At 71.0% G+C, this 55,901-nt stretch carries 55 protein-coding genes and 1 pseudogene (1 of these 56 cut by a window edge); 25 read left to right on the forward strand and 31 right to left on the reverse strand.

Annotated features, from left to right (window positions below; translation table 11 throughout):
- Window positions 1-906 precede the first annotated feature (906 nt).
- Window positions 907-1,818, forward strand: a complete 912-nt coding sequence (locus ACPXBU_RS13100; RefSeq protein ID WP_425758370.1) for a cyclase family protein — start codon at window positions 907-909, stop codon at window positions 1,816-1,818.
- A 179-nt stretch (window positions 1,819-1,997) separates the two neighbouring features.
- Here ACPXBU_RS13100 and ACPXBU_RS13105 read toward each other — a convergent pair whose 3' ends face one another.
- Together ACPXBU_RS13105 and ACPXBU_RS13110 are read right to left on the reverse strand one after the other, a co-directional pair.
- Window positions 1,998-2,648 (reverse strand): response regulator transcription factor, encoded by a 651-nt coding sequence (locus ACPXBU_RS13105; RefSeq protein WP_393367088.1) that lies wholly within the window; start codon window positions 2,646-2,648, stop codon window positions 1,998-2,000.
- Between the two features lie 5 nt (window positions 2,649-2,653).
- Window positions 2,654-3,928 carry a sensor histidine kinase gene (locus ACPXBU_RS13110; protein ID WP_425758224.1) on the reverse strand — a complete coding sequence of 425 codons (1,275 nt, stop codon included), beginning with the start codon at window positions 3,926-3,928 and terminating at the stop codon, window positions 2,654-2,656.
- A 270-nt stretch (window positions 3,929-4,198) separates the two neighbouring features.
- Between ACPXBU_RS13110 and ACPXBU_RS13115 the strand changes: the two genes are divergently transcribed.
- On the forward strand, window positions 4,199-5,359 hold the full coding sequence (locus ACPXBU_RS13115; protein ID WP_425758225.1) for a serine hydrolase domain-containing protein: 1,161 nt from the start codon (window positions 4,199-4,201) through the stop codon (window positions 5,357-5,359).
- 68 nt (window positions 5,360-5,427) lie between these two features.
- On the opposite strand, the gene ACPXBU_RS13120 is transcribed toward ACPXBU_RS13115, so the two are convergent.
- Window positions 5,428-6,468, reverse strand: a complete 1,041-nt coding sequence (locus tag ACPXBU_RS13120; protein WP_425758226.1) for a S66 family peptidase — start codon at window positions 6,466-6,468, stop codon at window positions 5,428-5,430.
- Window positions 6,469-6,539: 71 nt separating this feature from the next.
- Between ACPXBU_RS13120 and ACPXBU_RS13125 the strand changes: the two genes are divergently transcribed.
- Both ACPXBU_RS13125 and ppc read left to right on the forward strand, forming a co-directional pair.
- Entirely contained in the window at window positions 6,540-7,592 is a 1,053-nt protein-coding gene (locus tag ACPXBU_RS13125) for a hypothetical protein (protein WP_425758227.1), read from the forward strand.
- Between the two features lie 129 nt (window positions 7,593-7,721).
- Entirely contained in the window at window positions 7,722-10,508 is a 2,787-nt protein-coding gene (gene ppc / locus ACPXBU_RS13130; protein ID WP_425758228.1) for a phosphoenolpyruvate carboxylase, read from the forward strand.
- Between the two features lie 67 nt (window positions 10,509-10,575).
- Here ppc and ACPXBU_RS13135 read toward each other — a convergent pair whose 3' ends face one another.
- Window positions 10,576-11,442 carry a hypothetical protein gene (locus ACPXBU_RS13135; RefSeq protein ID WP_425758229.1) on the reverse strand — a complete coding sequence of 289 codons (867 nt, stop codon included), beginning with the start codon at window positions 11,440-11,442 and terminating at the stop codon, window positions 10,576-10,578.
- 54 nt (window positions 11,443-11,496) lie between these two features.
- Here ACPXBU_RS13135 and ACPXBU_RS13140 point away from each other — a divergent pair, with 54 nt between their 5' ends.
- Window positions 11,497-12,660: a DNA recombination protein RmuC gene (locus tag ACPXBU_RS13140; RefSeq protein ID WP_393366429.1), complete on the forward strand. Its 1,164-nt coding sequence runs from the start codon at window positions 11,497-11,499 to the stop codon at window positions 12,658-12,660.
- Window positions 12,661-12,669: 9 nt separating this feature from the next.
- Here ACPXBU_RS13140 and ACPXBU_RS13145 read toward each other — a convergent pair whose 3' ends face one another.
- Complete coding sequence (locus ACPXBU_RS13145; RefSeq protein WP_425758230.1) at window positions 12,670-13,131, reverse strand: hypothetical protein; 462 nt, start codon at window positions 13,129-13,131, stop codon at window positions 12,670-12,672.
- Between the two features lie 40 nt (window positions 13,132-13,171).
- Entirely contained in the window at window positions 13,172-14,158 is a 987-nt protein-coding gene (locus tag ACPXBU_RS13150; protein ID WP_393366427.1) for a 4-hydroxy-3-methylbut-2-enyl diphosphate reductase, read from the reverse strand.
- Between the two features lie 188 nt (window positions 14,159-14,346).
- Between ACPXBU_RS13150 and xseA the strand changes: the two genes are divergently transcribed.
- Both xseA and ACPXBU_RS13160 read left to right on the forward strand, forming a co-directional pair.
- Window positions 14,347-15,561 (forward strand): exodeoxyribonuclease VII large subunit, encoded by a 1,215-nt coding sequence (xseA, locus tag ACPXBU_RS13155; protein WP_425758231.1) that lies wholly within the window; start codon window positions 14,347-14,349, stop codon window positions 15,559-15,561.
- Window positions 15,562-15,606: 45 nt separating this feature from the next.
- Window positions 15,607-15,828, forward strand: a complete 222-nt coding sequence (locus tag ACPXBU_RS13160) for an exodeoxyribonuclease VII small subunit (RefSeq protein WP_030328827.1) — start codon at window positions 15,607-15,609, stop codon at window positions 15,826-15,828.
- Between the two features lie 43 nt (window positions 15,829-15,871).
- Here ACPXBU_RS13160 and ACPXBU_RS13165 read toward each other — a convergent pair whose 3' ends face one another.
- On the reverse strand, window positions 15,872-16,720 hold the full coding sequence (locus ACPXBU_RS13165) for a hypothetical protein (RefSeq protein ID WP_425758232.1): 849 nt from the start codon (window positions 16,718-16,720) through the stop codon (window positions 15,872-15,874).
- 162 nt (window positions 16,721-16,882) lie between these two features.
- On the reverse strand, window positions 16,883-17,530 hold the full coding sequence (locus tag ACPXBU_RS13170; protein WP_393366421.1) for a DUF4245 domain-containing protein: 648 nt from the start codon (window positions 17,528-17,530) through the stop codon (window positions 16,883-16,885).
- A gap of 159 nt (window positions 17,531-17,689) precedes the next feature.
- Here ACPXBU_RS13170 and glpX point away from each other — a divergent pair, with 159 nt between their 5' ends.
- Window positions 17,690-18,721 (forward strand): class II fructose-bisphosphatase, encoded by a 1,032-nt coding sequence (gene glpX / locus ACPXBU_RS13175; protein ID WP_393366419.1) that lies wholly within the window; start codon window positions 17,690-17,692, stop codon window positions 18,719-18,721.
- Between the two features lie 29 nt (window positions 18,722-18,750).
- Window positions 18,751-19,695 carry a DMT family transporter gene (locus tag ACPXBU_RS13180; protein ID WP_425758371.1) on the forward strand — a complete coding sequence of 315 codons (945 nt, stop codon included), beginning with the start codon at window positions 18,751-18,753 and terminating at the stop codon, window positions 19,693-19,695.
- Between the two features lie 52 nt (window positions 19,696-19,747).
- Here ACPXBU_RS13180 and ACPXBU_RS13185 read toward each other — a convergent pair whose 3' ends face one another.
- The 7 genes from ACPXBU_RS13185 to ACPXBU_RS13215 form a co-directional block, all read right to left on the reverse strand.
- Window positions 19,748-21,436 carry a hypothetical protein gene (locus tag ACPXBU_RS13185; RefSeq protein ID WP_425758233.1) on the reverse strand — a complete coding sequence of 563 codons (1,689 nt, stop codon included), beginning with the start codon at window positions 21,434-21,436 and terminating at the stop codon, window positions 19,748-19,750.
- A 65-nt stretch (window positions 21,437-21,501) separates the two neighbouring features.
- Entirely contained in the window at window positions 21,502-22,470 is a 969-nt protein-coding gene (locus tag ACPXBU_RS13190; protein WP_425758234.1) for an NAD(P)/FAD-dependent oxidoreductase, read from the reverse strand.
- A 105-nt stretch (window positions 22,471-22,575) separates the two neighbouring features.
- Window positions 22,576-23,229, reverse strand: coding sequence for a rhomboid family intramembrane serine protease (locus tag ACPXBU_RS13195; protein ID WP_393366414.1), 654 nt, complete (start codon window positions 23,227-23,229; stop codon window positions 22,576-22,578).
- A gap of 108 nt (window positions 23,230-23,337) precedes the next feature.
- Window positions 23,338-24,015, reverse strand: a complete 678-nt coding sequence (locus tag ACPXBU_RS13200; RefSeq protein WP_393366412.1) for a lytic transglycosylase domain-containing protein — start codon at window positions 24,013-24,015, stop codon at window positions 23,338-23,340.
- 276 nt (window positions 24,016-24,291) lie between these two features.
- Window positions 24,292-25,707: a PhoH family protein gene (locus tag ACPXBU_RS13205; protein ID WP_393366410.1), complete on the reverse strand. Its 1,416-nt coding sequence runs from the start codon at window positions 25,705-25,707 to the stop codon at window positions 24,292-24,294.
- 406 nt (window positions 25,708-26,113) lie between these two features.
- Window positions 26,114-26,449, reverse strand: a complete 336-nt coding sequence (locus ACPXBU_RS13210) for a hypothetical protein (protein WP_393366408.1) — start codon at window positions 26,447-26,449, stop codon at window positions 26,114-26,116.
- A 31-nt stretch (window positions 26,450-26,480) separates the two neighbouring features.
- Window positions 26,481-26,825 (reverse strand): hypothetical protein, encoded by a 345-nt coding sequence (locus ACPXBU_RS13215; RefSeq protein ID WP_354995764.1) that lies wholly within the window; start codon window positions 26,823-26,825, stop codon window positions 26,481-26,483.
- Window positions 26,826-27,089: 264 nt separating this feature from the next.
- Between ACPXBU_RS13215 and ACPXBU_RS13220 the strand changes: the two genes are divergently transcribed.
- The 3 genes from ACPXBU_RS13220 (at window position 27,090) to otsB (ending at window position 28,940) form a co-directional block, all read left to right on the forward strand.
- On the forward strand, window positions 27,090-27,533 hold the full coding sequence (locus ACPXBU_RS13220) for an XRE family transcriptional regulator (protein WP_357241648.1): 444 nt from the start codon (window positions 27,090-27,092) through the stop codon (window positions 27,531-27,533).
- Between the two features lie 161 nt (window positions 27,534-27,694).
- Window positions 27,695-28,048 carry a hypothetical protein gene (locus ACPXBU_RS13225; protein WP_387190902.1) on the forward strand — a complete coding sequence of 118 codons (354 nt, stop codon included), beginning with the start codon at window positions 27,695-27,697 and terminating at the stop codon, window positions 28,046-28,048.
- 67 nt (window positions 28,049-28,115) lie between these two features.
- On the forward strand, window positions 28,116-28,940 hold the full coding sequence (gene otsB / locus ACPXBU_RS13230) for a trehalose-phosphatase (protein ID WP_393366404.1): 825 nt from the start codon (window positions 28,116-28,118) through the stop codon (window positions 28,938-28,940).
- A gap of 39 nt (window positions 28,941-28,979) precedes the next feature.
- Here the strand turns inward: otsB and ACPXBU_RS13235 are convergent, their stop codons facing one another.
- The 4 genes from ACPXBU_RS13235 to ACPXBU_RS13250 all read right to left on the reverse strand — a co-directional run bounded on the left by ACPXBU_RS13235 (window position 28,980) and on the right by ACPXBU_RS13250 (window position 34,038).
- Entirely contained in the window at window positions 28,980-29,750 is a 771-nt protein-coding gene (locus ACPXBU_RS13235; RefSeq protein WP_393366402.1) for an isoprenyl transferase, read from the reverse strand.
- Window positions 29,751-29,781: 31 nt separating this feature from the next.
- Window positions 29,782-30,924 carry an NAD(P)/FAD-dependent oxidoreductase gene (locus tag ACPXBU_RS13240; protein ID WP_425758235.1) on the reverse strand — a complete coding sequence of 381 codons (1,143 nt, stop codon included), beginning with the start codon at window positions 30,922-30,924 and terminating at the stop codon, window positions 29,782-29,784.
- A gap of 374 nt (window positions 30,925-31,298) precedes the next feature.
- The gene (locus tag ACPXBU_RS13245) at window positions 31,299-32,156 is read right to left on the reverse strand and encodes a hypothetical protein (RefSeq protein WP_393366398.1); all 858 of its coding nucleotides are present in this window, start codon (window positions 32,154-32,156) and stop codon (window positions 31,299-31,301) included.
- Window positions 32,157-32,193: 37 nt separating this feature from the next.
- Entirely contained in the window at window positions 32,194-34,038 is a 1,845-nt protein-coding gene (locus ACPXBU_RS13250) for a phosphoenolpyruvate carboxykinase (GTP) (protein WP_425758236.1), read from the reverse strand.
- 136 nt (window positions 34,039-34,174) lie between these two features.
- On the opposite strand from ACPXBU_RS13250, the pseudogene ACPXBU_RS13255 reads away from it, so the two are divergent.
- The 4 genes and pseudogenes from ACPXBU_RS13255 to ACPXBU_RS13270 all read left to right on the forward strand — a co-directional run.
- Window positions 34,175-34,261, forward strand: a pseudogene (locus tag ACPXBU_RS13255) (GtrA family protein); the annotation flags it as partial.
- A gap of 216 nt (window positions 34,262-34,477) precedes the next feature.
- Window positions 34,478-35,014 (forward strand): GtrA family protein, encoded by a 537-nt coding sequence (locus ACPXBU_RS13260; protein ID WP_393367085.1) that lies wholly within the window; start codon window positions 34,478-34,480, stop codon window positions 35,012-35,014.
- A 63-nt stretch (window positions 35,015-35,077) separates the two neighbouring features.
- On the forward strand, window positions 35,078-35,776 hold the full coding sequence (locus ACPXBU_RS13265; RefSeq protein ID WP_425758237.1) for a GtrA family protein: 699 nt from the start codon (window positions 35,078-35,080) through the stop codon (window positions 35,774-35,776).
- Entirely contained in the window at window positions 35,773-36,543 is a 771-nt protein-coding gene (locus ACPXBU_RS13270; RefSeq protein WP_425758238.1) for a MaoC/PaaZ C-terminal domain-containing protein, read from the forward strand. Before ACPXBU_RS13265 ends, ACPXBU_RS13270 begins: the two co-directional genes overlap by 4 nt.
- Window positions 36,544-36,596: 53 nt before the next feature.
- Here the strand turns inward: ACPXBU_RS13270 and ACPXBU_RS13275 are convergent, their stop codons facing one another.
- A complete protein-coding gene (locus tag ACPXBU_RS13275) occupies window positions 36,597-37,169 on the reverse strand; it encodes a PH domain-containing protein (protein WP_425758239.1) in 573 nt (190 codons plus the stop codon).
- 172 nt (window positions 37,170-37,341) lie between these two features.
- A complete protein-coding gene (locus tag ACPXBU_RS13280) occupies window positions 37,342-38,217 on the reverse strand; it encodes a biotin--[acetyl-CoA-carboxylase] ligase (protein WP_425758240.1) in 876 nt (291 codons plus the stop codon).
- 84 nt (window positions 38,218-38,301) lie between these two features.
- On the opposite strand from ACPXBU_RS13280, the gene ACPXBU_RS13285 reads away from it, so the two are divergent.
- Window positions 38,302-39,885, forward strand: coding sequence for an acyl-CoA carboxylase subunit beta (locus ACPXBU_RS13285; RefSeq protein ID WP_425758241.1), 1,584 nt, complete (start codon window positions 38,302-38,304; stop codon window positions 39,883-39,885).
- Window positions 39,886-39,906: 21 nt separating this feature from the next.
- On the opposite strand, the gene ACPXBU_RS13290 is transcribed toward ACPXBU_RS13285, so the two are convergent.
- From ACPXBU_RS13290 to ACPXBU_RS13305, 4 genes are all read right to left on the reverse strand, one after another.
- Window positions 39,907-40,767 carry a hypothetical protein gene (locus ACPXBU_RS13290; protein ID WP_425758242.1) on the reverse strand — a complete coding sequence of 287 codons (861 nt, stop codon included), beginning with the start codon at window positions 40,765-40,767 and terminating at the stop codon, window positions 39,907-39,909.
- A complete protein-coding gene (locus ACPXBU_RS13295; RefSeq protein ID WP_393366384.1) occupies window positions 40,760-41,260 on the reverse strand; it encodes a sigma factor-like helix-turn-helix DNA-binding protein in 501 nt (166 codons plus the stop codon). Before ACPXBU_RS13295 ends, ACPXBU_RS13290 begins: the two co-directional genes overlap by 8 nt.
- A 62-nt stretch (window positions 41,261-41,322) precedes the next feature.
- Window positions 41,323-42,306, reverse strand: coding sequence for a ketopantoate reductase family protein (locus ACPXBU_RS13300; RefSeq protein WP_425758243.1), 984 nt, complete (start codon window positions 42,304-42,306; stop codon window positions 41,323-41,325).
- Between the two features lie 21 nt (window positions 42,307-42,327).
- A complete protein-coding gene (locus ACPXBU_RS13305; RefSeq protein ID WP_425758244.1) occupies window positions 42,328-43,071 on the reverse strand; it encodes a M50 family metallopeptidase in 744 nt (247 codons plus the stop codon).
- A gap of 99 nt (window positions 43,072-43,170) precedes the next feature.
- Here ACPXBU_RS13305 and ACPXBU_RS13310 point away from each other — a divergent pair, with 99 nt between their 5' ends.
- The gene (locus ACPXBU_RS13310) at window positions 43,171-43,716 is read left to right on the forward strand and encodes a Uma2 family endonuclease (RefSeq protein WP_425758245.1); all 546 of its coding nucleotides are present in this window, start codon (window positions 43,171-43,173) and stop codon (window positions 43,714-43,716) included.
- 126 nt (window positions 43,717-43,842) lie between these two features.
- Window positions 43,843-44,595: a GH25 family lysozyme gene (locus tag ACPXBU_RS13315; protein WP_425758246.1), complete on the forward strand. Its 753-nt coding sequence runs from the start codon at window positions 43,843-43,845 to the stop codon at window positions 44,593-44,595.
- A gap of 81 nt (window positions 44,596-44,676) precedes the next feature.
- Here the strand turns inward: ACPXBU_RS13315 and ACPXBU_RS13320 are convergent, their stop codons facing one another.
- Complete coding sequence (locus ACPXBU_RS13320; RefSeq protein WP_393366375.1) at window positions 44,677-44,910, reverse strand: hypothetical protein; 234 nt, start codon at window positions 44,908-44,910, stop codon at window positions 44,677-44,679.
- A gap of 87 nt (window positions 44,911-44,997) precedes the next feature.
- The gene (locus ACPXBU_RS13325; protein WP_425758247.1) at window positions 44,998-47,067 is read right to left on the reverse strand and encodes a protein kinase domain-containing protein; all 2,070 of its coding nucleotides are present in this window, start codon (window positions 47,065-47,067) and stop codon (window positions 44,998-45,000) included.
- A 90-nt stretch (window positions 47,068-47,157) separates the two neighbouring features.
- On the opposite strand from ACPXBU_RS13325, the gene ACPXBU_RS13330 reads away from it, so the two are divergent.
- Window positions 47,158-47,352 carry an acyl-CoA carboxylase subunit epsilon gene (locus tag ACPXBU_RS13330; RefSeq protein ID WP_393366371.1) on the forward strand — a complete coding sequence of 65 codons (195 nt, stop codon included), beginning with the start codon at window positions 47,158-47,160 and terminating at the stop codon, window positions 47,350-47,352.
- 87 nt (window positions 47,353-47,439) lie between these two features.
- Entirely contained in the window at window positions 47,440-47,898 is a 459-nt protein-coding gene (locus tag ACPXBU_RS13335) for a hypothetical protein (RefSeq protein WP_393366369.1), read from the forward strand.
- A 292-nt stretch (window positions 47,899-48,190) separates the two neighbouring features.
- Here ACPXBU_RS13335 and ACPXBU_RS13340 read toward each other — a convergent pair whose 3' ends face one another.
- On the reverse strand, window positions 48,191-48,334 hold the full coding sequence (locus tag ACPXBU_RS13340; RefSeq protein ID WP_425758248.1) for a hypothetical protein: 144 nt from the start codon (window positions 48,332-48,334) through the stop codon (window positions 48,191-48,193).
- 942 nt (window positions 48,335-49,276) lie between these two features.
- Between ACPXBU_RS13340 and ACPXBU_RS13345 the strand changes: the two genes are divergently transcribed.
- The 3 genes from ACPXBU_RS13345 to ACPXBU_RS13355 all read left to right on the forward strand — a co-directional run bounded on the left by ACPXBU_RS13345 (window position 49,277) and on the right by ACPXBU_RS13355 (window position 51,953).
- Window positions 49,277-50,434 (forward strand): S8 family serine peptidase, encoded by a 1,158-nt coding sequence (locus ACPXBU_RS13345; RefSeq protein WP_425758249.1) that lies wholly within the window; start codon window positions 49,277-49,279, stop codon window positions 50,432-50,434.
- 200 nt (window positions 50,435-50,634) lie between these two features.
- Window positions 50,635-51,303 carry a Maf family protein gene (locus tag ACPXBU_RS13350; RefSeq protein WP_425758250.1) on the forward strand — a complete coding sequence of 223 codons (669 nt, stop codon included), beginning with the start codon at window positions 50,635-50,637 and terminating at the stop codon, window positions 51,301-51,303.
- Window positions 51,300-51,953, forward strand: a complete 654-nt coding sequence (locus ACPXBU_RS13355) for an O-methyltransferase (RefSeq protein WP_425758251.1) — start codon at window positions 51,300-51,302, stop codon at window positions 51,951-51,953. The genes ACPXBU_RS13350 and ACPXBU_RS13355 overlap by 4 nt, the downstream gene beginning before the upstream one ends.
- Window positions 51,954-52,095: 142 nt before the next feature.
- On the opposite strand, the gene ACPXBU_RS13360 is transcribed toward ACPXBU_RS13355, so the two are convergent.
- From ACPXBU_RS13360 to ACPXBU_RS13370, 3 genes are all read right to left on the reverse strand, one after another.
- Complete coding sequence (locus tag ACPXBU_RS13360) at window positions 52,096-52,851, reverse strand: ABC transporter permease (protein WP_425758252.1); 756 nt, start codon at window positions 52,849-52,851, stop codon at window positions 52,096-52,098.
- A 17-nt stretch (window positions 52,852-52,868) separates the two neighbouring features.
- A complete protein-coding gene (locus ACPXBU_RS13365) occupies window positions 52,869-53,828 on the reverse strand; it encodes an ATP-binding cassette domain-containing protein (protein WP_425758253.1) in 960 nt (319 codons plus the stop codon).
- A gap of 122 nt (window positions 53,829-53,950) precedes the next feature.
- Entirely contained in the window at window positions 53,951-54,565 is a 615-nt protein-coding gene (locus ACPXBU_RS13370; protein ID WP_393367084.1) for a PadR family transcriptional regulator, read from the reverse strand.
- Window positions 54,566-54,704: 139 nt separating this feature from the next.
- On the opposite strand from ACPXBU_RS13370, the gene ACPXBU_RS13375 reads away from it, so the two are divergent.
- On the forward strand, window positions 54,705-55,901 hold the 5' portion of the coding sequence (locus ACPXBU_RS13375) for an acetyl/propionyl/methylcrotonyl-CoA carboxylase subunit alpha (protein ID WP_425758254.1). 552 nt of this gene lie beyond the right edge of the window; only the first 1,197 of its 1,749 coding nucleotides appear in the window; the start codon lies at window positions 54,705-54,707; the stop codon falls past the right edge of the window.

Below are 55,901 nucleotides of genomic sequence, written 5' to 3' on the forward strand. Positions count from 1 at the left end.
CGCGCCACCCCTCACGCGACACCCCTAGCGCACCACCCGCACCACGTGCGACTACTCGCCTCACGCGACACCCCGCAGCAGCGCCACCGCACCCCCGCGCCACCCGCGTCCCGCCCACTCCCGCGCACCACCCTCGCGCCCCGCCCACTCCCGCGCACCACCCTCGCGCCCCGCCCACTCCCGCGCACCACCCTCGCGCCCCGCGCACCACCCTCGCGCCCCGCGCACCCCCGCGCACCACCCTCGCGCCCCGCGCACCACCCTCGCGCCTCGCGCACCCCCGCGCACCACCCTCGCGCCCCGCCCACTCCCGCGCACCACCCTCGCGCCCCGCCCACTCCCGCCCACCCCCGCGCCCCGCCCACTCCGCGCACCACCCTCGCGCCCCGCGCGCAACCCGCGCGCAACCCCGCGCGCAAACCCGCGCGCTCCCGCGCACCCCGCGCGCCGCCAGGCGCCTCGTGCGCAGCTACGCCCCCACCCTCACGCCCGCCCCAAGATCGGCGCAACTTCCCCGAAACTGCTGCTTCCGGGTCATCGGAGGCAGCAGTTTCCCCGATGTTGTGCGGATCTTGCTGGCGAGCGCACCAGGTGACCGCCTGCGAGGGCCGCTGCCGCTGGTTCGCACGACGCATCAAGATCGTGCTCGATCCAGGATTTAGTGGCCTCAAAGCCCAGGGGATACCACTCTTTCCTGGATCGAGCACGATCTTGCCCCACCTGGACGTGCGAACCCCGCGCAAGGCGCCTCGGACGACCGCCGACCGGGCCGCACCGGGCCAGTAGGCAGCAGCAGCAGCGGCAGCGGCAACGGCAACGGCAACGGCAGCGGCAGCGGCAGCGGCAGCGGCAGCGGCAGCGGCGATCTTGACCGATCGGCGGCTGCGTGGTCGGGTTGCGGGTGTGATGCGGCAGTGGCGGGCACAGTTCGACGCGCAGGTGAGTTTCGCAAACGGCGGCGGGCTGCGCACCGAGGAGTTCCGACTGGACATTCCGGGTCCGGAGATCAGCGACGACGACCTGGCGGCGTTGTTCGTCCGGCACCTCGGGCTGCTGATGGTCGCCGAGGTCCGGGTCAGCGCGAAGACGATCATCGAGGAGCCGCACAAGGGTGGCCGGGGCGTCGCCGTCGAGGAGTCCGGCTCCGATCGTCGGCTGGTCGAGTTGAGCCACGTGATCAGCGACGGGATGATCACGCTGCCGGGCTGGCCGGCGCCGCGGATCAGTGACTGGTTGACCTTCGCGGCGTCCCGGGCGAACTACGCGCCCGGCACCGAGTTCCACGTGGCCCGGATCGACATGATCGCCAACACCGGCACGTACCTGGACACCCCCGCCCACCGCTGGGCCGGCGGCAACGACCTGGCCGGGGTGTCACTGAGCCGCCTCGCCGACCTGCCCGGTGTGGTGGTGCGCGTGCCGGCCGGCACGCGGGCCGTGGACCGACTGATGCTGGCGCCGTACGAGGTGGCCGGGTGCGCGGTGCTGCTGCACACGGGGTGGGACGTGCACTTCGGCACCGAGCGGTACGGCGACCCGGAAGCGCCGTACCTGACCGGGGACGCCGCCCAGGTGCTTGCCGACGCTGGCGCCGCACTTGTCGGCATCGACTCGATCAACATCGACGACATGGGTCCGACGGCCGGCGGCGTACGCCCCGCGCACAGCACACTGCTCGCCGCCGGCATCCCGATCGTGGAGCACCTGACCGGCCTGGACGCTCTGCCGCCAAGCGGATTCCGGTTCACGGCGGCCCCACCGAGGGTGGCCGGCATGGGCACCTTCCCGGTGCGCGCCTTCGCCCTCGTAACCCACTGACTTCTCCCCGCGCCTCCACCCCGCGATCTTGCACTTTCTGTCCCGACACAAGTGGCATATCCGCCCAGATCGACGACAGAAACTGCAAGATCGCCGGAGGTTGCGTCGGAGCAGTCAGGTCCGCAGACGGAACGCGGCGTGCGGCGCTGGCTCCACGGGAGCATCGCCGAAGCGACCGGTCAGGACCCGGACCGGAGGTGGCGGAGGACCGCGATGACCCGACGGTGGTCGCTCTCGGACGGGGGCAGGCCGAGCTTGCCGAAGATGCTCGTGATGTGCTTCTCCACCGCTCCCACGCTGAGGAACAGCGCCGCGGCGATCGCCACGTTCGAGCGTCCCTGGGCCATCAGGGCCAGTACGCCGCGTTCCCGCTCGGAGAGGCCGGCCAGCTCTTCGACACCCCGGGCTGCCCCGAGTAGTTGCGTCACGACCTCCGGGTCGAGCACTGTCGCCCCGCCCGCGACCCGGGTGAGCGCGTCGACGAACTCGCCGACCTCGGCCACCCGGTCCTTGAGCAGGTAGCCGACGCCCCCGGCGCCTCCGGCGAGCAACTGCGCCGCGTACCTGGTCTCCACGTACTGGGAGAAGAGCAGCACCGGCGTGCCGGGATGATCCGCGCGGACGGCGAGCGCGGCGCGGAGCCCTTCGTCGGTGTACGTCGGCGGCATCCGGATGTCGATCACCGCGATGTCCGGCCGGTGCTCGTCGACGGCCGCCCGCAGCGCCTCCGGGTCGGCCACCGCGGCGAGCACGCGGTGCCCCCGGTCGGTGAGCAGGTAGGTGAGCCCGTCGCGCAGGATCCCGGAGTCCTCGGCGAGGACCACTCGCAGCCCGGTCACGGCCGCACCGGGAGGTCCACAGTGACAACTGTCGGCCCGCCGGGCGGGCTGTCTATCCGCATCGTGCCGTCCACGGTACGGGCCCGGTCGCGCAGGCCGGCCAACCCGCCGCCGGGTAGCGCGTGAGCCGCGGACCTGATCCTGGCTCCTCCAGCACCGTCGTCGGAGACCCGTACCCGCAGCAGACCGCCCTCGTGGTGTACCTCGACGGTCGCCCGCCGGGCCGTGGAGTGTTTGACGACGTTTGTGAGCAGCTCGGCGACGCAGTAGTAGACGATCGTCTCCACGGCCGGCGACGGTCGTTCGGTCAAGGTGACACGCAACCCCACGGGTACGGCGCCCCGGGCCACCAGGGTGGCCAGCGCCGCCTCCAGCCCGTTGTCGAGCATGGGCGGGTGGATGCCCCGGGCCAGGTCCCGAAGGTCGGTGATGGCGGTCTTCGCGTCCCGGTGCGCGGTCTCCACGAGCGCCCTGGCTTCCGGCCCGGCTCCGTCGGCGAGCTTCTCCTTGGCCATCCCCAGCTTCATGGCCAGGGCGACAAGTTGCGCCTGGGTGCCGTCGTGCAGGTCGCGCTCGATGCGGCGCAGCAGCGCGGCGGCGTCGTCGACGGCCAGGGCCCGGGTCCGTTCGAGGTTGTCCACCCGGTCGTCCAGGCTGGTCGGGCCGAGCAGGCCACGGATCAGCAGCGCGTCCAGGAACAGCACGGCGCGCAGCAGCCAGGGACCGGCGAGAAGCAGCCCGGCACCGATCCCGGCCAGCAGGAACGACCGGGGCCAGGTGTCGAAGAAGAAGTCGCCGAGTTGCAGGGCGGCGCGGTGCGGCCGACCCAAACTGTCGGTGTTGACCGGCCGGACGAACCGCCACCAGAGGGGATGGCTGAGCAGGAACACCGGGTAGCAGAGGAAGACCGCGACCACCGCCGCCGCGAGCAGGGCCAGCGGCAGCTTCACGATCAGGTAGGCCATCGCCCGCCAGCCGGTGGCATCGCCCAGACCCGTCCGGACGTACCCCACCGGGCCGGGCCGTCGGCGGACCGGGCGTGGAGGGGCGACCCGCAGGCCGAGCGTCGCGCCGGCGAGAGCGCGGTGCAGCCGCCCCCAGCCGCGAGCGCCGAGGACGCCGCTGGACAGCAGCGGCAGGCCGAGCAGCGTCAGCGACAACATGCCGCCGACCACGACCGTGAGGCCGGCGTACGCGAGGCCGACGACCGCCAGCGGCAGGCCCACCAGCACGTACGCGACCTGGTTGCGGAGCTGCCGGAGACGCGTCATCTGATCCTCCCGACCTGCCGGACGACACCGCATCGCACCGCACCGCACCGCACCGGACGACGCCACACCGGACGACATCGTGCCGGACGCGGGCCGGCACCGGGTGCCGGCTCAGCATGCCGGCGGCACGAGCCACCCGCCCAACCGGCCAGCCCGTCGTGATCTGTCGGGTTAACCCCACCCGGCCGGCGGGAGATCCGCATTCTCCTGCGGCACGCGCTTCGGCAGGGTCGACGGGGACAGACGTTGGATCGTCGATAGGAGCAGGTCATGATGCGTCCGTTGTGGACCGTTGTGGTGTCGGTCGGCTCGTTGGTCGCCACTCTCGCCGTCCCACCCCTGCCGGCCGGTGCCGGCCAGCCCGGGGCGGAACGCCAGGCGATGGCCGCCGCGCTCGACCAGCTGGTCGGGGACGGCTTCCCGGGCGCGGTGGCGTACGGCCGGGTGGACGGCCGACGGTGGCAGGTGGCCGCGGGAGTGGCCGACCGGGCCACCGGTGCGCGGGCCCGGCCGGACGACAGGTTCCGGATCGCCAGCAACACCAAGGCGTTCGTGTCGACGGTGCTGCTGCAACTGGTGGGCGAGGGACGGCTGACCCTCGACGATCCGGTCGAGCGGTGGCTGCCCGGGGTCGTCCGGCGTAACGGCAACGACGGTTCGACGATCACCGTCCGGCAGGTGCTCAACCACACGAGCGGCATCTGGGATCCGACCGGCGAACGAAGCTTCTGGGCGCCGTACCTCGACGAGCACGACTGGGACCGGGTCATCTCGCCCCGCGCGGTGATCGCCCTGGCGGTGGCCCACCGCCCGGACTTCGCCCCGGGCGCCTCGTGGGCCTACTCCAACACGAACTACCTGCTCGCCGGTCTGATCATCGAGGCGGTCACCGGCCGGGACGCGACGAGCGAGGTGCGGCGGCGGATCGTCGGCCCGCTGGGCCTGAGCCAGACCTCGTTCCCGGTCACCGACCCGGAGATCCACGGCCGGCACCTGCACGGTTACGACCTGGCCGGGCGAGATGTGACCCGGTTCAGCCCGTCGTACGACTGGGCCGCCGGCGCGATGATCTCGACGACGGCGGACCTGGCACGGTTCCACCGGGCGCTGTTCGGCGGGCGGCTGCTCGCGCCGGCGCAGCAGCGTGAGTTGGAGACGCTTGTGGCGACGGACGACGGGTCGGACGGGTACGGGCTGGGCGTGCAGCGGAGGACGCTCCCCTGCGGCGGAGGCCCGACCACGGTGTGGACGACGGACGGCGGCGGGCCGGGCTTCACCAGCCTCACGGCGACGAGCCTCGACAACTCCCGACAACTCGTCCTGGCCGCCAACGTCTACGACATCGACGCCGACGCACGTGGGCTGTCGCCGGCTCCGGCGAGCGCGGGTTTCCTGGCCGCGCTGCGATCGGTGTTCTGCCCGACCGACTGACGCCGACGGGCACGCACCGGCGGGAGGTGGCACCTCCCCGCCGGTGCGTACGGCACGCCCGGGTCTCGTCAGTAGCGCACCGAGATCCGGCGGTCGACGGCGTCGACGAGGATCTCGCCGCCGTACGGGATGATCAACTGCGGGTCGGTGTGACCGAGGTCGACGTCGAAGACCACCACCGCGTCCGGGTTGTACGGAGTGAGGGCGCGGGTGATCGCCTCCCGCTGGGCCTCGCCCCACGCGGACCGTTCGGGCACCGACAGCGGTTTGTCGAAATCCCACGCCTTCGGGCGACCGACGACGATCGCCGGGAAGGCGGCGAGGAGCCCCCGCTCCCCCATGTTCCGCACGATCCGGAACACCTCCTGCGCGGCGGGCATCTCCTGCGAGGTCTCGACGACGAGCACGGATCCGGCCAACTCGGCGGCCGTGGGCACCCGGTCGGTGGCCAGCAGCCAGTGCAGGATCTCCAGGTTGCCGCCCCAGGTGCGTCCCCGCACCGCCCGCTGTGGGCCCTGCCAGCGCCAGCCCTCGCCGGGCAGCATCTCCGGCTCGTACGCCAGCGTCTCGGGCTCGGTCCACGGGTTCGGCCGGTCACCCCATTCGTGGGCGGGCGTCAACTCGTACCAGTCGGTGCTGAACAGGGCCGCGCGCAGCGAGTCGAAGGTCAGCGGGTGTGGCGCGCCCGGCCGGCCGAGGTGCACGAGCACCGACCCGCCGTGATAGGCGACGATGCCCAGGCGGTAGAGGTGGTTGAGCACGTTCGTGTTGTCGGAGTAGCCGAAGTAGGGCTTCGGGTTGGCCCGCACCACGTCGTCGTCGAGGTGCGGGGTGACCGTGATCAGGTCGTTCCCGCCGACCGTGGCGAGCACGGCGGTGACGCTCGGGTCGGCGAAGGCGGCGGTCAGGTCGCGGGCCCGGTCGCGCGGGTCGGCCCCCAGGACCCGGGTGGTCGGATACTCCACCGGCTCCAGTCCGAACTCCTCGCGCAGCCGGCGCAGCCCCAACTCGTACACGTGGGGGAAGATCGCCGGCAGGCCGGCGGACGGTGAGACGACCGCGACCCGGTCGCCCGGCCGCGGTTTGGGCGGATAGCGCAGCGACACCATGATCAGAAGCTATCCGACCAGCCAATCGGTTTTCGCCCGGCGAATGACGAACCGGGTCATACGCTGGCAATATGGACGGAATCCCGCAGGGTCGAGCCCGGGACTGGGCACCGCGCAGCATCGGGCTGCTGCTCGGCACCCTCGCGTTGGCCACCGCGTTCATCGCCGCCTACGTCGGTGCGCTGCACCAGCCCACCCCGCGCGACCTGCCGGTCGGTGTCGCCAACGGCGACCAGCGCGCCCAGGCGACGCTCGACGCCATCCGAGGCCAGACCACGATCATCACCCCCATCGGGTACGACGACGCCCGCTCCGCCGAGGACGGCCTGCTCAGCCGCGCCGTGTACGCGGTGCTCAGCACCGGCCCCGACAGCGGCCTGCTCCTCACCGTCGCCAGCGCCTCCGGCCCCTCCGCCACGAGCGCGATCCGGGAGGTGCTCAGCACCGCCGCCACCCGCACCGGCACCCCGCTACAGATCGTCGACAAGGTGCCGGTCACCTCGTCCGACCCGCGCGGGGTGGTGCCCTTCTACCTGAACGTCGGGTACGTGCTCGGCGGCTACCTCGCCTCGACGGTGCTGGGGATATCCGCCGGCACCACCCCGCGTACGGCGCGGCGGGCCGGGCTGCGTATCGCCGCCCTGGCCGTCTACAGCGCGCTGCTCGGCATCGCCGGCGCGGTAGTGGTCGGGCCGGTGCTGGACATCTGGCACCACGACGTACCGACGATCGCCGCCATCGGCGCGCTTGCCGTCTTCGCCGCCGCGCTGTTCGCCAGCGCCATCCAGGGCTGGCTCGGTGTCGCGGGCACCGCGCTCGTCATCCTGCTCCTCGTGGTGCTCGGCAACCCGGGCTCCGGCGGCATCTACGCGCCCGAGTTCCTGCCCGGCCTGTTGCGCGGCATGCACCGCTGGAACATCCCGGGGCTCGCGAACGACCTGACCAAGGCCGCCGTCTACTTCCACTGGCGATCGGCCGGCTGGCCGGCGATCGCACTCACCCTCTGGGCGGTCCTCGGCGCGCTCGGCCTGGTCAGCGCGAGCCTGGTGCGGGGTCGCCGGGCCACCACCGCAGGCCCCGACTCGCCCCGCCCCGACCCCGGATCAGCCCGTCACGGTGGCTGAGATCACGCCCGAAAACACCACCTCGAAGACAGTGGATCACCAGGGGGCCCTCCGGACACCCGGTGCGCGCGGATACCATCCAGTAAGTCGGACAGCGCTGTCCTTCGTATCCACGTGAGGGAGCGCACCGTGACTGACCAGCACGACCACGACGGCCCCGACGCCGCGCTGCGTGCCGACATCCGCCGGCTCGGCACCCTGCTCGGGCAGACGCTGGCCCGCCAGGAGGGTCGGCCGCTGCTCGACCTCGTCGAGGAGATCCGCGCCCAGGTCCGCACCGACGCCCCCGCGGCCGCCCAACGCCTCGGCGGGCTCGACGTGACCACCGGCACCAAGCTGGCCCGCGCCTTCTCCACCTACTTCCACCTCGCCAACATCACCGAGCAGGTGCACCGTGCACGGGACCTGCGCCGCCGTCGCGCGGTGCAGGGCGGCTGGCTGGACCAGGCGGCCAAGATGATCGCCGAGCGCGGGGTGCCGGCCGAGGAGATCGCGAACGCGGCACGCCGGCTGGCGGTGCGCCCGGTCTTCACCGCCCACCCGACCGAGGCGGCCCGCCGCTCGATCCTGTCCAAGCTGCGCGCGATCGCCGACGAGTTGGACACCGAGACCGCGAACGCGATCCTCTACGGCGCCAGCGACGAGGGCCCGGCCAACCGTCGCCTGGCCGAGCTGCTGGACCTGATGTGGCAGACCGACGAGCTGCGCCTCGACCGGCCGGACCCGACCGACGAGGCCCGCAACGCCATCTACTACCTGCGCGACCTCTACGCCGAGGCCGCCCCGCAGGTGCTCGACGACCTGGCCGACACGCTGCGCACCCTCGGCGTGGAGACCTCGCCGACGGCCCGGCCGCTGAGCTTCGGCACCTGGATCGGCGGCGACCGCGACGGCAACCCGTTCGTCACCCCGGCGGTCACCCGCGAGGTGCTGACCATCCAGCACGAGCACGGCATCGCGGCCACCGAGAAGGCGATGGACCACCTGATCAACGAGGTCTCGGTCTCGCGTCGGCTGCGCGGGGTGTCGCTCGACCTCTCCGCCAGCCTCGCCGCCGACCTGGACGCACTGCCCGAGGTGGCGACGCGGTTCCGGCGGGTCAACGCCGAGGAGCCGTACCGGCTCAAGGCGCGCTGCGTGAAGGCGAAGCTCGCCAACACCCGGCAGCGGTTGCGCCAGGGCACCGCCCACGTGCCCGGCCGGGACTACCAGGGCTCCGCCGAGCTGATCGCCGACCTGGACCTGCTGCGTGCCTCGCTGGCCCGCAACTCCGGGCAGCTCACCGCCGTCGGCCGGCTGGCCTCCACCATCCGTACGGTCTCCGCGTTCGGCCTGCACCTGGCCACCATGGATGTCCGGGAGCACGCCCAGAAGCACCACGAGGTGCTCACCCAGTTGTACGGGGCCGTCGGCGAGGTGTCCGATTATCCGGCGTTGAGCCGGCTGGAACGCACAAAGCTGCTGGCCGACGAGCTGACCGGCCGTCGACCGCTGTCCACACTGGACACGCCGCTGACCGAGAGCGCCCGCAAGACGTTCGACGTGTTCAGCACGATCCGCGAGGCCCAGGACCGGTTCGGCACCGAGGTGATCGAGTCGTACATCATCTCGATGACCATGGGCGTCGACGACGTGCTGGCCGCGGTGGTGCTGGCCCGCGAGGCAGGTCTCGTGGACGTGCACAGCGGGCGGGCGCGGATCGGGTTCGTGCCGCTGCTGGAGACCCCGGCCGAGCTGAACGCCGGCGGCGAACTCCTCGACGACCTGCTGTCGCTGCCCGCCTACCGGGCACTCGTGAGCGCCCGGGGCGACGTACAGGAAGTCATGCTCGGTTACTCCGACTCCAACAAGGAAGCCGGGATCACCACCAGCCAGTGGTCGATCCACCGGGCGCAGCGCGCGCTTCGTGACGTGGCCGCCCGACACGGGGTGCACCTGCGGCTGTTCCACGGCCGGGGCGGCACGGTCGGTCGCGGCGGCGGGCCGACGCACGAGGCGATCCTGGCCCAGCCGTACGGCACGCTGGACGGCGCGATCAAGGTGACCGAGCAGGGCGAGGTCATCTCCGACAAGTACACCCTGCCGTCCCTGGCCCGGGAAAACCTGGAACTCACCCTCGCCGCGGTGCTCCAGGCGACCCTGCTGCACACCGCGCCCCGGCAACCGGCCGAGATGTTGGAACGCTGGGACGCCACCATGGACGTGGTCTCCGAGTCGGCGTACCGGTCCTACCGGTCGCTCGTCGAGGACCCGGACCTGCCGGCGTACTTCTGGGCGTCCACGCCCACCGAGTTGCTCGGCGCGCTCAACATCGGCTCCCGGCCGGCGAAGCGTCCGAACACCGGCGCGGGGCTGTCCGGTCTGCGGGCCATTCCGTGGGTGTTCGGGTGGACGCAGACCCGGCAGATCGTGCCGGGCTGGTTCGGCGTGGGCTCCGGTCTGGCCGCCGCCCGCGAGGCCGGCCTGGCGGACGTGCTCGCCGAGATGCACCGCAACTGGCACTTCTTCCGCACGTTCCTGTCGAACGTCGAGATGATGGTGACCAAGACCGACCTGAGCATCGCCCGCCGGTACGTCGAGACCCTGGTCCCGAAGAAGCTGCACCCGATCTTCGAACAGATCGAGCAGGAGTACGAGCTGACCAAGCGGGAGGTGCTGGCGGTGACCGCCTCGCCCGCCCTGCTGGAAAACTCGCCGGTGCTCCAGCGCACCCTCGCCGTCCGTGACACCTATCTGGAGCCGCTGCACCATCTCCAGGTGGCGCTGCTGCGGCAGTACCGGGAGTCCGGCGCCGCCGGACGGGCGATCGCCACCGCCCCGGGCGGCCGACGCGCACCGAGCGACGGCACCGCCCTGGAGCGGGCACTGCTCACCACGGTCAACGGCATCGCCGCCGGAATGCGCAACACCGGCTGATCAACAGGTACGAGAACGGGCCCCGGTCGCTGCGACCGGGGCCCGTTTCCGTAGGTGTGAACGACTGTCAGAAGTCGCCGCCACCGAAGTCGCCGCCACCGAAGTCGCCACCGAAGTCCCCGCCGCCGCCGAAGTCGCCACCGAAGTCCCCGCCGCCGCCGAAGTCGCCGCCGGCGTAGTCACCGCCGCCGCCGTAGTCACCGCCGGCGTAGTCCCCGCCCTGGTCGCCGCCGCCGAAGTCGCCGCCCTGGTCGCCACCGTCGCCGCCCTGGTCGACTCCGTCACCGAAGCCCTCCTGGTAGCCGGCGTCGTAGCCGTACCCGGGGTCGGCGAAGGCCGGCGAGAACAGCGCGTCGGCGATCAGGATGCCGCCCAGCACACCGGCGCCGGCGCCCAGCGCCGTCTTCCACCACGGCGTCGAATACCAACCGGCGGGCACCGGCCGGCCCTGGTAACGCCCACCCGGGTAGTAGTAGGGCGTTTCCCGGCCGGGTTGCGGACCGGCCCGGAAGGTCTGCCCCTGCACGTCGACCTCGCGCTCCTTGGTGAGCTGCCCGACGCCGCGCGCGGCGGCAAGCGTCGGCACCTCCGGGCCCGGGTCGATGCCCAGCGCGGTACGCGCCGCCCGGATGTACGCCAGCCCCTCCAGCGCGGTCTCCCGGGCCAGCCCGAACTGGTGCGGCGTACGCGCCTGCTCCAACTGCGAGCCGGCCGCGTTGTACCGCTCACCGGCATCGGCCAGCGCCTGGCGTACCGCTGGTTCGTCGCCGCTCAGGTTCATCAACTGGCCACCGAGGCGCTCGTACCACCGCTGCGCTTCCGCGCGGGCGTCGCCGAGCGCGGTGCGCTGCCGAGCGCCGGCCTGGGCGCGGACGAGCGCCGCGGCACCCAACGCGCCGACCACCACCACGGCGAGGCACAACACAAGTTCCATGTCATCGAACGTACCCCCGGCTCGCACGTCGTACCGGTCTGGCAAGCTCCGGTGATGGACGTCTCGACGCTGCTCCTGGTGATCGTGTGCCTCGGTGCCGGCGGGGCGGTGGGTTGGCTCGCGGCCCGGTCCCGCTCGGCGGCCGACATCGCCCGCCTCGATGCCACGCTGGCCGCCACCCGGGAGGGCGAGGGCCGGCTGGAGCAGTCGATGCGGGCGTTGGGTTACGAGGCCACCGCGCAGTCCCAGGAGGCGGTGGCCCGGGCGGTCGCGCCGCTGCACGACACCCTGCGCCGCTACGAGCAGCGGGTGGCCGAGCTGGAACACGACCGGGTCGACGCGTACGCCGAGCTGCGCGAACAGGTCCGGTCGATGACCGCCGTCTCCGGTGAGCTGCGCACCGAGACCAAACAACTGGTGGCGGCGCTGCGCGCGCCGCAGGTGCGGGGTCGGTGGGGCGAGCACCAGTTGCGCCGGATCGTCGAGGCGGCCGGAATGTTGGAGCACTGCGACTTCTCCGAGCAGGTCACCGCCGCCACCGACCAGCAGGTCGTCCGACCGGATCTGGTGGTTCGGCTGCACGGCGGCCGATCCGTGGTGGTGGACGCCAAGGCGCCGTTCGACGCGTACCTGACGGCCATGGAGTCCCGTGACGAGCGCGGCCGCGACACCCACCTCGACGCGCACGCCCGGCACCTGCGGGGGCATGTGGATGCCCTGGCCGCCAAGTCGTACTGGTCGGCGTTCGACAACTCGCCCGAGTTCGTGGTGCTGTTCGTCCCCGCCGATCCGTTCCTCGACGTCGCGCTCCAGCGTGACCCGACCCTGCTGGAGCACGCCTTCACCCGCAACGTGGTGCTGGCCACGCCGGCCACGCTCGTCGCCCTGCTCCGCACCGTCGCCTACTCGTGGCGGCAGGAGGCTCTGGCCCGTAACGCGCTGGCGGTGCACACCCTCGCCCGGGAGCTGTACGGTCGGCTCTCCACCCTGGGCGACCACGTGGGCAAGCTCGGGTCGTCGCTGGCCGGGGCGGTGACCGCGTACAACCGGGCGGTCGGCTCGTTGGAGGCCCGGGTGCTGGTCAGCGCGCGCAAGCTCGCCGAGTTGGGCGTGTCGGACGAGGAGTTGGCCGCGCCCGCGCAGGTCGAGTTGACGCCCCGCCAGCCGCAGGCGCCCGAGCTGGTCGATCCGGCCGACGACGAGGTCGCGACCCGCTAGCTCGGCCGGTCAGGACGGGTTGGCGTTCGACACGACGAACGGGGTGCCCTGCTGGCAGGTGGTCATCATGCCGGGCTCGGCCCGGCCGGTGACCTCCACCCGCGCGCCCGGGGTCAGCACGTTCCGCGGCCCCCCGAGCAGCAGGTAGCCGTCGAGCAGGACACAGCCGGGCTCCACCCCGCCCTGCACCACCCCGGACAGGGTGGTGGCCCGGACTCCCGGTGGCGTGCTCGGCCCGCCCGGCTTCGGGCCTGACGGCATCCCGGTCGGCGCGGGGTCGACGACCGACGGCGTGCTGGTCGGCGCGGGGTCGACGATCGACGGCGTGCCGGTCGGGTCCGGCGTGGGCTGGCTGGTCACCGTGCCGGTCGGCATCGGCGGGGGGTTGCCGGGTCCGGCGTCCTCGCTGGCGCAGGCGCTCAGCGCCACGCAGATGGTCAGCGCGGAGACGGCGAGCCGAAAGGTCCTCATGCCGGATCTGACGTACGCCGGGTCGGGTTCGTTCCCGTGCTCAGCCGCGCGCCGCCGCGGCCTTCATGTCCCGCCTCAGCTCCTGCGGGAGGGAGAACGTGAGCCGCTCGTTGGCGGTGGTGATCTCCTCGACGTCGGCGAAGCCCCGCGCCGCGAGGTAGGCGAGCACCTCCTGGACCAGGTCGTCCGGGACGCTCGCGCCGGAGGTCAGGCCGACCGTGGTGGCCCCCTCCAGCCAGGCGTCGTCGATCTCGTGGGCGAAGTCGACAAGGTGGCCGGCGCGCGCGCCCGCGTCCAGGGCGACCTCGACCAGTCGGACCGAGTTGGAGGAGTTGGTCGAGCCGACCACGATCACCACGTCGCAGTCGGCGGCGATCTCCTTGACCACGTGCTGCCGGTTGGAGGTGGCGTAGCAGATGTCGTCGCTGGGCGGGGACTGCAACAGCGGCAGTCGCTGCTTGAGCCGGGCCACCGTCTCCAGCGTCTCGTCGACCGAGAGCGTGGTCTGGGAGAGCCAGACGACCTTCTCCGGATCCCGTACGGTGATCTTGTCGGCGCCGTCCGGGCCGTCGACGAGTTGGATGTGCGCGGGAGCCTCACCGGCGGTGCCGATGACCTCTTCGTGCCCCTCGTGGCCGATGAGCAGGATGTCGTAGTCCTCGGCGGCGAACCGCTTCGCCTCGTGGTGCACCTTGGTGACAAGTGGGCAGGTCGCGTCGATCGCCTTCAGCGAGCGCTGCCTGGCCTGCTCGTAGACCTCGGGGGCGACGCCGTGCGCGGAGAAGATGACGGTGGACCCCTCCGGCACCTCCTCGTTCTCCTCCACGAAGATCGCGCCCTGGGCCTCCAGCGTCTGTACCACGTGCTTGTTGTGCACGATCTGCTTGCGCACGTAGATCGGGGCGCCGTAGAGCTTCAGTGCTTCCTCGACGGTCTGCACGGCGCGGTCGACACCAGCGCAGTAACCGCGGGGCTTCGCCAGGAGCACGCGCTTGCCGGTCCGGGGAGTCGCCTCAGCCTCAGTCACGACCCCATCGTACGTGCCGTCCCCCCCAAGACCACCAACCCCGTAATCCGTTGATCATGAGGTTATCGCTGCGACACGCCGACACCAGGGGCAATAACCTCATGATCAACGGGGCAGGCCGTGGGGGTCCGTAGGGTGGGCGGGTGGGTGAATGGGCGGGTGGGTGAGCGGGTGAGCGGGGGTGGGCGGTGAGTGAGGGGGCTCGTAGCAGCGCCGAGGAGCCTTGGCCGGTGCGGGTGGTCAGCCAGAAGGTGGGGGCCTGGATCGCCAAGCTCGGCTGGGTGTGGGTGGACGGGCAGGTCGCGCAGATCAGCCGCCGTCCCGGGGCCAGCACGGTCTTCCTCACCCTGCGTGACCCGTCGGCCGACCTGAGCCTGACCGTCACCACGAACCGGGACGTGCTGGACTCCGGGGCGCCGGAGCTGCGCGAGGGCGCCCGGGTGGTGCTGCACGCCAAGCCGGAGTTCTACGCCGCCCGGGGCACGCTGAGCCTGCGCGCCGACGAGATTCGCCAGGTGGGGCTCGGGGAGTTGCTGGCCCGACTGGAGAAGCTCAAGAAGCTGCTGGCCGCCGAGGGGCTCTTCGACCGCGCCCGCAAGCGCCGACTGCCGTTCCTGCCCGGCCGGATCGGGCTCATCACCGGGCGCGCGTCGGCGGCGGAGCGGGACGTGCTGACGAACGCCCGGCGACGCTGGCCGGCGGTGGAGTTCCGCACGGTGAACGTGGCCGTGCAGGGGCCGTCCGCCGTGCCGCAGATCGTCGACGCGCTCCGGGTGCTGGACGCCGACCCGAGCATCGACGTGATCATCATCGCCCGGGGCGGCGGCGGCATCGAGGACCTGCTGCCCTTCTCCGACGAGGCGCTCTGCCGCGCCGTGTTCGGCTGCCGTACTCCGGTGGTCAGCGCGATCGGTCACGAGACGGACGCGCCGCTGATCGACTACGTCGCCGACGTCCGCGCCTCCACCCCCACCGACGCGGCCAAGCGGGTCGTCCCCGACCTCACCGAGGAGGTACGCCTCATCGGCCAGGCCCGGCACCGCCTGGAACGGGCGGTGCGCAACCTGGTCGACCGGGAGACGCACCGGCTCGACGGGCTCCGCTCCCGGCCGGTGCTGGCCCGGCCGCAGGTGATGGTGGAGCATCGGGCGACCGAGCTGACCGCGCTGCGCCAGCGGGCCGGCCGCTGCCTGGAGCACCGGCTCGTCGCCGCCGACGACGACCTGCGCCACACCCTCGCCCGGCTGCGCGCGCTCTCCCCCGCCGCCACCCTGGACCGGGGGTACGCGATCGTGCAGCGCGCCGACGGCCACGTCGTCCGCGCGGCGTCCGACGTCGGCAAGGGCGACCCGTTGCGGGTACGGCTGGCCGACGGCGAACTGGCCGCCACCGTCGACGGCTGAGTGGCGACGCGGTGACCGGGCGAGCGGTGTGCTGAGATGGGTGCGATGACTGACGACACGAAGGCCGGGCCGGACGAACGGCTCAGTTACGAGCAGGCCCGCGCCGAGCTGGCCTCGGTGGTCGAGCGACTGGAGGCCGGCGGCACGTCACTGGAGGAGTCGCTGGCACTGTGGGAGCGCGGCGAGGCGCTGGCGGTGATCTGTCAACGCTGGCTGGACGGGGCGCGGGCACGGATCGACGCCGCCCGGCAGGAGCCCGCTTCCTGACCGACCGCCGGTGGGGCGGCCGGAGCCGCCCCACGTGGACGCGTCAGTTGAACAGGCTGTACAGCTCGGCCGGCGCCTCGACGACCTGGGCCGCCGGCGGCTTCTGCGCGGCCGTGGCGGCGCCGTAGTCGGAGTACGTCATCTTGATCTCCTGGGCGGCGGTCTGCCCGGCGGCCGGCAACTGCAGCACCAACTCACTGAGCCGGCCCTGCGGGTCCACCTTCGCGGTGAACGGAACCGTCTTCGCCTGGGTGCCCAGCGCGGCGATCGTGGCGGCGTTCAGCGAACCCGCCTCGGCGGCCTTGGTGACGTCGATGGTGCCCGCGTACGCGCCGGTGCCGGTGCTGCGGACCTCGGTGATGCCCTGGGTCAGCACCGCGCTGCCGGCCGGGTCGACCTTGTCGAAGTCGAAGCCGAGGCTGCGGTTGCCCTTGATCCGGGCCTGGTCCAGGTGCTGGTACTTGCCGAGGTTGAGCTGCTTGATGGTGGGCAGGCTGTTGGCGGTCGAGCCGGTCAGCTCCAGCTTCACCCAGCTGTCCGGCTTGAAGTGGATCACGTCGAGCTTCATCGCCAGGTCGGACGAGGGACCACCGACCGCGATCTTCATCTCCGCGCTCTGGCTCGGTTGGTGCACCTGGCCCTCGGCCGTGGAGCCGGCACCCGCGAGGGTGAACCGGAAGTTGCCGCTGCTGATCTCCTTGGTCGAGTCGAGCAGGGCCTGCTTGGCGTCGCCCGCCACCGGGGCGCCGGACGCGCTGGCCGTGGCGGACGCGGTCACCGTCGGGGTCGCGGTCGATCCGGCGGTGCCTGTCGTACCGTCGCCGCAGGCGGCCAGGGCGGGCGTGATCAGAGCGGCGGCTACCAGGCCGGCGCCGAGTCGTCGGACAGTCATACGTGTCTCCCAAGAGGGTCACCCGACGACCTGGGCGGCGCCGGAAACCGGGCGACGCGGCAGCACCGTCGGCCGCGCCGCGCGATCCGGGCCGAGCAGCGCGCCCGGATCACTCCCTCTCTGTTCCCTGTTGTCGGGTCGGACAATCGCCCTTCTGTCCGTTCAGTGCAGCGAGCCGGCCAACTCGCGCAGTTCGTTGTCCCGGGCATCGCCGACGACGATCACCGTGCGGGTCGGTTCCAGCAGGACCAGCGCCTGCTGGTTGCCCCGGGCCGCGTAGAGCTGCCAGGTCCGCCCGGCCAGCTCGGTCGGGCCCTGGGGCTGGCCCTGGTCGGTCAGCTCGGCGGGGAGCAGCCGCTCGGCCGGCACGCTGCTCTGCAGGAGTTGGACGCCCCGCCCCTCCGGGGTGAGGTAGCCGATACGCAGGTTCGCACCGCCGTCGACCGTCTGGTAGCGGGCGCTGACCGTCGACCAGCCGGAGCCGAGTCCCTCCGGCTGGCTCACCGGAAACACGTTCGCCGACCGGGCCTGCTCGATGGCCGGGGCCGGATCGACGGTCGTGGCCTGGTCACCACCGAGAAAGCCCCGGTAGAACGCCAGCAGCAGCGCGATCGGGACGAGCAGCACCAGCAACGAGATCGCCATGTCCTTCGGCGACCGCTCGGACTTGGCGGGCTTCGCCCGCGGCGGTGGCGTCGGATCGTCGCCGGTGGGCTCACCACCGGCGGCGACTGGGACGTCGACCGGCGGCTGACCGTCGGGTGGCGTGCGGTCGGCGGGTACGCGGTCGGCTGGCTGTGCGGGTTCCACCCCCTTATCTTCGCAGCCGCCCGACCGGCGGTATCCAGGCCATCACCGCCCCGCGCCAACGCCCGGTCGGCCATCGTGTGAGGATCAGCGACAGAGCCGGCAGTGGGGACCGCCCCGCCGCCGGTCGTCCCCGCACCGTCGCGAGGAGGAGCAGCCGTCATGACCAACACCAGGACGCGGATCCCACAGGATCTCGACCGAAACCTCGCCCTCGACCTGGTCCGGGTCACCGAGGCCGCCGCGATGGCGGCCGGTCGGTGGGTGGGCCGAGGCGACAAGGAGGGCGGCGACGGCGCGGCCGTCGACGCCATGCGCAAGCTGATCAACTCGATCCAGATGCGTGGCGTGGTGGTGATCGGCGAGGGCGAGAAGGACAACGCCCCGATGCTCTTCAACGGCGAACACGTCGGCGACGGCACCGGCCCGGAGGTGGACGTCGCCGTCGACCCGGTCGACGGCACCACCCTGATGAGCAAGGGCATGCCGAACGCGGTCGCGGTCCTCGCCGTCTCCGAGCGGGGTGCGATGTTCGACCCCAGCGCCGTCTTCTACATGGAGAAGCTCGCCGTCGGGCCGGCGTACGCCGACGTGATCGACATCAACGCCGGTGTCGCCGAGAACGTGCGGCGGATCGCCAAGGTCAAGGGCACCGACGTCTCCGAGGTGACGGTCTGTGTGCTGGACCGGAGCCGCCACGAGGACCTGGTCGCACAGATTCGCCGGACCGGGGCGGGCATCCGGTTCATCTCCGACGGTGACATCGCGGGCTCCATCGCGGCCGCGCGGGGCGAGTCGGAGGTCGACGTGCTGATGGGCATCGGCGGCACCCCGGAGGGCATCATCTCCGCGTGCGCCCTGAAGTGCATGGGCGGTGCGATGCAGGCCAAGCTCTGGCCGCGCGACGAGCAGGAACGGGAGAAGGCGCTCGCCGCCGGGCACGACCTGGACCGGGTGCTCGGCACCGATGATCTGGTGACCGGCGACAACTGCTTCTTCGTGGCGACCGGGGTCACCTCCGGGGATCTGCTGCGCGGGGTGCGGTACCGGGCCGGCGGCGCGTACACGCAGTCGATCGTGATGCGGTCGAAGAGCGGCACGATCCGGGTGATCGACTCGTACCACCGGCTGGAGAAGCTGGCGCTCTACTCCGCTGTCGACTTCGACGGTCGTCCGCTGGCCGAGCAGGAGTGACAACCGCCAACACGGAGACACCGCAGGTCCTGTCGGCCGCCCGCCGCATCGGCGGCGTCGCGCTGGCGTCCGTCGCCGGGCTCGCGGTGGCGGTGCAGTCGCGCATCAACGGCGAGTTGGGGGTACGCCTCGACGACGGCTTCGCCGCCGCGGTCGTCTCGTTCGGCCTCGGCCTGCTGGTGCTCCTGGTGCTGGTGCCCGCCACCGCGACCGGGCGGCGTGGCCTGGTCGGGGTGCGGCGCGCGCTCGCGGCGGGCACGCTGCGGCCGTGGCAGTGCCTCGGTGGCATGTGCGGGGCGTTCCTGGTGGCGTGTCAGGGCCTCACCATCGGCACGTTGGGCGTGGCGGTCTTCACCGTGGCCGTGGTCGCCGGCCAGTCCGGCAGCAGCCTCGCCGTGGACCGGGCCGGCATCGGCCCGACCGGCCGGCAGCCGGTGACCCGGCAACGGCTGGCCGGCGCGGTGCTCACCGTGCTGGCGGTCGGCCTGGCGGTCGGGGACCGGCTCGGCAGTCCGGGGACGCTGGCGCTGGCCCTGCTGCCGCTGGTCGCCGGGGTGGGCACCGCCTGGCAGCAGGCGGTCAACGGGCGGGTCCGGGCGGCGGCCGACAGCGCGTTGACCGCGACACTCGTCAACTTCGTCGTCGGCACCGCCACCCTGCTCGTCGCGTTCGCCATCGACGTCGCGGTACGCGGTTGGCCGACCGGCCACCTGCCGAGCGAGCCGTGGCTCTACGTGGGCGGCCCGATCGGCATCGTGTTCATCGCGATCGCCGCCGCGATCGTGCGGTTCACCGGGGTGCTGCTGCTGGGCCTGGCCACCATCGCCGGCCAGATCGTGGGGGCGGTCCTGCTGGACCTGGTGCTGCCCACGGCGGCCTCGCACCCCGGTGTGAACACCCTGCTCGGGGCGGCGCTGACAATGGTGGCGGTGCTGATCGCCGCGCTGGCGCCACCGGCCCGCCCGCTGACCTAGCGGCCCGCCGCTGACCAACCGCCCGCAAAGGGGCCAGCCGCCTGTCGGAGGTTCACCGCGGCGGTGATTGCGACGGGTACGGCGGATCAGGCACCGTCGGCGGGCCAGCCGGGTATGACGCAGGCGGATAGGGCCCGTGCGGCGGATAGGGCCCGTATGGCGGATAGGGCGGGCGCGGTGGGTACCGGCGCTCGAACCCGCGGGCCGGGTCCACCAGCCGCGCGATCCGGGTGGCCAGCAGCACGCCCGGCACCGTGGCCAGCAGGGCGAGCGCCACCGCGAACCGGGTCCGCGACGGGGTGCCGTACAGCCAACCGACGAGCGGCAGGCCAGCCAGGAGCACGGTGAGGAGGAACCCGGTGAGCACGCGGCCGATCCAGCTCCGCAGAGCGCCCTGGTAGGAGGCTCGAACGATCATGGCCACCGTGGTGAGGACGCCCACCGCCAGCACGAACGGCACGGCCATGAACGCCAGGGTGTCGTCGTCGCGCCCCCAGGCCGCGGCCAACACGATCCCCGCGACCAGCATCGACGCACTGCTGACGACCCCCCACCAGCGCGGACCTCCACCACGGCGGATCGCGAGATGACCGGCGAGCGCAGTGACCGCGCAGCCGAGAGTCAGCGCCAGCGCGACGGCGAGCAACAGGTCCATCTCGCGGTCGCCGGGGCCGCCACCGTCCAGTCGGGGCGGTCCGTCCCACGACGTGCCGGACTGCCCCTCCTCGAAGAGGAACCCGACGCGCTGCCACCCACCGTCGGGCAGGCGGCGGAGAAACCCGTCCCGCCCGTTGGCGACCAGCACCTCGTGACCACCCCCGGCATGGGGATAGACGACGAGATCGCGGGAGGCGAAGTGGCGCGGGACATCGCCCGGGTTCGGCGACCGGCGGGCCAACTCCTCCCGCTGCCCGTCAGGCACCTCCCAGGCCACCCGCCAGGTCGCGCCGGCGTCGTCACTCTCCTCGACGCGTAGGTGCCCGGTGACGATCCGGTAGCAACGCCGGGGCTCATTCGAAGCGCACGCCTGCTGCTGCCCGAACTCCTGGCGGGACAGTTGCCGCTGCTCATCCTTCGTGGCCTGCCGCCAGGTGGTCGAGCCGTCCTCGCTGACCGCCCACTGCCCGTCCAACGGATCGGCCGGCCAGTCCGACGTGCTGTAGCCGGTGCCGACCGAGATCGCCGGGTGACCGTCGACCACGGCGGTGGCCACTGCGTACGGATAGTAGACCGGGCTGGTCGCGGCCACCGCCAACACCGCTGGTGGTAGCACCACGAGCAGCCGGACCACCCGGGCGGTCCGTTGGCGCACCGGCCGGCGGCGCGACCGGGTCCAACTCCACCACGCCAGGCCGAGCGCCGGCAGGGTCAGCAGGTCGGTCCGGTCGGCCCGGACCAGCGACGGCCCGGCCAGCACGGTCCAGGCCGACGAGGCCAGCTCGGCGGCGTACCCGCTGGATTTGACGAGCGCGAAGCCGGCGCCCACCGCGACCAGACCGGCCAGCGCGGCGGCCCGGGCTGGCAACCGCGGCACCAGGAGGGTCAGCAGGACCGCGACCAGCGGTGGGGCGAGCACCAGGCCGGCCACGTCGCTCAGCTTCCCGGTCACCGGGCCGGGGAAGGTCGCCTTCAGCACGTGGTCGTTGACCAGCAGCAGGACCAGGGCGATCACGGTGGCGGGATGGCAGAGCCAGGACAGCGTGGTGGGTGCGCCATCTCGCGGTGTCTCGGAACCCGTCATCACCTCAGGGTCCGGTCGACCCGTCTCGATCCGGACTCAGGTCGGTCTGGGTCCGATATCGACCATCAACCGGCGTCGGAGGAGTGCCCCGGGAAGAGGTGCGCGCTCGGGTCGATGGCCACGGCCGCGTTGTTGACAGCCGTCGCCGCCTCGCCGAAGCCGGTGGCGATCAGCCGCACCTTGCCCGGGTATTCGGTGATGTCGCCCGCCGCGAAGACCCGCGGCAGGTTTGTGGCCATCGCGCTGTCCACCAGGATGTGCCGGCGGTCCAGACGCAGCCCCCACTCGGCGAGCGGGCCCAGGTCGGCGGTGAAGCCCAGCGCGGCGACCACGGTGTCCACCGGCAGCGTCTCGGTGGCACCACCGCGTACGGTCACCTCGGCGGCGGTCACCGTGCCATCCCCGATCAGCCGGCTGACCTCGGCGTTGACCACCACCCGCACCGGCAGGGACAGCACTCGGGCGACCGTCGAGGCGTGCGCCCGGAACTTTTCCCGACGGTGCACCAGGGTCACCGAACGGGCAAGTGGTTGCAGCGTCAACGCCCAGTCGAAGGCGGAGTCGCCACCACCGACGATCAGCACGTCCCGGTCGGCCAGGTCGGTCGGCTCGGTGACGAAGTAGACGATCCCGGTGCCGGGAGCGCCGTCGGCGCACGGCAGCGGACGCGGGCTGAAGCTGCCGAGCCCACCGGTGACCACGACCGCCCCGCAGCCGAGCTGCTCTCCCCCGGCCAGGCCGAGCACCGGGCGGTCGTCGGCGTACGAAAGTTTCTCGGCACGGGTGTTGAGCAGGTACTGCGGATCGAACGGGGCGGCCTGTGCGACAAGGTTGGCCACCAGGTCCCGGCCCTTGACGGCGGGAAAGCCGGCCACGTCGAGGATCAACTTTTCCGGGTACATGGCGGTGACCTGACCGCCGGGCTCGGGCAGCGCGTCGATCACCGCCACGGACAGCCCCCGGAACCCGGCGTAGTACGCGGCGAAGAGACCGGCCGGACCGGCCCCGATCACGGCGACATCGACCTCACGCATGGCGTACCGTCGCTTTCCGCTTACGGATCAACGCTTGCTGATCTCGACCGTAGGCGGGTGGCGGCGGTCCGGCAAGCACGTCTCAGGGGCGCGCCGGGGAATTGGTCAGGGCATGCTCAGCGTGGAGCCCGAGTAGTCCGGCCCGTCCACCGCCGGGCGTCGGCGGCGGAACAGGATCGCCGCCACCACCCCGCCGAGCAGACCGAACAGATGGCCCTGCCAGGAGATCCGCTCGTCGGTGGGGAGGATGCCGACGAGTTGCCAGCCGTAGAGCAGGCCGACCAACAGGAAGACCGCGAAGTTCCACCAGCTGCGTTCGACGATGCCCCGGGTGAGCAGGATGCCCAGGTAGCCGAAGATGACGCCGCTCGCGCCGACCACCACCGAGTTGGGCGATCCGGTGAACCAGACGCCGAGCCCGCTGACCAGGATGATGACCAGGGTCGACCAGAGGAAGCGGCGGGCGCCGGCCGCCAGGACGAACGTGCCCAGCAGGATCAGCGGGATGCTGTTGCTGTAGAGGTGGTCGAAGCCGTGGTGCAGGAACGGGGAGAAGAAGACCCCGTCCAGCCCTTCGATGCGCTGCGGGATGATGCCGGCGTTGGCGTCCAGACCGAACGCGAGCCCCTGGTCGACGGCCTCGATGAGGAAGAGGAACGGGACCACCGCGCACATGGCGACGAACGCCCGGCCGAGCGAGGCGTAGAACGCCTCGGTGCCGAACCGGAAGGGGTCGCCGCTTGACGGGTGCAGGGTCACCTGACAACTGCTATCAGCAAAAGCGGCCGACCGCCACTCGCGTCCCGTCCGGAGTACGCGCGAAGGCGGGGCGAGTGGAGATCCACCCGGCCCCGCCTTCGAAAGCCGTCAGTAGTGGTTGTTGTTCTGGAAGAACGTCCAGGCGCCGCAGGGCGACTTGTACCTGCCCTTGATGTAGCCCAGCCCCCACGTGATCTGGGTGGCCGGGTTGGTCCGCCAGTCGGCGGCGACCGTACCCATCTTGCTGCCGGGCAGGGCCTGCGGAATGCCGTACGCGCCGGACGAGTTGTTGGCGGCCTTGTGGTTCCAGCCGCTCTCCTTGGTCCAGAGCTTCTCCAGGCAGGGGAACTCGGAGATGCCGAAGCCCGAGCTGATCATCAGGGCGCAGCCGGTCTTGCGGTTGCCGCTGAACTCCTCGCAGGACGCCGGGATCGGCCCGTCGTACGGCTTGGCGGGCGCGTTCGCGGCCTCGCGCTCGCGCTTGCGGGACGCCGCGGCGGCCTCGGCTCGGCGGGCGCGTTCGGCGGCCTCCTTCGCGGCCTGCGCCGCCCGCAGCTTGGCCTGGTATTCGGCGGCCCGCTGCTTGGAGAACTGCACCTGGTGGGCGGACTGCCGCTCACGCTGGTACGCGAGGTCGGCCTGGTCGACCTCGCGGCTGACCTGCTCGGTCAGCCCCTGTTGCTGGGTTTCCCGGTCTTCGCCCAGGTAGAAGCCGCCGGCAACGCCCACGGAGAGCAGCGCCACAGCAGCCGTACGGGCACCCAACCGGCTCCACAGCCGACTCACGAAGTGGTCCCTTCGTCGGGGGCATGGACGCGGCGCGGCGCGGGCCAGCAATGGACCGTCAACCGTGCCACGAGCGCCCCGACCGTTTGCCGGTCGCGCCGACGCACCGACCGCCGCCGATATCGCCCGTCTCGCGACGTTCGACAGCCGACGATGCCCATGGTGCGTGGACGCTCGTGGGACACGATTGCGCACAGTGAGGCTGATGGGAAACCAACCACGCTGTTTGTGATCTGTGCCACATAAATTATGCGGACAAAAGCCCGCATAACATCATCAGATCGGGATGTCCTCCAGGAGATCCGTGACCATCGCGGCAATCGGCGACCGCTCCGACCGGCTGAGTGTGACGTGGGCGAAGAGCGGGTGACCCTTGAGCGCCTCGATGACCGCGGTCACGCCGTCGTGCCGGCCCACCCGCAGGTTGTCCCGCTGGGCCACGTCGTGCGTGAGCACCACCCGGGAGCCCTGCCCGATGCGGGACAGCACCGTCAACAGCACCCCACGCTCCAGCGACTGGGCCTCGTCCACGATCACGTACGCGTCGTGCAGGCTGCGTCCCCGGATGTGGGTGAGCGGCAGCACCTCCAGGATTCCCCGCGAGGTGACCTCCTCCAGCACGTTCTCGTGCACCACCGCGCCGAGCGTGTCGAAGACCGCCTGGGCCCACGGCGACATCTTCTCCGACTCCGAGCCGGGCAGGTAGCCCAGCTCCTGGCCGCCGACGGCGTACAGCGGGCGGAACACGATCACCTTCTTGTGCCGGCGGCGCTCCATCACCGCCTCCAGCCCGGCGCAGAGCGCCAACGCCGACTTGCCGGTGCCGGCCCGGCCGCCCAGCGAGACGATCCCGATCGCCTCGTCGAGCAGCAGGTCGAGCGCGATGCGCTGCTCGGCGGAGCGGCCGTGCAGGCCGAACGCCTCGCGGTCGCCCCGCACCAGCCGGACCGACTTGTCCGGCAGCACCCGGCCGAGCGCGGAGCCCCGCCCCGAGTGCAACACCAGGCCGGTGTGGCAGGGCAGACCGGCCGCCTCGTCGAGGTCGAGCGTCTCGCCGGCGTACAGCGACCCGATCTGCTCGTCGGTCAGGTCCAGCTCGGACATGCCCGTCCAGGTCGGGTCGCTGGCCTGGCCGTGCCGGTACTCGTCGGCGCGCAGGCCCACCGAGGCCGCCTTGACCCGCAGCGGCATGTCCTTGCTGACCAGGGTGACCTCCCGCCCCTCGGCGGCGAGGTTGAGCGCGACGGACAGGATCCGGGCGTCGTTGCTCTCGGTCCGGAAACCGGGCGGCAGCACGCCGTCGTCGGTGTGGTTGAGCTCCACCCGCAGGGTGCCACCGACGTCGTTGGCGGGCACCGGTCGGTCGAGTCGGCCATGCCGGACCCGTAGGTCGTCCAACATCCGCAGCGACTGCCGGGCGAACCAGCCCAGCTCCGGATGGTGCCGCTTGCCTTCCAGTTCGGTGATGACCACCAGTGGCAGCACCACCTCGTGCTCCGCGAACCGGTGGAACGCCGCCGGGTCGGAGAGCAACACGGACGTGTCCAGGACAAAGGCCTGGCCGGCTGGTCGTGGCTCCTTCGGGTCGGCCGGCGCGGCGGCCGCCGTACGGCGGCTCCTGGTGGCACGGCGGGTCGTGGCAGTCGCGGCCGGGGTCTGGTCGGCACCGGCGGTGGTACGGCGAGTCGTCACAGGCCTGCTCCGACGGATGGGCACCCGCCACCCGTGTTCCGCCTCCTCCGGTGCCCGGGGACACGGGGTCGGATGCGGAACCCCATGCGCGAGGTCGCAGATCCGGGCGGACCGGCTGGCCCGGGAGAACCCCGTGCCATAGCTAGACGCTAGCCCCGCCGGACCCTCCCGGCTAGGGGGCGAACGTGGATCTACCTAGACGGGCGTGTGAACACGGCTTCGCGGGGCCCCGCACCACCGGGAAGGCCGGCGGCGGAACCGGCCGGGATGCATGCCCCCTGCGCGCACCCCGGCCGGGTTGGGGCCACCGTCACCGGTCTGACGTGACCCCGACGGTGCGTGTCCGCCGCGGACGACGCACCGCGTCGGTGGTGCCGGTCGGCGGGCCCACGCCCGCCGACCGACCTCAACCGGTACGCCGAACGAGCGTGCCGGTCGGGTGCCGCCCGGTGATCGGGGCGGCCGGCGCGCTGAACGACGAGCCGGTGTACGTGGTGCCGGCGCGGGCGACGGTGCTGGCCGAGCGGACGACCTCTGCCGGGGACACCGACAGGGCGGAGGCGATCGCGGCCTGGGCGTCGCGGCGACGCCGGTTCCAGGCGCCCCGGTCACCGTCGAAGTAGCCCTGCCGGTAGCCGAAGCGGTAGCCGATGCGGTAGCTGAGCTGCCCGTGCAACCGGCCGGCCGCGTAGCTCGTCGCGCCGAGCACCAGGACGAGGAACACCGCGAGGAACGGGCTCATCGGGCGGCCCCGGCCCGGCTCGGACGCCCGGTCATCGCTCCTCCGGCTCGATCGTGGTGGGATCGGCGACGAGCAGCCGGTCCAGGTCGTCGGTGCTGACCTCCTCGACCAGCTCGACGCTGATCCGGCAGCCGTCCAGCACGATCTCGGCCACCGAGGAGCGGCGGATCTCGCCGCCGGCGTCGTAGACCCGGACGCTCAGCTCCGGGCAGCCGAGATGGGTACGCCAGGCGTTCCACTCGGCGCGGTCGCCGACGCTCAGCGACAGGTAGCGGCAGCCTCGGGCGAGGTAGAGGCGCCAGGGGGCGGTCAGCCCCGCGGCCACCCCCTCGGCGATCAGCCCGAAGGCCTGGGCGCGGGTGGCGAGCTCGGTCACCACACCCCCTCCGAACCGGGGGCGTGACGCATGTGAGCACCAATCGTCTCATGCACGTGACACACCGTAGATTGTCCCATGGGCGTGACAGTATCAGCTTTTCGTCCGCTTACGCTCGCCACTACGGGCATCTATTCTGCCCGCGTGACACCCCTCAACAGTGGCACTGACTCGTTTACCGGAAATCCGAAGATCCCGTCACGTAGGCGTGACAGTGGCGAGCCGGGGCGCGCGCTCGCCAGCGGCTGGCCGTACGGTCACGGGGTGACCGAGACGGCCAATGCGCGGAAGATCGCCTTCGCCACCTTCGTCCGCCGCGCCCTGGACGAGGCACGAGCGACCCGAGCCTGGAGCGGCACCGAGGTGTCCCGGCGCACCGGGGTCTCCCGGCAGACCATCAACAGGTGGGTCCGGGGCGACTGGGCCAGCGACCCGGAGGCCGAACGGGTGGTCGCCTTCTGCGAGGGCCTGGGTCTGAATCCGGCGGCCGCCTTCGCCGCGCTCGGCTGGGACCGCACCGCGGCCGGCCCTCGCGGCGGCCAGCCCGCCCCTCCGATGGACCCGGACGTGGAGGCCCTGCTCCGCCGCCTGGTCGATCCGAACGTGTCGGACGCGGAGAAGTTCCACATCCGGGAAACCATCAGATATCTCGCATACCGCCCAACGTTGCCGGTCGATGTCCGAAATAGAGGCAATCAAGCAGGGTAGTTCCTCAGATGGCGAAAGAACGCCTGGTCAGGTTTATTCGTTTGCCTCCGGGGCCGGAACGGGCACGCTAGCGTCCCTACTCGTACTGCTTGGGCTCGTCATCGGCGGGGGGACGGGACAAGGCCGAACCCAGCCCTGCGGGACAAAGGAGGGGTCTGTCCATGACCCTGAAGTGGTTGGCAGTCGTGGTCGCGACGGTGTCGATGACACTGTGGGCGACCGGCAACGCGGTGACCCTCGCGGTCGACGGCGGGCAGCTTCCGCTGCTCGTCAACCTCTTCGTGCTGATCACCGCCGGCACCGCGGTCGTCCTGGCCGTCGTCGCCGAACTGCACGAGCGCATGAACGACCGGATCAGCGCGCTCACCGAATTCCTGGTGGCACGACTCAACGAGATCGAGAACCACACCGGCGATCGCAACACCGGGTTTGTGGAGGGCTACCTCCTGAGCCACGGCCAGGACGCGGCGGTGGTGCCGTTCGGCCGGCGTGGACGGGGAGCCGCCGAACGCTGATCGCCCACCCCGCAACGGATCCGCTCGGCCAGGAATGACCCTTCATCGCCGGGGTACGCTGACGCGCGTGCCGCCGTTGAATCTGGGCAACCACCAGCCGAGGACCCCGTTGAACGCCGACCAGGCCTGGCGGACCACCGCCAGCCGGGCGGCCGGGACCGTGCTCTTCTTCGACTTCGACGGCACGCTCGCGCCCGTCGACGACGATCCGACCGCGGTACGCCCGGCGCCCAAGGCGTTGGCCGCGATCGAGGCCCTGGCCCCGGTCGTGCAGCGGGTCGCGATCGTCTCCGCCCGGCCCGTCGAGTTCCTTCGGGATCAGCTCGGCGGGCTCACCGGCGTGGACCTCTACGGCCTCTACGGGCTGGAGCACAGCCACTCCGGCGGGGAGACCGTCACCGAGCCGGCCGCGCTGCCCTGGGTGCCGACAATGGTGGAGCTGGCCGACCTCGCCCGGGCCGAGCTGCCACCCGGCACGCTTGTGGAATACAAGCGGCTCTCCGTCGCCCTGCACTGGCGTACCGCCCCGCAACTCGGCTCGACCGTGCAGCAGTGGGGGCAGGCGCAGGCCGACCGACTGGGGCTGCGCGTGCAGGCCGGGCGGATGGTGCTGGAGCTCAAACCCCCTGTCGACCGGGACAAGGGCATGGTGATCGGAGAGGCGATCAAGGGTGCCACCGGGGCCTGGTATTTCGGCGACGACGTCTCGGACATCAAGGCCTTCGCCGCGCTGCGCGCCCGCGCCGCCGCCGACCCGGACTTCCTCGGCATCTGCGTGGCCGTGGCCAACCCGGAGACCGGCCACGAGGTCGCCAACGCCGCGGACCTGACGATCGAGTCGCCGGCCGCCCTGGGCGACTTCCTCACCCAGGCGCTGACCCACCTGCCCTGACCCGGCCGCGCGGCGACAGAGGCGTCGCCCGCCGCCGGCTCAGGCGCCGTAGCGGCGTTGTCTCGTCGCGTACGAGCGCAGGGCGCGCAGGAAGTCGATGTGCCGGAAATCCGGCCAGTTGAGTTCGCAGAAGTAGAACTCCGAGTGCGCGGACTGCCAGAGCATGAAGCCGGACAGCCGCTGCTCCCCACTGGTGCGGATGACCAGGTCGGGGTCGGGCTGGCCACGGGTGTAGAGGTGCTCGGCGATGTGCTCGACGTCCAGCACCTCGGCCAACTCCTCGATCGTGCCGCCGGAGGCGGCGTGCTCCAACAGCAGCGAGCGGACCGCGTCGGTGATCTCCCGACGACCGCCGTAGCCCACCGCGATGTTGACCTCCGCGCCGCCGGTGCGCTCGCGGGTGCGTTCCTCGGCGCCCTTGAGCGCCGCCGCGGTCTGCGCCGGGAGCAGGTCGAGCGCGCCGACGATGCGCAACCGCCAGGGGTTGCCCTCCTCCGACAACTCCACCACCAGATCCTCAATGATCTTGAGGAGGGGGTCCAGCTCACTTGCCGGTCGGCGCAGGTTGTCGGTGGCCAGCAGGTAGAGGGTCACGTGCCCGATGCCGGCCTGGTCACACCAGCCGAGGACATGCTTGATCTTCGCCGCGCCGACCCGGTGCCCGTCGTTCGGGTCGACGAAGCCCATCTCCCTCGCCCAGCGGCGGTTGCCGTCGCACATCACCCCGACGTGCCGGGGCACCGGCTTACCCGCGAGCTTCGCCGTGAGCCGGCGCTCGTACACGGAGTAGATAAGGTCCCGCAGCGTCATCACCTAGCAGCGTAGCGACCCTTCGGTCAGATCACCGCCTCGGAGCCCCATCCCGGCCCGGCAGACCGATGCCGATCATCGCCAGCGTACGGGCGGTGAGCCGTCCGTCACCCAGTCCCAGCTCGACCACGTCGTAGAACACCCGGTCGTCCCGCCGGGCCGCCCGGACCGCCGCGTCCACCACCCGGCGGCGTCGCGCCAACCAGGCCGCGACCGAACTGTGCCGCAGGTGGGTGCCGAGGCGGCGGCGCAACCCGTGCGCGTAGCGGCCGGCTGCCGCTTCGGGAGACTGGGCCGCCGCCGTGCCGGCGAGCGCACCGGAGAGCAGGGCGTAGAAGATTCCCTCCCCGGTGAACGGATTGATCAGTGACAGCGCGTCCCCGGTCAGCAACGTGCGGCCACGGCCCGGTGTCGGCCGGTGGGTGGACAGCGGCAGGTGATGGGCGCGCAACGCGGTCACCGTGTCCAGGTCGGTGCCGGGCAGCAGCGCGGCCAGCCGGTCCAGCAGGTAGGCCCGGTTCAACGGCTCACCGCGCAGCACCTCCCCGTACCCGACGTTCGCCCGACCGTCGCCGATCGGAAACGACCAGGCGTACGCCGGCCAGCGCGCCTTCGAGGTGACGATGAGCTGCTCGGACGGGCCGGGCAGGGCCGGCGCGTACCCCCGGATGGCAAGCGCCAGGTGCCGGTCGGGATTCTGCGGGTGCCCGAGCGCCCGACGCACCACCGAAGCGGCGCCGTCGGCGCCCACCACCACCCGGCCGGACACCTCCCCGTCGAGCACCACGCGGTCGGCGCGCGGCTCGACCCGGCGCACGGTGTGCCGGCGCAACTGCGCGCCGGCCGCCACGGCCGCCGCCACCAGCCGCGCGTCGAAGACCTCCCGGGGCACCGTGTACGCGGGTCGGGGCAGCGCCCGCGCCACGGCACCACCACCCGGCGCGATCATCCGCAACGCGGGAAGCGGCGCGTAGCCCGCCACCGCCTCGGTCACCCCCAGTTCAGCGAGCACGTCCACCGAGTGTGCGGCGATCCCGTCGCCACACGCCTTGTCCCGGGGAAAGTCGGCCCGGTCCAGCAGCAGCACGCTCGCGCCCGCCCGGCGTGCCGTCAACGCCGCGGCCGCCCCGGCCGGCCCCGCTCCCACCACCACCACGTCGAACTCGTCGCTCACCGCGCGCCTCCCTCCGACCAACGCGGCGCGGCCGTGCCGTTCCCGCACCGCCCGACGATCCACCTGCGCCGCCCACGCCGACCGTTGTGACCGACGCCACCCGCCATCCTGCCCCCTGCCCGCTCGTGCGTGCCGCACCCGCACGGCGCTGACTACCTGCCGTCAGAAGGCGATCTCCTGCCGTGGCAGGCACCAGCGGTCCAGGCGTGACGAATAGCAGGCCACCCATGCCGGGAGACATCAGCGCTGCGGAGGCCGCCCACCTGTCCAGCCGCCTGTAGACCTGCCCCACCTCTGGGGCAGCTCTACAGCGGCTGTGACTACCTGGCCAGAGACGGAGGCTGCGAGCCGCCCGGGCGCGGGTGGTGCTGCCGTCAGCCGGGGTCGACGTCGTCGGCGCGGGACGCGCGGCGCAGGCCGTAGAGGGTGAGCCCGGCCGCGGCGAGCAGCGGGGCGCCGTCGCGGACCAGGCCGTCCACGCCCAGCAGCCACCAGCACAGCGGCAGATCCACGGCGAGCACGACAAGTGTGACGCCGACCAGCAGGCCGCGTGCCCAGTCCTTGCCGCGCATCAGGAACGCGGTGCAGAACAACACCGCGTAGCTGGCCGTGATGCCGGCCCCGAACCAGAACACCACGGCGGGTAGCGCGGTCAGCCGGCCGTCCAGGATGGAGCCGCCGGCCACCAGGGCCGGCACCAGCATCAGTGGGCTGTAGGTGAACGCCGCCACCCGGCTGGTCAACAGCCAGGCGTTCGCCTCCGGCCGGCGCGGCGGGGTTTCCCGCCAGGAGAAACCAGCACGGTCGAGGACCAGCCGGGGTCGGTGCCGGACCAGGTGCCCGGCCAGCGCCGACGAGCGGTACAGCAGCCAGACCACCGCGGCACAGAGCGCGGTGAGCACGGCGAAGCCGAGCAGGCCGGGCAGCGGTGGCACCCCCTGCCGGGGCACGATCAACCGGCCGACCGCGAAGACCGTGGTGACCGCGAGGATCAGCCCGAACGGGCGGGCCACCGTCCGGCCCCGGCGAACGTGCCCGATCAGCAGCAGGAAGCCGAGCGAGCGCAGCATCGCCCAGCCGGTCCGTACGGCCAGCCCGAAGCCCTGCTCCGGGGCGTACCACCAATTGAGCAGCTCGACCACGACGGTGGCCGCCGCCGTCGTCGCGAGCAGGATGGTGAGCACCCGGACGGCGGACGGCCGCCGGACCTGGGTCTCGGCGGCCGTCCTCATGGGATCCGATGATGCCCACGCGGGGCGATCTTCACACCTAGCGCTGCGGCTGGACGGCGTCCAGGCGGGCGCGCAACGCGTCCAACTCGGCCCAGAGCACGCCGGGCAGCTTGTCACCGAACTTCTCGAACCACTCGGTGATCATCGGCAGCTCGTTGCGCCACTCGTCCGGGTCGACCTTGAGCGCGATCCGGACGTCCTCCGGGGTCATGTCCAGGCCCTCGACGTCCAGCGACTCGGGCGTCGGCACCATGCCCACGGGGGTCTCGACCGCGTCGGCCGTGCCCTCGATCCGCTCGACGACCCACTTGAGCACCCGGGAGTTCTCCCCGAAGCCGGGCCAGAGGAAGGAGCCGTCCGGGTCCTTGCGGAACCAGTTGACGTAATAGATCTTCGGCAGCTTCGCCTCGTCGCCGTCGGTGCCCTTGCCCATCTCGATCCAGTGCCGGAAGTAGTCGCCCGCGTGGTAGCCGATGAACGGCAGCATCGCCATCGGGTCCCGGCGGACCACGCCGACCGCACCGGACGCGGCTGCCGTCGTCTCCGACGAGAGCGTGGCACCCATGTAGACGCCGTGCACCCAGTCGCGGGCCTCGGTCACCAACGGGATGGTGTCCTTACGACGGCCACCGAAGAGGATCGCGTCGATCGGCACGCCGTTGGGGTCGAAGTACTCGTCGGCGAGAATCGGGCACTGGGTGATCGGGGTGCAGAACCGGCTGTTCGCGTGCGAGGAGAGGCCCTCGCTCTCCGGCGTCCAGTCGTTGCCCTTCCAGTCGATCAGGTGCGCCGGCGGCTCACCCATGCCCTCCCACCAGACGTCGCCGTCATCGGTGAGGCCGACGTTCGTGAAGACGGAGTTGCCCCGGTCCAGGGTGCGCATGGCGTTGGCGTTCGTCTTCCAGTCGGTGCCGGGCGCGACACCGAACAGGCCGTACTCCGGGTTGACCGCGTAGAGGCGGCCGTCCGGGCCGAACCGCATCCAGGCGATGTCGTCGCCGATGGTCTCGACCTTCCAACCGGGGATGGTCGGCTCCACCATCGCCAGGTTGGTCTTACCGCAGGCCGAGGGGAACGCGCCGGCGATGTGGTGGACCTTGCCCTCCGGCGAGGTGATCTTGAGGATCAGCATGTGCTCGGCGAGCCAGCCCTCGTCGCGACCCATCACGCTGGCGATCCGCAACGAGTAGCACTTCTTGCCGAGCAGCGAGTTGCCGCCGTAACCGGAGCCGTACGACCAGATCTCCCGGGTCTCCGGGAAGTGCGAGATGTACTTGGTCTCGTTGCACGGCCAGGCGACGTCCTGCTGGCCAGGGGCGAGCGGGGCGCCGATCGAGTGCAACGCGTGCACGAAGTCCGCGTCGTCGCCCATCGCCTCGAGGACGCGGGTGCCCATCCGCGTCATGATGCGCATGGAGGCGACCACGTAGGGGCTGTCCGTGATCTCGACACCGAACATCGGGGACTCGGCCTCGACCGGGCCCATGACGAACGGGATGACGTACATGGTCCGGCCCCGCATCGAGCCGCGGTACAACTCGGTCATGGTCCGCTTCATCTCCGGCGGCGCCATCCAGTTGTTGGTGGGGCCGGCGTCCGCCTCGTCGACGGAGCAGATGTAGGTGCGTTCCTCGACCCGGGCGACGTCCGTCGGGTCGGTACGCGCGTAGAACGAGTTGGGCTTCTTCTCCGGGTTCAGCCGGATCAGCGTGCCGGCTTCGACCAGCTCGTCGGTGAGGCGGCGCCACTCCTCGTCGGACCCGTCCACCCAGACGACCCGGTCGGGGGTGGTCAGTTCCGCGACCTCACGGACCCAGGCGAGCAGTTTCGGATGGGACGTCGGGGCCTGATCAATACCCCGCACAACAGCCGGAGCAACCATGACACATCTCCTTGTGGTCGACGCTGACCGATCTATGGGATGCACGAGACTCGGCGGCGCGATGCGTCGCCTTCGTGGAAACCTGGGATTGGCCTCAGCGTAAACCGGGCAGCCTTCCGAGTCAGTGGGACAGGTTGTGAAGAACTGCACAAGCTACGGCCACGCTGCGGCATCACGATCTGATACCCGCTTTCCCGCGCAGTTTCACGCAAATCTTGTTGTGCGCCCCGGCGGACGCTTGTCGCGGTGGGGCCGTGGACCTGCCCCGCCGACCGGTGCGTGGATTCCCGTTCCGAGGCGCGTCAGTCCTCCCATTTGGTTACGCTGCGTACGACGGTTTCGCACACGGTGATCAGTAGCGACGGGCGACCACGCCCGCTTGCCGTAGCTACCCCGCTGACTGGTCCAGAGCCGGTAGGCTGCCTTCGTGGCCGCCACGATGACCGGGGAACAACCGGGTCCCCGGCAGACCCGACGGGGTCTCGTCGGCATACTCCTCGACCGCTTCGGTCACCTGATCCGCGAGATGGGCAAATTCGCCACGGTGGGTGGTTTCGCCTTCCTCGTCGACTTCACGCTCTTCAACTACCTGTTGAGTCAGCAGGACGTCGAACAGGTGACGGCGAAGACGATCTCGACAGTGATCGCGGCCTCCGTCGCCTTCGTGGGCAACCGGTTCTGGACCTGGCGGCACCGCCAGCGCAACAACGCGGCCCGCGAGTACGCGCTGTTCTTCTTCTTCAACGCGGTCGGTCTCGGCATCACGGTGGCCTGCCTCGCGCTCAGCCACTACGGGCTGGGAGCCATCTGGCCGGCGGTGTTCCAGACCCGCCTGGCGGACAACCTCGCCAGCTACATCGTCGGCACGGGCTTCGCCACGCTGTTTCGATTCTGGTCGTACCGGCGGTTCGTCTTCGTCGAAGCGGGAACCCCGACCCTTCCGCAGGTGGATCCCGACCGTGATCACGGGGCGTGACCTGCCGCCCACCTCGTTCGGCCGGTGATCGCCGGCCGCACCGACTGCCCTAAGGTGTTTCGCATGCGTCTTGTCCGCCTGCTGCCTGAGCGCTGGCAGAAGTTCATCCACGAGGCGCTCAAGTTCGGCATCGTCGGTGGCATCAACACCGTCATCAATTACGCGGTGTTCAACGCCCTTGCACTGACCGTTTTCGTCAATGGTCAGTTGAAGGCGACGGTGATTGCGACCGTCGTCGCCACGATCACGTCGTACTTCATGAATCGGCACTGGACGTACCGGGATCGCCCGAAATCGGCGATGCGCCGGGAGTACGTCCTGTTCTTCCTGTTCAACGGGGCTGGCCTGATCATCGAGTTGGGTGCCGTGGCGGCGGCCAAGTACGGCCTCGGCGTCCACGGCCTGCTGGCACTGAACGTGGCCAAGACCGCGGGCGTCCTGCTGGCCACGCTGTTCCGGTTCTGGTCGTACCGGACCTTCGTCTTCCAGCCCGTCACCGATGACGACGCGGCGAAGACCGAGCCCACCTGGCACGACATCCCGCGCGACGAGTGGGACACCATGGCGGAGATGGACCCGGTCGCCGAGCTGGCCGAATCCGTCTCGGAGCTGGAGGAGGCGGAGGCCGCGCGACGCGCCGACCCACCGCCCGGCGCGCCGCCCCAGGGCCGCCCCCGGTTGAGCGTCAGCCCCGCCGCGGACCTGGACGCGGAACTCGCCGCGGAGTTGCAGGTCAGCACTCGCCGCGCTCCCCGCCGGTGACGACGCCCGACGCTCGCTCCGGCACCGGGCAACCCGCCGAGCTGTTCTTCGAGGATCTTGTCCCGGGGCTCACCGTCGACCTCGGTGTGGTCACCGTGGACGGCGACGAGATGGTCGCCTTCGCCCGCCGTTTCGACCCGCAGTGGTACCACGTCGATGCCGACCTGGCCGGTGCCAGCCGGCACGGCGGACTGATCGCCAGCGGGTTCTACACGGTCAGCCTGTTCATGCGCGCCTACGTCGACCACCTGCTGTCCCGGGCGGCCGCGGACGCGTCCCCCGGCCTGGAAGAGCTGCGCTGGCTCGCCCCCGTGCGCGCCGGCGACCGGCTCGCCGTCCGGGTCGACGTGATGGGCGCCCGACCGTCGACCGCCCGCCCGGGGCTCGGCACCGTCAGCCTCACCGGCACCATGCTGCGCCTCGGCCCGGACGACCGGCCCGAGCAGGAGGTGCTGCGGACCCGCTTCCGTGGCTGGTTCGCCGTCCGACCGACCGAGTCCGAACCAACCGAGTCCGGCCCAGCCGAGTCCGGCCCAAGCGGGGTCGAATCGACCGAGGCCGGCCCAAGCGAGGCCGGCCCAAGCGAGGCCGGCCCAGGCGGGGTCGACGCGACCGAGGCCGAACCGGTCGAGGCGCGCCCGACCGGGGCAGACCCGACCGGGAGCGGATCGCCCGACGCCGGCCAACCGGCGGGTGGTCCGCCCGACGCCGGCTCGGCCGAGATCAGCCCCGGAGACGGCCCCTCCCGGGCCAAACCGACCGACTGACCCCGCCTCGACGGACTGCGGCCGAGGCGGGCCCCGACCGCAGTCAACCCGGATCAGGTCGTGGTGTCCCGCAGCGGCTTGCCGTCCTGCATGTCGGCGAGCATGTCGCGCATCTCGCCATCGCCCAGCGAGTGCTTGTCGTGCTGTGCCTCGACCAACTCGTACAGGGTGGTCTGCACCTTTCCGACGTCCGGCACGTCGGCGAGCACCGACTGACCGCGTTCACCTGCCGACTCGATGGTGAGCGTGCCGCAGCCGAGCAGGCGCTCGACGAACCGCTGGTTCATCGAGTGGTCGTTGACCCGGGCGAGCGGGAGGTCCCGCCGGTCGCGGGAGAAGACACCCTGCTGTAGCAGGACTCGCTCGTTTGTGAACAGGTAGTGCGTGGTGCGCCAGACCAGGAACGGCCACAGCCCGAGCCAGAGCACCCCGACCAGGGCGATCACTCCGATCACGGCCAGCGCGACCGAACCGCCACCACCCTCGGGCAGCAGGAGCACACCGACCACCACCGCGGCGATGGCCAGCACCAGCACCAGGATCGGCCGGATCAGCGCCTTCCAGTGCGGGTGCAGATGGAGCACGACATGCTCGTCCGCGGTGAGCACGTCTTCAGGAAACGCCACGACAACCTCCATCGCCATTTTCTGGACGCGCCGACGGTAAACCCCACAAGCCCCACGCCGACATCCGCCACGCGGCCCCCACCGCTCTCCGCGATCTTGCGCTCTCGGTCGTCGTCGCGCGGCGCGCACCCGATCTGGCCCGACCGACACCGCACGATCGCGGGGACGGCGGTCAGCGGAGGTGCAGGACGTCCCCGGCGGCCAGGGTGCGCGCTCCGATAGCTGTCGTGACCATCAGCTGGCCGTCCGGGTCGACTCCGGTGGCGGTGCCGGTGAGAGTCTCGCCGTCGGGGAGCAGGACGCGTACCTCACGGTCGATCGTCGCGCACGCCGCCAGGTAGGCGTCGCGCAGGCCGCTGGCCACCGCGTCGCCACCCGCCGAGCGCCACCTGTCGTACCAGTCGGCGACCGCCCGCAACAGCGCCCGCAACAGCGGGTCCCGGTCGGTCGCCGTGGCACCGGCCAACTGCAACGAGGTGGCCGGCAGCCCGGTCGGATTCACCGGCAGCTCGTCGGCGCGCAGCGTCACGTTGAGCCCGATGCCCAGCACGATGGCCGGCGGTTGGTCCGGTGAACGTCCGGGCACCGCCTCGGCCAACACACCCGCGCACTTCGCGCCGTCGATCAGCAGGTCGTTGGGCCACTTCAGGGTGGCGTCCAGCTCGGCCAGCCGGGCCACCGCCTCGACCAGCGCCACGCCGGCCAGCAACGGCAGCCACCCGTACCCGGTGGGTGGCACGGGCCGCCAGTCGCGGTCCGGCACGGCCACACCGGGCCGCAGCAGCACGCTTGTCGCGATGCCGGCCCGGGGTGGCGACTGCCAGACCCGGCCGCGCCGGCCACGCCCGGCGGTCTGCCGCTCGGCCACCACGACCAGACCCTCGGGTTCGCCGGCCCGGGCCGCCTCGGCCACGTCGGCGTTCGTGGAGCCGGTCTCGGCGCGCAGTTCCAGTCGGGCCCACGGCCCGTTCGGCGCGACCAGCGCGCGGCGCAACCGGGCCGCCGACAGCGGCGGGCGGTCCAGATCGGTGTACGGGGAGCCCGACATTCCGCCAGCCTACGGCGGTGGTGGCGTCGACACTGAGGGGTACTGCACAGCGGCACCGACCTGAACCATCGTTATATTCCCTGGGTGACTACCGAGACCGGGACCAACATCCACAGCACCGCGGGCAAGCTGGCGGACCTGGAGCGCCGGGTCGACGAGGCGGTGCACGCCGGGTCGGCCCGCGCGGTCGAGAAGCAGCACGCGCGCGGCAAGAAGACCGCCCGTGAGCGGATCGACATGCTGCTCGACGAGGGTTCCTTCGTCGAACTCGACGAGCTGGCCCGGCACCGGTCCACGGCCTTCGGGCTGGAGCGCAACCGCCCGTACGGCGACGGTGTGGTCACCGGCTACGGCACTGTCGACGGCCGGCAGGTGTGCGTGTTCGCGCAGGACTTCACGGTCTTCGGTGGTTCGCTCGGCGAGGTCTTCGGCGAGAAGATCGTCAAGGTGATGGACCTGGCCATGAAGATCGGCTGCCCGGTGGTCGGCATCAACGACTCCGGCGGCGCCCGCATCCAGGAGGGTGTGGTCTCGCTCGGCCTCTACGGCGAGATCTTCTTCCGCAACGTGCGGGCCTCCGGCGTCATCCCGCAGATCTCCCTGGTCGTGGGGCCCTGTGCGGGCGGCGCGGTCTACTCCCCGGCGGTCACCGACTTCACCGTGATGGTCGACCAGACCTCGCACATGTTCATCACCGGACCGGACGTGATCAAGACGGTGACCGGCGAGGACGTCGGCATGGAGGAGCTGGGCGGGGCCCGCACGCACAACACCCGCAGCGGCAACGCGCACTACCTCGCCAGCGACGAGGACGACGCGGTCGACTACGTCAAGGCGCTGCTGTCGTACCTGCCGTCGAACAACCTCGACGAGCCGGTGGTCTTCGAGGCGCCCGCGGACCTGGCGATCAGCGACGAGGACCGGGAGTTGGACACGCTGATCCCGGACTCGGCCAACCAGCCGTACGACATCCACCGGGTGATCGAGCACGTCCTCGACGACGGGGAGTTCCTGGAGGTCCAGCCGCTCTACGCGCAGAACATCGTGGTCGGCTACGGCCGGGTGGAGGGCCGCCCGGTGGGTGTCGTCGCCAACCAGCCGATGCACTTCGCCGGCACCCTGGACATCGCCGCCTCGGAGAAGGCCGCCCGGTTCGTGCGCACCTGCGACGCGTTCAACATCCCGGTGCTGACCTTCGTGGACGTGCCCGGCTTCCTGCCCGGCACCGGCCAGGAGTGGGACGGCATCATCCGCCGGGGCGCCAAGCTCATCTACGCGTACGCCGAGGCCACCGTCCCCAAGGTCACGGTGATCACCCGCAAGGCGTACGGCGGGGCGTACGACGTGATGGGTTCCAAGCACCTGGGCGCGGACCTGAACTTCGCCTGGCCGACCGCCCAGATCGCGGTGATGGGCGCACAGGGCGCGGTGAACATCCTCTACCGCTCCGAGCTGGCCGGCGCGGAGGACCCGGCGGCGGTCCGCGCCGAGAAGATCGCCGAGTACGAGGACACCCTGGCCAACCCGTACGTGGCCGCCGAGCGCGGCTACATCGACTCGGTGATCGCCCCGCACGAGACGCGCACCCAGATCGTCCGGGCACTGCGCGTGCTGCGTACCAAGCGGGAGACCCTGCCGCCCAAGAAGCACGGCAACATCCCGCTCTGAGGCCGCTCCGCGGACCGGGGGTCAGCAGGGCGGGTTGGCGGCGGCGCACATCCGGGCCGCCGCCGCCACGGCGAGCCGCACGAGGTCCGCCTCGGTGCCCCCCGCCCAGGGGCGGAGCACCGAGACGGTGTCGCCGACCCGGACGACCGCCACCAGAATGGGCGACGGATCGTCGGCGAGCGGCTGCCCTGTCTGCACGTCCCGGGGGGCGGTGAGCGAGTCCCGCAGGATGGCGGCGTCGTCCCCGGCGAAGCCCCGCTGCACCACCGCCCACCGGTGGACCGCCTCCATCGTGCGGATGCCCTCCGCCGTCTTCACCTGCCCGACGCTGCGCCACTCGGCGCAGGGTGCGACCAACTCGTCCAGTTCGGCGAAGAGCTGCGTGGCCGCTTCGGGCACCATTCGGAAGAGATCCTGCGTCAACACGCCCTTGCTTTGTGTGGCAACGCTCGGAGACTGCGTGTGCACCAGGGTCTGCGAGCGGGACAGGATGGACATCTTCCGGCCGTCCGAGCGCCCCTGGCTCGTCCGGCAGTAGTCGAGCTGGTGATCCAGTTGGACCGGCTCACCGAGCCCGGAGTCGCTGAGCTGCACCTCGACCTGCTGCGGCAGCTCGGCTGGCGGCAACAGAGCGTCGGTGGTGATCTCGTGCCGGGTCGGCGCGGCCGAGGGCGCGGCGGCCGGCAGGGCCGGCGACGGCGACTTCCTCGGCGCGGCGACCGCCACCGCGGAGACCCCGGCAAACGCCAGCACGACGGTGGCCACGACGATCCTGCGCTGGCTGCGACGGCGGGCCCGGGAGCGGATCTCCTCCGGGGCCGGCCACCGGACATCCCGCAGGTCACTGTGGATCTGCTCGACGAACGGCAGGTCATCACGCATCGGTGGCCTCCTCCAGATCAGAGACGGCGAGCAGACCGGCGAGCGCGGCGCGCCCCCGGGAGAGGCGGGCCTTGACGGTGCCCACCGGGGCCGCGGTTTCCCGCGCCACGTCGGCGACCGGCATGCCGACCAGGTAGTAGAGGGCGATGGCGACGCGTTGCTCCTCGGGCAGCCGGCGCATGGCGGCGACCACCTCGACGGTGTCGGTGCCCGGGCCGGGAACGGTCTCGGTGGCCCCGTGCCGCAGGTACGCGCGGGCACGACTGCGCAGGCTGCGCCACCGGCTGACCGCGACCCGGCTGGCCACCACCCGCACCCACGCCTCCGGGTCGTCGTACCCCCGGACCGTCGACCAGCGCTGCCACGCCCGGATGTACGCCTCCTGCACGGCGTCCTGAGCCTCGACCCGGTCGCCGGTCAGGGCATAGACGAACCCGAGCAGCCGTTGCCGGCTCCCCGTGTAGAACTCGTCGAACCCGTCGCTGTCCGGCACCCGCTACCTCCCCGTGTCGGTCGCAGGGAACACGCGCCGGGTCGGGTCGTCGGTTGCCGAGATCAGGGAATCATCTTCTCCAGTTCGGCGAGCGGGAACCCGCCGGCCCCGATCCGCTCCCGGACCGCCCGGCGGACAGCCCGCTGGACCGCGACGTTCACCGGCGTCGGTACGCCGTGCAGCCGGCCGAGCAGCGCGATCTCACCGTTGAGGTGGTCGACCTCGGTCGAACCGGTGCCCCGGGCCAGACTCTGCCAGGTGGAGCCACCGGAACGGGCCGCACCGTCGACCGGGCGCTGCTGCACCAGGTCACCGCGTTCGGCCTTCTCCTCCGCCGGCGAGGTGTGCGCGATCCCGGCGGCGGCGAGCGCGGCGACGCCCTCGGCGCGTACCCGCTCGACAAACACGTCCGGGACGTCCCGGCCGAGCAACGCCTGGAGACCGTTGCCGAGATTGCTGAGCAGCTTGCCGTACTTCCAGCGCAGCACGTCCGCACGGACCGGCGCGACGAATCCGGCGGCGCTCAGATCGGCGGCGATCGCCCGGTCGGTGTCGTCGGCGCCCTCCGGGTATCGCCCGATGTGGAGCATCCCCGGATGTGGGTAGCCGTTCGCCACCACCACGCCCGGGTCCAGGTGGGTGGCCGGCAGCCAAACGCAGACCGGGTGCACGTCGGCGAAGAGCCGCAGCGCGGCCCGCTCGTTCGCCACACCGTTCTGCGCGGTCACCAGCGGCAGCCGCTCGCCCGCCGTGCCACCGCCGGCCACCGGCGCGTCCACCCAGGCGGCCAGCGCTCCGGCGGTGTCCTGCGACTTGACGGTGAGGATCAGCACCGTGTCCGCCGGCAGCGGCTGGTCGTCGGGCCCGTCCACGGCGGCGAGCCGGGCGGTGACCTCGCCGTCGGGCTGCCGCAGGGTCAACCCGCGCGCCCGGATCGCAGCCAGGTGTGCACCACGGGCCACCACTGTCACGTCCCGATCGGCCTGGGCCAGCCGTACGCCGATGGTCCCACCGACCGCACCCGCCCCGATGATCACGTATCGCATGGCCTCATTCTGCCCGCTGGGTCAGACCGTGAGGCCGGCGCTGGTGAGGATGGGGCCGGTCAGCAGGAGGGCGCCGGCCACCAGGGCGGCCAGGTTGACCAGGGCGAAGAAGGCCACCCAGAAGAGCGGCGGGAACGGGGTGAGCCCGGCGAGCTGGTCGGCGTCGGAGGCGGGCATCCGGCCCCGCGACCGCAGCCGTTGCAGCTCCACCACCGGTCGCACCCCGCCGAGCAGCAGGAACCACACCCCCACGTACGCGAACGCGGCCTGCACCTGCGGCGTGGCGTACCACGAGACGGCGAACACAAGTGCGCCCGTGACCAGCAGCGACACCACCCCGAAGACGTTGCGGATCATGACGAGCATGGCCAGCAGCAGCACCACGGCCACCCAGAGCAGCAGGGTGATCCGGTTGCCGCCGAGCAGCCAGGCACCGGCGAGCCCGACCAGCGGCGGGGCGACGTACCCGGCGAGCAGGGTGAGGATCATGCCCGGCCCGGTGGGACGGCCGGCGGAGAGCGTGAGCCCCGACGTGTCCGAGTGCAGCCGGATGCCGCGCAGCTTGCGGCCGGTGAGCAGGGCGACGAGCGCGTGCCCACCCTCGTGGGCGATGGTGATGGCGTTGCGGGCGATCCGCCACGGCAGCCGGGTGGACACCACCACAAGCGCGACGGCAGCGGTGATCAGCACCAGCAGCGGGGGCGGGTCCGGCTGAGCGCCGAACAGCGTGTCCCACATCTCGCCCAGCCCGTCGATCGACATCATGGGGCGCGAGCCTACCGGCGGCGTTCCGTGTCGCTTCCGGAGCACCGACTCGTCATGCCTGAGACTTCGGGTAGCCAACGAGGTCAGAGGTGATTGCAGATGAGGTCATTGCCCGTGGAACACCATGTCGGGCTCTGGACCGAGGCCGACTACTTCGCCCTGGGTGAGACCCCGGACCGGATCGAACTGCTCGACGGGAGCCTGCTTCTGAGCCCTGTCTCGAGTAAGCGCCACCAGTTGGTGTCGCGCCGACTGGCAGACCATGTCGAGCGCGCAGCAGTCGGCCTCGCAGTCTTCGGGGCGGTCAACGTTCGACTCGAGGTGGATCGGATCGTCATTCCCGATGTGGTTGTCGCGGACGTCGACGACCAGGGCACGGTGGTGGAGGCCGCCGAGGTGGTGCTCGTCGGCGAGATCGTCTCGCCCGGTAACGCCGCCGCCGACCGGCTGGTCAAGATGCAGCTCTACGCCATCGCGCGAATCCCCTGGTACCTGCTGGTCGAGCAGGACGGCGACGGTCACTCGCTGCGGCTCTACCGGCTCGACGGTGGGCACTACGTCGAGGACCAGGTGGCCAAGCCCGGCGAGACGTTGACCGTCGTCGAGCCGTTCCGCTGGCAGCTCGACCCGGCCACTCTGGGCTGATTCGTTCCGCTCCGGTCACCTGTGCGACCGACACTCGTCGATGAAGCTTTTTTCAGTCACCCTTGTGATCTAGGGCACTTATCTCCAAAGATGGTTGTCGATAGAGCGACGTCCTTGGAGGCACTCATGGCCCGTACCTCGTCATCGCTGCGCCGCGCGTTCGCGGCCGGCCTCACCGTCCTCGCCACCGCGGCGGCGGCCCTGGTCGCGACCGCCGGACCGGCGGCCGCCGCCACCACACCCGGCATCGACGTGTCCCGCTACCAGGGCAGCATCAACTGGACGAGCGTCCGCAACGCGGGCATCCAGTTCGCCTTCATCAAGGCAACCGAGGGCACCACCTACAAGGACCCGAACTTCAACGCCAACTACGTCAACTCGTACAACGCCGGGGTGATCCGCGGGGCGTACCACTTCGCCCGGCCCAACATCTCCGCCGGCTCGACCCAGGCCAACTACCTGGCCTCCAACGGCGGCGCCTGGTCGGCGGACAGCCGCACCCTGCCGGCGGCGCTGGACATCGAGGCCAACCCGTACAGCGGCGGCTACTGCTACGGGCTCAGCACGACCGGAATGCGCAACTGGGTGCAGGACTTCCTGAACACCTACCGGTCCCGCACCGGCCGGTACGCCGTCATCTACACCACCACGAGCTGGTGGAACCAGTGCACCGGAAGCTGGACCGGCCCGTGGGCGAACCACCCGCTCTGGCTGGCCCGCTGGTCGAGCGCTCCCGGCACCCTGCCGGCCGGCGCGCCGGTGTGGAGCTTCTGGCAGTACACGAGCACCGGCGCCGTCTCCGGGATCAGCGGCAACGTGGACCGCAACTACTGGAACGGTGACCGCAGTCGACTGGTCGCGCTGGCCAACAACACCTGATCGGGCCGTTGGCGGCAGCGGGATCGACGGTCACCACACGGTTGACAATCGGTCCGGCTGCCGCCACCCACCGGGTACGGGTCAGACCCGCCGTCGGCTCAACACCGGCACCATCACCGGAGCATCCTCGCGGACCAGCGCGTCCCGCCGGCTGAGTCGCCGGACGCCCACCGCACCAGCGGTGATGGCAACGACGCCGAACAGCGCGACGAGTACCGGAAGACCAACGCTGATCAGCAGCAGTGCCACATCGCCGAGTGCGACGAGCATCCACAGTGCCAGCCGGGGCCGGGCGTTCCTGTATCGGTAACCCATGTCGCACCTCCCTCCGTCGTTGGAGATCAGATACCCCGAACGACGCAAGAACATGCGAGAGAGGTTCGCGCAGGTGCGGAACGCCTGTCAGTTGACCCGATCGGGCTTGAAGCCCTTGACGATCTGGTCGAAGTTGGCGAGGTTGGCCTGCCAGTCCTTCTCCGCGATCTCCCACCGGATGGCGAAACCCCGGTTGGTGGCGGTTACGAAGCCCCGGTTACGCACGTGGATGCGGGTGCCGTCCCGGGTCTCCAACCACTCCCAGTCGGCGCAGGTCCGATACCAGTCGCAGGCCTTGATGCTGCCCACCAACTGATAGTTCTTGACCAGATCCCGACGGTCAGGTTCGATCGCCTTCCAGTCGGCGACCGCGTCCTTCTTCGGGGTGGGGGTCCACTGGACCAGCATTATGCCAGGCCCGCCGGACTGGTTGAAGACGAAGGTGTCCTTGCTGGTCTGACGGCCGCTCCAGCCGGGTGGAAGCGGGATGGAGAAGATCGGCCCCTCGTGCAGCTTCCAACCCGCCGGCAGCGCGGTCGGGTCGGTCGACGGCGTGGCCGAGGGCGACGCACTCGGTGCGCCCGTGGTGGGCGGAGGCGCCGCCGGAGCCGAGGACTGCGCCGGCGCCGACGTCGCGGCCGCACCGGTCGTCGGGCCGGTCTGCGGGGTCTCGTTGTCGTCGCCCTTGGTGAGCATCGGCACGATCACCACGAGGCCGATCAGCAGCAGGGCCACAAGCGCCCCGATCAGCACGTTGCGTCGGGTGTTGTTCGGCTTCGTACCGTCGAACGCCGGCACCGCCGCACGCCCGGCCGGACCCACCGGCGGCATGAGCGACGTCGGCGTCGTCGGCTTGCGCTGCTCCGGCGCCACCGGCGGGCCGTCGACCACAGTCGGTTCGTCGTCGATGGTCGCCGTACTGTCGTCGGTGTGCGTCGTACCGTCGCCGCTCGTGTCGGGTGCGGCCGTGACCTTCGCGGTCGGGTCGGCATCGGACGGGCGGTCGATCGTGGCGGTCGGCTCGGCCGGGACCGCCGCCGTCGGGTCGGCCGGGACCGCCGCCGTCGGGTCGGCTGGCACCGGTGCGGGCGGGTCGGCTGGCACCGGCGCGGGCGGATCGGAGTGCTCGCCGGAGGGAACGACTGTCGTCGGCGTGGCATCGGCGGCGGGACTCGCAGCTGCGACAACCGAGGTCGCGGCGGCGGCCGGCGGCGGCGACACCGGCCGGTCGGCACTCTCGGCCGGCCGCGGGGCGGGGACGTGCGGCGGGCGCGGCTCGCGCGGACCGTTCGGCCCCGGCCGGCGTACGCCATCCAGCAGCGAGATCCCGCGCGCACGCTTGCCACCGGCGCGGCGCAGCAGGCGTTCCGCCACCTCGGCGGTGATCCGCTCGTGCGGATCCTTACGGAGCAGGCCGTTGAGCACTGCCTTGAGCGGACCGGCGTTCTTCGGCGGCGGAATCGGCTCGGTCGCCAGCGCTGCGAGGGTGCCGATCGCCGACGGCCGCGCGTACGGCGACTTGCCCTCGACAGCCGCGTAGAGCGTCGCGCCCAACGACCACAGGTCCGCCTCCGGGCCGGCGGTGCCGTCCCGGGCCCGCTCCGGCGAGATGTACGCGGGTGAGCCCAGCACCATCCCGGTGCGGGTCACGTTGGGGTCGCCCGGGATCGTGGCGAGACCGAAGTCGGTCAGCACCACCCGGCCGTCCTCACCCAGAAGCACGTTGCCGGGCTTGACATCGCGGTGCATGACGCCCGCCTTGTGCGCGGCACTGAGCGCGCCCAGCACGCCGAGGCCGATCTCCACAGTGCGGGCCACCGACACGGGGCCGTCCTCGGCGAGAGTGTCCTGCAACGACCTCGACGCCACGTACTCCATGACGATCCACGGATCACCATCGGTGCGCAGCACGTCGAAGATGCGCACGACGTTCGCGTGGTTGAGCCGGGCGATGGCCCGCGCCTCCCGCAGGGAGCGCTCGCGCATCTCCCGGCGCTCCTCGTCGGTGAGACCCGGCGGCGGCACCAGTTCCTTGATGGCGACGTCCCGGTGCAGCACCTCGTCGCGCGCCTTCCACACCCTGCCCATGCCACCCTGGCCGAGCGGCGTCAGAAGCCGGTATCGGTCAGCGACAAGTTGGGGAAGCGCGTTCGACATCGCTGAGACGGTACCCGGACCCGCCGACGCTCACACCGCCGGCACGCCACTGTGCGCTTCCCGCAACTTCGCGCCGCGTACCCTGGCGTCATGTCTGCCGAAGAGCCGCTGTTCCGGGTCGTCCGGGGCGTGCCCACCGCGGAGGAGTTGGCCGCCCTGGTAGGGGCGATCATCGTGCGAACCCGCCCCGCCGCCGCGCCCACGCCGACGACCACGTCCGTCTGGGCGCGCAGCGCTCGGCCGGTCAGCCCCGGTGGGTGGCGCACCGCCGGCCTGCCTCGCTGACCCGACCCTCCGGCGGGGGCTGCCAGGGGCGCGTGCAGCCGTTACCCTCACTCAGGGAGACGGTGTCGTGACAGTTAGGGAGGACCCGTGATCCCCGAAGAGGACCGGCCAGCGCCCTGGCTGCGCGGCTACGGCGGCATCGAGGCCGACATCAGCCAGCTCAGAGAGTTCGCCGACCGGCTCGCCGCCGAGGTCGAGAGCAACTACGCGCCGCACCTTCCATACATCGCCGAGGACATGTCCGCGCGGCTGCCCAACCCGTGCGACGCCTTCGTCGAGTTGGTCACGTTCCTGCACGCGCACCACGAGACGCAACAGGCCACCGCCGACATGGTCTACGCCGTCCGCGGCGCCACCGGCCACCTGGCCGCCGCCGCCGACCAGGTCGCCACCAGATACGCCGACAGCGACGCCTTCACCGCCGCCCGCGTGGTGGACGTGCGACAGGCCCTCGCCGACCCGACCAGCATGCTGCCCGGCGGCCCGACACCGATGCTGACCGACCCGACCGGCCCCGACGCCGAAGGGCCGGTGGTGCTGCCATGATCGAACGGGGCACCGGCCGCACCTCCGGCCTCACCGACTGGCAACTGATGGACGTCAACAGCATGTGGGCCTGCCTCCAGGACCACGAGACCGACAACCACTGGAAGCAGGTCGCCGGCTGGCGCAAGGTCTGCGACCTGGCGCAGACCCACCTCAGCCGCCTCCAGGAATACCGGCGCGGGCTCGCCGAGGCGTGGCCACCCGAAACCAGCGCCGCCTCCAGCACCTACCTTGCCGAACTCGACGAGCTGATCGACAAGGTGCAGCGCACCCACAACGCCGCCGCCGCGAACTACACCGCACTCTCCGCCGCCACCCAGGCCATCGGCACCACCCGCGCCGCGCTCCGCAAAATCCACGAGGAGTACGCGACCAAGTCCCAGCAGAAGCAGGCGTTCGAGTCGATGGCCGCCGACCCGTTGGCGGTGATGGGCAATCGGGTTACGAAAGCGCCGGTCACCGACGCGGACCTGGAGCGGCTCAATACTCAGGCACGAGCGGCGATGTTCAGCCTCAGCGGCGAACTCCAACAAGCCCAAGCAACCCTCCAAAAACCACCCGCACCGCCTCGTCGACCTGGCCACCAGCCAAACGATCCGGACATATATGGGACCAACACTCAGAGTCCGCTCATCCCTCCGGTTGTTGCTGTGCCGATGGTGCCGGCAGCACGGTTGCAAACCTCGGAGCCAGCACCGGCAGGCCGGGCGCCTCTTCAGACTTCCTCGGGAGTCGGTCCGATCCTGGGCGGCATAAGTTCAGGCTCAATCCCGACGACGACTAACCTGACTCCGCCTGGATTTACGAATCCCCCCACAGCACCCCTTAGCGCTCCTGCGGGGCCGCCGTCCAACTTCTCTCTTCGGCCCCTTAGCGAACTTTCGCCACACACTCAGGCAGGGCCAATCGGCACTCCGCCAGGTGGACAGAACAAGCCTCCCCAGCGACCGGTACCACCCACCTCCCCCCACCCGCTGCCACACGGAGGCCTTATCGGGGGCCCACCAGGAATTAACCTGGGCCGGCCGGGAGCGGAACCGAGCTCGCCCCGCCGCGTCAACCCAATCGGCGGCGTGATCGGGGGCGGTGGAGCCGGCACTGCCCCTAGCGGAGGAGCAGGGTCTCGACCTGGTGCTGGTCGAAGCTTCTCATCAGCACAGAGTTTCCCGCCTTGGGGCGGCGCTCCCGGATTGGCAAATCCCACCGGTACACAGCCGAGCTCTGCTCGACCAAATGGTCGCAGGCAACCAGAGAACACCTTACCGTATTGGGATCCCGACAATCCATGGGAGACTGAGAATGGGGTCGCACCAGTTGTGCGACCACCCGATGATGAGGGACACATTGATCCCGGCCCGGCTATTGGCTTCACGCGGTAATGACATTAATTGCCAAGTTCGCACTCATCGCGCTAATTTCGACCATGATGGTCACAGCTCCATCAGAGGACACGAACTCACAGTTAACACACTACGCCCACCAGCCCAATGAGGCCGAGCGCATTCGGGAGGACCAGTGGCACCTCCGCTACCTCGACCTCACAAGAGTGCAGACCATTAGCCAAGGCGACGGAGTCGTCGTCGCGGTGCCTGATACCGGTGTAGATCCGCATCCTGACCTTAGAGACAACCTACTTCAGGGCATCGACACTGTATCGGGAGGCTCGGGGGATGGCCAGACTGACTCAAACAGTCACGGCACGAGCATGGCAGGGCTAATCGCCGCACATGGCAGAGGCGGAAACAGTGGTGCTCTTGGCGTGGCGCCGAGATCTAAGATTCTTCCAATAAAGGCGGCTGCGGCAGATAATTACGGCGAAGCAGATGATCTCGCTGCAGCTTTGGAGTACGCCACATCTAAAAGAGTCCAAGTGATCAGCATTTCAAGCGACGGCCCGTCGACTGAACGTCTAATTCGGGCAGTCCAAGCTGCACTCGCAGCGGACATTACCATCGTGGCAGCGGCAGGTAATTTGCCTTTCGGGTCGCTTGGATACCCGGCAAGCGAAGACGGCGTAATCGCCGTTGGCGGCGTCGGTCGAGATGGACTGCACGCCGCCATCTCGGTGACCGGACCAAAGATCGACGTAGCTGCTCCCGCTGTTGACATTTACAGCACTAGTTACGACGGAAAGTACTCGAAAGGCACTGGCACATCGAGCGCCACGGCGATTGTGGCGGGGGCGGCGGCGTTGATTCGGTCCAAGTACCCGTACCTGCCGGCGCGGGAGGTGGCGCACCGGCTGACGGCAACGGCGATCGACAAGGGCCCGCCTGGGCGTGACGACGAGTACGGCTATGGCGTGATCGATCTGGTGGCGGCGCTGACGGCGGACGTACCGCCGCTGGGGTTTGAATCTGTGAGCGCGCCGGCCGGTGCTGGCCCAACGACGACCGATGCTCAGCCGGGTGACGGTGGCGCGACGGCGCGTGGCCTGGCCACCCTTGGAGTGATCTTGGCCGTGGGGGTTGGGTGGGCGGTGGTGGCGCGGCGGCGTCGGCGCGGGGATGACCCGCCGCCCAGGATTAGTCGCTGATCGGTCCGCGATATGGCGATCGACTCGGGTTCCTTGATGTCGCGGTGTCCGAGGCGGTGGGATACCGCGGTTTCAGCATCGGCGAGTTGATCAGGCTGGGCGCTCGGTTGACGGAGGTCGAGCACGCCCGGGGGACGACGTCGGGACGGGTGCGTGGCGGGAGGTCGTTGTGGGGATGGTTGACCGGTAACGTCGGGTGGGTGTCTGAGACCCTGCCGCTCCGCCTCGTGCTCGCCTCGGCGAGCCCTGCCCGTCGAAAGTCCCTCCAGGCTGCCGGAATTGAGCCGGATGTGCTGGTCAGTGGGGTGGACGAGTCGTTGGTGGTGACCGAGCGGGCTGAGGAGTTGTGCCTGGAGTTGGCTCGGCTCAAGGCGCAGGCGGTGTTGACCCGGCTGAGTCCGGACGCCGGCCAGCGGACGTTGGTGATCGGCTGTGACTCCGTGCTCGCCTTCGACGGGGACATCCTCGGCAAGCCCACGGACGCGGCGGACGCCACCGGGCGTTGGCTGCGGATGCGGGGGCGCAGCGGCGTCCTGCACAGCGGGCACTGCCTGATCGACGTTTCCGCCGGGCGGCGCGCGGAGGCGGTCGCCTCGACCACTGTCCACTTCGCGGACATCAGCGATGACGAGATCGCCGCGTACGTGGCGAGTGGCGAGCCGCTGGCGGTGGCTGGCGCGTTCACCATCGACGGGTTGGGCGGGCCGTTCGTGGAGCGGATCGAGGGTGACCCGGGGACTGTGGTGGGGTTGTCGATGCCGCTGCTGCGCCGTCTCCTCGCCGAGTTGGATCTGCGGATCACCGACCTGTGGACGAAGGTCGCGCCGGGCGGCCAATCGGTCGAGCCAGTCGGTAACGTCCGGTCATGACCACCAAATCGATCCCGCTGACTGACGAGCTGCACTCCTACCTGGTCGCCCACGGCTCCCCGCCCGACGAAATCATTCGTGACCTGGCCGAGGAGACCCTGTCGGTGCTGCCGGAGCACGCCACCATGCAGGTGGCACCGGAGCAGGCCGCCTTTCTGACGTTCCTCACCCGGCTGCTCGACGTACGGCAGGCTGTTGAGGTTGGCACGTTCACCGGGCTCTCGTCGCTGGCGATCGCCCGCGGGATGCCCGAGGGCGGGCGGCTGACCTGCTTCGACATCTCCGAGGAGTTCACCGGCATCGCCCGGCGCTACTGGGAGCGGGCCGGCGTGCAGGACCGGATCGAGCTGCGCATCGGCCCGGCCGGGGAGACGTTGCGGGAGTTGCCGCACGAGCGCTACCTGGACTTCGCGTTCATCGACGCCGACAAGACGGGCTACCCGGTCTACTGGGCTGAGTTGGTGCCCCGGATGCGGCCCGGTGGCGTGATCGCTGTCGACAACGTCCTGCGCGGCGGACGGATCGTGGCGCCGCAGAACGAGGGCGACCGGGCGATCGCCGCCTTCAATGATGAGGTGTTGGCCGACGTACGGGTGGACCCGGTGATGCTGCCGATCGCGGACGGCCTCACCCTCGCCCGGGTGCGTTGACCGGCGACGCCCGTCGGTCACACTGATCGACTCGGGTTCCTGGAAGTCGCGGCATCCTCACCAGTAGGACACCCCGACTTCCAGTAACCCGAGTCGATCAAGCCACGACCATGCGCCGATCACGCCGGGCCGGCAGCTCGGGTCAGCGGACGCTGCGGGCGAACTGGCGAGCGGCCCAGTAGACGCCCAGCGCGGCGAGCACCGCGGTGATGCCGAGGCCCTGCCAGACCTTGTCGCTGGCCAGGTCGCCGGCGAACAGCGCCCGGGTGCCGTCGACCGCCCAGGAGAACGGGTTCCAGTTGGCGATGCCCTGCAACCAGCCGGGCGCGAAGGTGAGCGGCAGCAGGATGCCGGACAGCAACAGCACCGGCTGCGCCACCGTGTTCATCAGGGGAGCCAGCGCGTCCTCGCTCTTGACCTTGAGGGCGACGCCGTAGGAGACGGCCGAGGTCATGAGGGCGATCAGGGCGAGCATCAGGTACGCCAGCAGCAGGTCCCCGATGAACACCCGCAGGTCGAACAGGAGCGCCAGCAGGGTGATGATGATCGCCTGCACGACGAGCGACACGACGTCACGCAGCGAGCGGCCGAGCAGCAGGGCGAGCCGGCTGATCGGGGTGACCCGGGAGCGTTCGATGACACCGGCGCGCAGTTCGGCGATCAGGCCGAAGCCCTGGAACAGCCCGCCGAAGATCGCCAGCAGCACCAACAGGCCGGGTACGAAGATCTTGTAGGCGGCGGCCTGGGTGGGCGCGTTCAGTGCCGGCTTGAGCAGCGGGGCGAACAGCAGCAGGTACATGACCGGCTGGAACACGCCGACGAAGACCCAGACCGGGTTGCGCAGCAGGAGTTGGGTCTGGCGTTGGAAGATCAGCCAGGTGTCACGGGCGAATTTCATGAGTGATCTCCGGGTTGTCAGGACTCGCGCAGCGAGCGACCGGTCTTGGTGAGGAAGACGTCGTCCAGGCTGGGTCGGTGCAGCTCGATCGAGCGCAACTCCAGCCCGGCGTGGTCGAGCCTGCGCAGCACCTGCGGGATGGCGATGGCACCCTCGTCGACGTAGAGGCGCAGCCCGCCCTCGTCGATGGCCTCCAGCTTGTTGACGTACGACTCGTCGTCGAGCACCTGGGCGGCCTGCGGGGTGACGGCCAGGTCGAGACCGACAAGCACCACGTCGCCGGAGATCTCGCGCTTCAACTCGGCCGGGGTGCCCTCGGCCACGACCTCGCCGTTGTCCATGATCGCGATCCGGTCGCAGAGCGCGTCGGCCTCGTCCAGGTAGTGCGTGGTGATGAAGACGGTCATGCCGTCGCCGCGGAGCCGCCGGATCTCGTCCCACATGTGCGCGCGGCTCTGCGGGTCGAGGCCGGTGGTCGGCTCGTCCAGGAAGACGATCTTCGGCTCGTGGATGATGCCGAGCGCGATCTCGACCCGCCGACGCTGGCCGCCGGAGTAGGTCTTGCACGCGCGGTCGGCGTACTCGGTGAGTTGGAAGGCGTCCAGGGCGCGGACGGCGCGCCGCTGCGCGTCGGCCTTGCCGATGCCATACATGCGGGCGTGCAGCACCAGCTCCTCGCGGGCGGTGGACTCGTCCCAGGTGCTGCCGCCCTGCGGGACGTAGCCGATCCGGCGGCGCACCTCGGCCGGGTCCTTGCGCAGGTCGGCGCCCGCGATGGTGGCGTCGCCACCGTCCGGCTCGATGAGCGTCGCGAGCATCCGCAGCGTGGTGGTCTTGCCGGCGCCGTTCGGGCCGAGGAAGCCGAAGATCTCGCCCTCGGCGACCTTGAGGTCGACGCCCCGCACGGCGTCCACCGTCTTCGTCTCTCGACCCGCGCGGGAGCGGAACGACTTCCGTAGCCCCCTGGTCTCGATCATTTTTGCTCCTGGTCGTTCGGGCCGGCCGCGCCGGCCGTCGAGTGGGGACGACGCCGGACGGCGCACTCCCCCGCAGTGCCGCCAGCAGGCTAACGCGATATAGCTTTTTTAGTCAACGTTGATTATTCCGCTTGCTTCGGTGGCGCCGACTCCCGACGGTCCCTGAAACCCGACCAACCCTCGGCGCTCTCCAGCTCAGCAGGCAGGTACGACACTCCGGAGTCGATCCGCTCCGCGATCCGCTCACACCACCCCATCTCCGCCTCCGCCCGCGCCGCCCACAGCTCGAACATCCAACCCACGTGCACCGGCTTGCGGTTACGCACCCAGTCCGACTCCAACGAGGCACGCATCGACTCGACACCGGCGCGCAGCAGATTGGCCCGATTGCGCAGGGCCGCCGCGGCCTCGGCGCGCGGCATGGCGGGCAGGAAGGAGAAGGCCACCGCGAAGGGGTCGGACTGCTCGCCGAGGTTCCACCAGAGGTTGCGCAGCAGCGTCTCGAACTCGTCCTCACCCTTTGCGGTCACCTCGTAGGTGGTCCGAGCCGGGCGGGCTCCGACCTGCTCGGTGGCGACGGCCCGGAGCAGCCCTTCCTCGGTGAGCTTGCGCAACGCGTGGTAGATCGAGCCGGGCTGCACGTTCGCCCACTTGTCGGCGCTCCAGCTCAACAGCTCGCGGCGTACGTCGTAGCCGTGCACGGGCTGCATCCACCGCACCAGACCGAGGATCATCATTCGAGTTGCAGACACCGCACAAGCGTAATAGCCAAGTTTGACTATGGTGCGTGCCGCATTCCACACTGAGCGATCGTTAGGGTGACCGGGGCGGCCGATACACTCCCCGTCAGTAACCTGCCGGGGAGGAGCCACGAAGGTGCGCAAGGTACTCATCGCCAACCGCGGCGAGATCGCCGTCCGGGTGATCCGTGCGTGCCGCGACGCCGGCCTGGGCAGCGTCGCCGTGTACGCGGACTCCGACCGCGACGCCCTGCACACCACCCTCGCGGACGAGGCGTACGCGCTCGGCGGGGACAGCGCGACCGAGACGTACCTGCGCATCGACAAGCTGCTCGACGTCGCCGCGCGGGCCGACGCGGACGCCGTACACCCGGGTTATGGCTTTCTGTCCGAGAACGCCGACTTCGCCCAGGCGGTCATCGACGCCGGGCTGACCTGGATCGGCCCCACCCCGCAGGCGATCCGCGACCTGGGCGACAAGGTGACCGCCCGGCACATCGCCCAGCGTGCCGGCGCTCCGCTGGTCCCCGGCACGCCGGACCCGGTGGCCAGCCCGGACGAGGTGATGGCGTTCGCCGTCGACCACGGCCTGCCGGTCGCCATCAAGGCTGCCTTCGGCGGCGGCGGCCGCGGCCTCAAGGTCGCCCGGACGATGGAGGAGATCCCCCAGCTCTTCGAGTCGGCCACCCGAGAGGCGGTCGCGGCGTTCGGCCGGGGCGAGTGCTTCGTCGAGCGCTACCTGGACCAGCCCCGCCACGTCGAGGCGCAGGTCCTCGCCGACCAGCACGGCAACGTGATCGTGGTGGGCACCCGGGACTGCTCGCTGCAACGTCGCCACCAGAAGCTCGTGGAGGAGGCCCCCGCGCCGTTCCTCACCGACGCCCAGCGGGCACAGATCCACGAGAGTGCCAAGGCGATCTGCCGGGAGGCTGGCTACCACGGCGCCGGCACTGTCGAATACCTGGTCGGCAGGGACGGCACCATCTCCTTCCTGGAGGTCAACACCCGGCTCCAGGTCGAGCACCCGGTCACCGAGGAGACCGCTGGCATCGATCTGGTCCGCGAGCAGTTCCGGATCGCCGACGGCGAGAAGCTGCGCAGCACCGAGGACCCGACGCCGCGCGGGCACGCCATCGAGTTCCGGATCAACGGCGAGGACCCCGGCCGCAACTTCCTGCCCGCGCCGGGCACCGTCACCACGTTGCGCCTGCCCACCGGCCCGGGCGTTCGGGTGGACACCGGCATCTCGGCCGGCGACGTGATCGGCGGCAACTTCGACTCGCTGCTGGCCAAGGTGATCATCACCGGTGAGACGCGCACCGAGGCGCTGGAG

Source organism: Micromonospora sp. DT231, assembly GCF_049847025.1.
Classification (GTDB): domain Bacteria; phylum Actinomycetota; class Actinomycetes; order Mycobacteriales; family Micromonosporaceae; genus Micromonospora.

What these genes read in the sequence shown, in the direction of transcription:
- ACPXBU_RS13320 (WP_393366375.1), bottom strand. Translation starts at nt 44,910, where the DNA reads ATGGGTTACCGATACAGGAACGCCCGGCCCCGGCTGGCACTGTGGATG.
- ACPXBU_RS13290 (WP_425758242.1), bottom strand. Translation starts at nt 40,767, where the DNA reads ATGCGTGATGACCTGCCGTTCGTCGAGCAGATCCACAGTGACCTGCGG.
- ACPXBU_RS13265 (WP_425758237.1), top strand. Translation starts at nt 35,078, where the DNA reads ATGCGTCTTGTCCGCCTGCTGCCTGAGCGCTGGCAGAAGTTCATCCAC.
- ACPXBU_RS13245 (WP_393366398.1), bottom strand. Translation starts at nt 32,156, where the DNA reads ATGAGGACGGCCGCCGAGACCCAGGTCCGGCGGCCGTCCGCCGTCCGG.
- ACPXBU_RS13140 (WP_393366429.1), top strand. Translation starts at nt 11,497, where the DNA reads ATGGACGTCTCGACGCTGCTCCTGGTGATCGTGTGCCTCGGTGCCGGC.
- ACPXBU_RS13110 (WP_425758224.1), bottom strand. Translation starts at nt 3,928, where the DNA reads ATGACGCGTCTCCGGCAGCTCCGCAACCAGGTCGCGTACGTGCTGGTG.
- ACPXBU_RS13210 (WP_393366408.1), bottom strand. Translation starts at nt 26,449, where the DNA reads ATGAGCCCGTTCCTCGCGGTGTTCCTCGTCCTGGTGCTCGGCGCGACG.
- ACPXBU_RS13115 (WP_425758225.1), top strand. Translation starts at nt 4,199, where the DNA reads ATGATGCGTCCGTTGTGGACCGTTGTGGTGTCGGTCGGCTCGTTGGTC.
- ACPXBU_RS13250 (WP_425758236.1), bottom strand. Translation starts at nt 34,038, where the DNA reads ATGGTTGCTCCGGCTGTTGTGCGGGGTATTGATCAGGCCCCGACGTCC.
- ACPXBU_RS13280 (WP_425758240.1), bottom strand. Translation starts at nt 38,217, where the DNA reads ATGTCGGGCTCCCCGTACACCGATCTGGACCGCCCGCCGCTGTCGGCG.
- ACPXBU_RS13360 (WP_425758252.1), bottom strand. Translation starts at nt 52,851, where the DNA reads ATGAAATTCGCCCGTGACACCTGGCTGATCTTCCAACGCCAGACCCAA.
- ACPXBU_RS13365 (WP_425758253.1), bottom strand. Translation starts at nt 53,828, where the DNA reads ATGATCGAGACCAGGGGGCTACGGAAGTCGTTCCGCTCCCGCGCGGGT.
- ACPXBU_RS13120 (WP_425758226.1), bottom strand. Translation starts at nt 6,468, where the DNA reads ATGGTGTCGCTGCGCTATCCGCCCAAACCGCGGCCGGGCGACCGGGTC.
- ACPXBU_RS13235 (WP_393366402.1), bottom strand. Translation starts at nt 29,750, where the DNA reads ATGACGCTGCGGGACCTTATCTACTCCGTGTACGAGCGCCGGCTCACG.
- ACPXBU_RS13145 (WP_425758230.1), bottom strand. Translation starts at nt 13,131, where the DNA reads ATGAGGACCTTTCGGCTCGCCGTCTCCGCGCTGACCATCTGCGTGGCG.
- ACPXBU_RS13125 (WP_425758227.1), top strand. Translation starts at nt 6,540, where the DNA reads ATGGACGGAATCCCGCAGGGTCGAGCCCGGGACTGGGCACCGCGCAGC.
- ACPXBU_RS13305 (WP_425758244.1), bottom strand. Translation starts at nt 43,071, where the DNA reads ATGATGTCGATCGACGGGCTGGGCGAGATGTGGGACACGCTGTTCGGC.
- ACPXBU_RS13100 (WP_425758370.1), top strand. Translation starts at nt 907, where the DNA reads ATGCGGCAGTGGCGGGCACAGTTCGACGCGCAGGTGAGTTTCGCAAAC.
- ACPXBU_RS13325 (WP_425758247.1), bottom strand. Translation starts at nt 47,067, where the DNA reads ATGTCGAACGCGCTTCCCCAACTTGTCGCTGACCGATACCGGCTTCTG.
- ACPXBU_RS13260 (WP_393367085.1), top strand. Translation starts at nt 34,478, where the DNA reads ATGACCGGGGAACAACCGGGTCCCCGGCAGACCCGACGGGGTCTCGTC.
- ACPXBU_RS13160 (WP_030328827.1), top strand. Translation starts at nt 15,607, where the DNA reads ATGACTGACGACACGAAGGCCGGGCCGGACGAACGGCTCAGTTACGAG.
- ACPXBU_RS13300 (WP_425758243.1), bottom strand. Translation starts at nt 42,306, where the DNA reads ATGCGATACGTGATCATCGGGGCGGGTGCGGTCGGTGGGACCATCGGC.
- ACPXBU_RS13135 (WP_425758229.1), bottom strand. Translation starts at nt 11,442, where the DNA reads ATGGAACTTGTGTTGTGCCTCGCCGTGGTGGTGGTCGGCGCGTTGGGT.
- ACPXBU_RS13225 (WP_387190902.1), top strand. Translation starts at nt 27,695, where the DNA reads ATGACCCTGAAGTGGTTGGCAGTCGTGGTCGCGACGGTGTCGATGACA.
- ACPXBU_RS13310 (WP_425758245.1), top strand. Translation starts at nt 43,171, where the DNA reads ATGAGGTCATTGCCCGTGGAACACCATGTCGGGCTCTGGACCGAGGCC.
- ACPXBU_RS13165 (WP_425758232.1), bottom strand. Translation starts at nt 16,720, where the DNA reads ATGACTGTCCGACGACTCGGCGCCGGCCTGGTAGCCGCCGCTCTGATC.
- ACPXBU_RS13370 (WP_393367084.1), bottom strand. Translation starts at nt 54,565, where the DNA reads ATGATGATCCTCGGTCTGGTGCGGTGGATGCAGCCCGTGCACGGCTAC.
- ACPXBU_RS13355 (WP_425758251.1), top strand. Translation starts at nt 51,300, where the DNA reads ATGACCACCAAATCGATCCCGCTGACTGACGAGCTGCACTCCTACCTG.
- ACPXBU_RS13190 (WP_425758234.1), bottom strand. Translation starts at nt 22,470, where the DNA reads ATGCGTGAGGTCGATGTCGCCGTGATCGGGGCCGGTCCGGCCGGTCTC.
- ACPXBU_RS13185 (WP_425758233.1), bottom strand. Translation starts at nt 21,436, where the DNA reads ATGACGGGTTCCGAGACACCGCGAGATGGCGCACCCACCACGCTGTCC.
- ACPXBU_RS13345 (WP_425758249.1), top strand. Translation starts at nt 49,277, where the DNA reads ATGACATTAATTGCCAAGTTCGCACTCATCGCGCTAATTTCGACCATG.
- ACPXBU_RS13330 (WP_393366371.1), top strand. Translation starts at nt 47,158, where the DNA reads ATGTCTGCCGAAGAGCCGCTGTTCCGGGTCGTCCGGGGCGTGCCCACC.
- glpX (WP_393366419.1), top strand. Translation starts at nt 17,690, where the DNA reads ATGACCAACACCAGGACGCGGATCCCACAGGATCTCGACCGAAACCTC.
- ACPXBU_RS13315 (WP_425758246.1), top strand. Translation starts at nt 43,843, where the DNA reads ATGGCCCGTACCTCGTCATCGCTGCGCCGCGCGTTCGCGGCCGGCCTC.